Genomic DNA, 55,005 nt, shown 5'->3' on the forward strand with positions numbered 1-55,005 from the left:
CCCGGCATGTTCTTCGACGAAGTGCTTGAATCTCACGAATTCCGGTCATCCGACAAAGTAGTTGTTTTTGATATTTTTCTCCTGCTAAGCAGAGGTGTGTCCGATAATGCAACCTTATCGGATGTTATGGCGAGGTGACAGCCGCGGCGGATATTTACATTATGAATAAGTTTAAGCGCCGATGGATCTTTGTAGCTCCAGATGCCGCGACCATCCCCATCCCCCGCCTTGCGGCGCTGGATCAGGCAATCTGTCTACCGTGAAGATATTGAAACAACGAGTTTTCTGCCGGATCATCCCTCGCGGCTCCCGAACCGGTTGCTCGGCCTGAGGAGCCAGCCCGTATCCTCGAGCGCAGCGGCGATTCCCGGGCTTGAGGGGCGCCGGGAAGAGGCAATGCAACTGCGCGATCTTCTCGCCCTTGGCCCGGCGCATCGCGGCCTTGCCCTCTGGCCGGGGACGCGGCTTTGGCCAGAGCCTTCGGTTGGGGTCGCCCCGTGGCGCTGGTTGCAGCACATCTTCCGCTCACAGCGTTCCGGCTGGAGGGAGAGGTATGGCTTGCCGGCAATATCGCAAAGATTCCTATAACCCGGTTGCCCTGGATCTGTCAGGGCATTGGCGTGAGGCGGTTCAGTCCGCAGAAGTCAATGGCCTGCCCAATCCCAAGCCAGTCATCCTGTATGCGGAGATCTTCTGCCTCCGCTATGCCGTCTCCTGCCGCGATCTGGCGGAGACAGTGGCGGAGCGATGGGATACCGTCGACTATGCGACGCTCAACCGCTGGGTGGTTCTTTAGGCGCGCAATCGCGACTTACGGTGCGCCCGACCGGGTGGTGATCGACAAGAGCGGTGCCAATCTGGCTGGCTTGCAAGCCGTGAAGGTCATTCTGAAATTCACCGACGAAGGGCGCACGATCCCGATCCAGAAAGTCAAATGTCTCAATAGCATTCTCGGGCAGGATCACAGGTTCGTCAGGCGGATCACCCGCCCAGTGACGGGCTTTAAGGCCCTCTACCCGACCGCAGCGACCAGTGCCGGGATCGGGACTGCTCACATGATCCGAAAGGGTCAAATCCGGGCGAACGGCACCACGTCATTCCACACCTTCGCGGACCTGGGGGCATAATCATGTTCAGCAGCCTCACCCTTAATAATAACTGAAAAGTTGCGACAGCACCCACCTGCGGCCTCAAGCACAATAGCGCACCACCGCCAGGCCAGGCTGACATGGCGCCGGCGGTGCCGTGTCTGTGGGAAGCCCCCGCACCATGGCCCACATCTTCACGGGGTGGCGTGGATTTATGTCGTAGTGGACACATATTCCGTTCTCTCGATGCAATACACGTCGGTTTGCTGCGCGGGCACCGGAGGGGCACTTTCCTGGCAAACCTGCCCCGCAGAACGGCCTGCATGCCAGAGAGGTCGTTCGCATCGTCCGACTCCGGGGTCGGCCGCTGTCACGGGTGACCTCGGCAGTCTGACCCTCCGACTGTCCCAAAGCCTTCCTGCACATTCTGCAATGGCGGCATTTGATAAATGAATTATGCGCCCTGGCATCCCTGCGGCTACGGAAAGATGTAAGTAGGGAGTAGATTATGACAGGCACTACGACTGGCACCTGGGTCACTGCGGTTTCTGTTGCCGAGCTGGATGACGGCGACGCAATGCGTTTCGATCATGAGGGCCGCTGTGTTGCGGTCTATAATGCTGGCGGCACATTTTACGCTTCGGCCGGCATTTGCAGCCATGAACATGCCTTCATGTCAGAGGGCTATCTCGATGGCCATATCATCGAATGCCCCCTGCATCAGGCGCTGTTTGATATCCGTACCGGCGCCAACCTGTCCCCTCCTGCGACGAAATCCCTGCAGACCTATCCGACCCGGGTGGAAAACGGAAAGGTGATGGTTCTGCTGGGCTGATGAGACACGGGGCTGCGTCGGAGGAGACGCGCAGCGCCGCAAAGCAAAATCAAGGGAGGAACGAATGAAACTGACACGCCGCAGCGTGCTTGGCAGCGCATTGGCATCGACGGCTCTTGCAGCCATACCCACCGGAATTCTGCCGCATCTCGCGCAGGCTCAGACTGGCGGGGGGGGGCACAGCGTCCTGAACGCCCTGATCGCGCAATATGCGGCGGCCGCCGCCGAAGGGATGAAGAACGCCTCTGTCGCCGCGCTTTATGACCGCGACGCGTTCACCGATTACCTCGAAGTCTATCCGGTGGCTGATCTGGTCGATGGCTTTGACTGGAAGCCGGGCATGGGTGCAACCTTTACCGGGCCCTATAGCAAGCTCGAGATCAAGGCCCCGTTCACCGATTACATTCCGCTTCCCGAGGGACCGGTGCTGGACCCTGCGAAGACCTATAAGATCGGCTTCGTCTTCCACGGCTTCAACCATCCCTGGCTGATTGCGCTTGCAGATACCGCAGCCTGGGAGGCGGCGCGTCACCCGAATATCGAGATCGAAGTCGTCGATGCAGAATTCGATGACAACAAGATGGGCCAGATCATTGATACCTGGGTGACGCGCCAGTTTGACGGGATCGTCCTCTGGCCCTCGCGCGAGGCGCCGATGGGGCCGCCGGTGGATCGTGCCATTGATGCCGGCATTCCGGTGGTCAGCGTTGACCGTCGCACCTCGTCGCAGAAGATCAGCTCTGAGGTTCTGGGGAACTTCTACGCGAATGGGCTGCAACAGGGGCTTTATCTCAAGCATTCCGGCCAGACCGGCAAGATCATCCTCAACCGCAAGGATCTGGGCAGCACCGCCGATTCCATCCGCACCGGCGCATTCCTCCAGGTGATAGGCCAGGAAGAAGGCTTCGAGATTGCGGGGAACTACCACACCAACAGCCAGCGTTCGCTTGCGTTCCAGTCAACCGTGGATGCGCTTCAGGCGATCCGCGATGTTGCGGTCAGCTTCAATACCGGCGGCGAAGAGGCGATGGGCGCACTCGATGCGATCCGCGAAGGCAACCGGCTCGATTCCGCGCCCGATGGCAAGCGTATCGCCATCCTCGCCAATGATGATGCGAAAGAAGTGCTGCATGAGGTGGAACAGGGCAATATCGCCATGGTTTCCCCCTATACGCCGCTGATCGGTGATATCGGGATCCGGACCGTCCTTCTGCATATCGGGGCGAAAGAGGGGCTGAATGCCGCGCCGCCGCGCCTGGTGCTGACCCCGAACCTGCCGATGATCACCCGTGAAAAGATGACCATCGAAGGGGTCGAAACCATGACGCCGGCCGAATGGCCCTATGCTTACGGTCCGGCGGTCGCCTGAGCGGGCCCGGATCCGACGGCGCGCTTCCGGCTGGCTTTGCCACCCGGAAGCCGCCGGTTTCCTCCGCAGCCCTTGCCAACGGAGACTTCCCTTGTCTGATATCCAGAAAACTCACAACCCCGCGGTTTTTGTGCGGGGAGGGTCTCGTCTTGCCCGGGCCTTCGGGAGCGGTGGCGGTGACCTGAGCCGCCTTTTCGTGCTGATCGCGCTGCTGGTGAGTGGCGCGCTGCTGTTTCCCGGATTTGCCAGCCCCGGCAATGCCATGGTGATCCTGACCTCGGTTGCCGGGGTCGGGATCCTGGCGCTTGGCATGACCATGGTGATCATCACCGGCGAAATTGACCTTTCTGTCGCAGGGATTGCGGTGCTTTCGACCGTGATCGGCGGCGTCCTGCTGCCGGGGGGCTCTCCGGCCATGGTGATCGGGGCGGTTTTGCTGACCGGGCTGGTCCTCGGGCTGATCAACGGGATCCTCGTGGCCGCGCTGCGGCTGTCCTCGCTGATCGTGACCCTGGCCACCATGGGGATCGCCAGCGCGCTGGCGAATATCATCTCACGCGGGCAGGCCAGCTACCCGAATGCAATGCCGGAATTCCTCTGGTTCGGGCGCGGCGCAATCGCCGGCCTGCCGGTGCCGGTTGCTCTGTTCCTGCTGGCGGCGGCTGTCGCGCTGGTGCTGACCGGATCGGCCAGCTTCGGGCGCAGGCTTTATGCCACCGGCGGCAATGCACGGGCCGCGGAACTGTCCGGTGTTCAGACCTGGAAAGTCCGGCTTACGGTTTTCGCCTTGTCAGGCCTTGCGGCAGCGCTGGTCGGCCTGATCGAAAGCGCGCGTCTGGGCTATATCAATCCTGCCGGTTTTGTGGGGCTGGAGCTGAAGGTTCTGGCGGTCGCGGTCCTTGGCGGTGCGGCGCTTTCCGGCGGTGTCGGCTCGGTCCGGGGGGCGGTTCTTGCCACGCTTATCATCGGCTGCATCAACAATCTGCTGAACCAGGCCGGGGTCAGTTTCTACATGCAGCAGGTGGTGACCGGGCTGGTGATCCTTGCGGTCGTGGCCCCCGGATTCAGCAAAAGGATTGATGTGCGATGAGCATTGCAACAACGCCCCGCCACAGGGGGCCTGCGATCATACCGCAGCTGATCGGCAACCCGCTTCTGTGGTTGCTGGTGCTGATCCTGGCCCTGGGCCTGATGACCAGCCCGGTCTTCCTCAGCGGCAATAATATCGCCAATGTCCTGCGCAATGCCGCAGTGGTCGGTCTGCTGGCCACCGGTTTTTCGGTGGTGCTGCTGACCGGGCGGATCGATCTGTCAATTGCCTCGGTCATGGTCTTTTCGGTGATTGCCGGCGTGCTGCTGACAACCGAGGCCGGGCGCTATCTCGGATATCGCTGGATAGTGCGCGGCAATACATTTGCCGGCCCGGAAGCGCTGGCCATCGGGCTTTGCCTGGCAAGCGGGGCGCTGCTCGGGTTGCTGAACGGGCTTGGCTCCGTCGGGCTGAAGATCACCTCTTTCATCTTCACCCTGATCACCATGACGGCCCTGCGCGGCGTCAGCTATCTGATCACCAATGGCGCGCCGGTCTATTATTCGGAAGGGCTGATGCGCTGGCTGGGCGAGGCGGTGTTCTTTGGCCTGCCGGTGGGCTTCATTCTGTTCCTCGCCATGGCGGTTCTGCTGCATCTGACCCTCAGCGGAACGGTTTTCGGCCGCAGGCTGATGGCCATAGGCGGCAATGAAAAAGCCGCGCGTTACAGCGGCATCAATACCGGGCTGATCGTGATTGCGGCCTTTGTGATCAGCGGATTCTGCGCGGCACTGGCGGGTGTGCTGTTCACTGCCCGGCTGATGTCGGTCGAGCCGGCCCTGGCACAGGGCTATGAGCTGATCGCCATCACCATCGCGGTCATCGGCGGGATCAGCCTCGCGGGCGGCACCGGGTCGATCCCGAATGTCCTGCTCTCGGCGGTGACATTTTCGGCGGGGCTCAATCTGCTCGCGATCTGGGGGATCGCGACATGGTACCAGAACCTCGCCATTGGCATAGCCCTGATCGCAACCGTGATCCTGACGCGGGTGCTGAACAAGGCAAAACCGTCCTGAGCGGCGGACATAACGGGAGGAGACAGCAATGAACGGACATCTGACGCTTGGCGTCGATATCGGCACGACCAATGTCAAGGCATCCATCCTTGACACCCAGAGCGGCAGGATCGTCGCTTTCGGCTCACAGGAGCATCCGCTTTTTCACCCGCGCCCGGGCTGGGCCGAGCAGGAGGCCGACAATTACTGGTCGGCTGTGGTCTCGGCGATCCGGCAGTGCCTGGAACAGGGAAATTTCGCAGACCGGATCGCGGGGGTCGCGATCTCGGGTCTGGTCGGCGTCACCCTGCCCGTGAATGACAAGGGCCAGCCACTGCGCCCGGCGATGATCTGGATGGACAGCCGGTCAGAGGCCGAATGCGACGACATCCGCCGCCGCGTGGGCGAAAGCGAGATCAACCGTATCAACGGCAATCGCGTGGCGCCCTGGTTCATCGACCCCAAGGCGCTTTGGATGGCAAAACATGAGCCGCATATCTTTGCGGCCACGCATAAATTCCTCTCGCCATCGGGCTATTGCACCTTCCGCATGTCGGGCGCCTTTACAATGAACACGGGCGATGCAGGTCTCTGCTATGCCTATGAATATCAGAAAGCCGCCTGGAACGCCAAAGCCGCCGAGGCGATCGGCATCCCGATCGAGAAACTGCCCCGTCTTTACCAAAGCCATGAGGTGGTCGGCGAAGTGACGCGCCGTGCCGCCGAGGAAACCGGTCTACGGGCGGGAACCCCGGTCGCGGCGGGCGGCACCGATATCAGCTCTGCGGCGCTTGGGGTCGGGGTGACGCGGCCCGGTCAGGCCTTCTATTCGATGGGGACCGGATCAAACCTCGGGGTCATCATTCCGACCGAACAGCGACTGGATGAATTCCGCGTCCTGAAATGGCCGCATGTGCTGCCGGGGCTGACGATGTTCGATGCGCCGATGGCCTTTACCGGCGCCTCGCTGAAATGGTTCCGCGATCAGTGGGGCGACAGTGAATGGCAGCTGGCCGAGCGGATGGGCGAGAATGTCTTCGACCTCTTTACCGCCCAGGCCCGCCATGTGCCGCCCGGCGCGAACGGGCTTTTGTATCTGCCCTATCTGGGCAATTCGCTTGCCCCGAACTGGAACAGCAATGCGACAGGCGTTTTCTTCGGTGTGCGTCCGACCACCGGGCGCTCAGATATGATCCGCGCCCTGATCGAGGGTGTGGCCTTTGATCTGCTGTCGAACTTCCGCATCGCCACCGAGGCCGGAGCCGGGATCGACACGCTGGTGCTGAACGGCGGCCCGACCAAAAGCCGGTTCTGGAACCAGATCACCGCCAATGTGGTGAACCGCCCGCTGCAGGTGCCGGATATCGGCGAGGCCGCGCCCGTAGGCGATGCGGTTCTGGCAGCGGTTGCCGCCGGGATCTACCCCGATCCGGTCACGCCGCTCGCCGATATCGTCCGCATCCGCGAGACCATCGACCCCGACCCCGCCGCCCATGAACGCTATATGGAGTTCTTCTCGATCTGGCAGGAGGTGTACCAGAACCTGCGCCCGACCATGGACCGCCATCGCGGCCTCATGGAACGGCTGGAGGGCTGAGCATGGATATGTCTGCGCCCTTGCTGGAACTGCGCGGGATCGGCAAGTCCTTTCCCGGCGTGCGTGCGCTCCATGATGTCAGCCTTGATCTGCGGGCGGGCGAGGTCCATGCGCTGCTTGGCGAGAACGGCGCAGGCAAATCGACACTGCTCTCGTGCATGAACGGGTTGTTGCGCCCGGATGAGGGCAAGATCCTGATCGCTGGCCGCGAGGTGCAGTTCGCGCGCCCTGCGGCCGCGATTGCGGCGCGGTTGGCTATGGTCCACCAGGAGCTGGTGCTGTGCAGCAATCTGAGCGTGGCGCAGAATATCTGGCTGGGCCGTGAAATCCGGCGGGGCGGCGGCAGGATTGACCGCGCCGCGACCCGGGACCGCACCCGCGAGCTGCTGGCCATGGCCGGACTGGATCTGGATCCGGATTGCATCCTGGGCACTCTGGGCCTGGCCGAACAGCAGATCGTCGAAATCTGCAAGGCGCTGGCCAGCGATCCGCGCATTATCGTGCTGGATGAACCAACCGCCTCTCTGGATGACGACCAGGTGCAGCGCCTGCTTGGAGTGGTGCGCCGCCTCAGAGATCGCGGTCTGGGCATCATCTATGTCTCGCACCGTCTGAACGAGGTGCTGGAGCTTGCCGACCGCATGACCGTGCTGCGCGACGGGCGTCATGTCGTCACCCGTGATCTGAACGGTATGACCGAAGACGGGATCGTCTCTTACATGGTCGGCACCAACCGCGCGGGTAACGGGTTCGCCTGGTCAGCCCGACCGATTGGCGCCCCGGTGCTGGAGGTCGAGCGCGCTGTAACACGCGGCAGGCTGAAAGATGCCTCCTTGCGGGTCCATGCCGGCGAAATCGTGGGGGTCGCGGGTCTTCTCGGCTGCCACCGCGAGGAACTGGCCCAGACGATTTTCGGCACTGTGCCGTTGCAAAGCGGGGCGATCCGCATTGACGGGCACAGCCCCCGCCTCACCTCGCCTATGGCGGCGATCCGGGCGGGCGTGGCCTATATGCCGGCGGACCGCAAGGAACAGGGGCTCGTCCTGGGCATGTCGGTCGGCGAGAATATCACCATGACCGAACTTGACCGCCTTTCGCGGCTCGGCCTGATCCGGCGCAGTGCGGCGCGACGGATGAGCCTTGATCTGATGCGCCGGCTGGGCATCCGCGCCAGTGGACCGGGTCAGCGCGCGGGGCAGCTTTCGGGCGGCAATCAGCAAAAGATCGTCATCGCGAAATGGATGACGAAGCCCGGCCGGGTGGTGATCGCCGAAGATCCCACACGCGGTGTCGATATCGGGGCGAAAAGTGAGATCTGGGGCGCCCTGCGCAGCCTTGCCGAAGAGGGGCGCGGTTTGCTGGTTATGACAACCGAGCTGCAGGAAATGATGCAGGTCTGCGACCGCATTGTTGTGATGAGCCGCGGCCGCGTCACCGGGGAATTCACCCGCGATGCCTTTGATGTGGAACGGATCACGGCCTGCTTCTTCTCGTGAAACGTGCCGGGCAGATGCCCGGTCGGGGTGAAAGCAATAACCCCATGCAGAACATGAATTTAACGCCTGAAAGCCGGCCCTGTAGCCTGACAGAGGCTTAGTCTGAGAGGAGGATTCTCGAATGGATGGAAACGGCTCTGCCAGCTATGCTGGCATTGGCGGGATCGGCAGCAATGTCTGGCCGCTCACTGGCGCGGAAATGATTTCGCGCAGCAAACTCAAAGAGTTGCGGGCACGTAGCAATGGGCCGGGACTGGTCAACCTTGCGGTGCATATCTCGGCGCTGGCGGTAACCGGCTTTCTGGTCTGGCTGGCCTCGGGCAATCTCTGGCTGCAGATCCCGGCCATGGTGCTTTACGGCACGATCATCGTGCTGACTTTTGCGCCACTGCATGAATGTTCGCATGGCACGGCCTTCAGATCGCGCTGGCTGAACTACCTCGTCGGCATCGCCATCGCGACGGCGACGCTCAGGCCCTTCCTTTATTTCAAATACCGCCATGCCGCGCATCACACCTATACGCAGCATGATGATCTCGACCCCGATATCGTGCCCTTCCCCACTTCGCTGCGCGAATATTTCCGTCTGGTACTGGGCGCGTCTTTCTGGCCGAAACTGCTGGGCACTTTGTGGCGCGGCGCGACCGGGCGCTACAATGAGGAAGAGAAAAGTTTCCTGCCCGAAAGCGTGCGCGGCCGTGTTTCGCTGGAAATCCGGCTGGATGTTCTGCTTTACATCACCATTGCGGCGGCCTCGGTCTATTACGGCAGCATGATTGCGCTGACCTACTGGCTGATCCCGCGCTTTCTGGGTGAGCCCGTTCTGCGCGCCATCCGCATGGCCGAACATACCGGTGCCGAGGAAAGCCCGGACCTGCTGGCAAATACCCGCACCACGCTGGCCAATCCGATCTTCCGCAAGCTCTACTGGAACATGCCCTTCCATGCCGAACATCACCTGGCATCCTCGGTCCCGTTCCATGCGCTTGGTCAGTTGCATGACCATGTGCAGCCGCATCTGAAACATGTCAGCCGGGGCTATATCCAGGTCCATCGCGAGATCCTGGCCGAGGTGCTGCGCCTTCAGCGCGAGAAAAGGCAAGCACGATGAGCATGGATGCGGGCCGGATTGCCGGAACTGCCAGAATTGTCGTCATCGGGTCCGGCCATTCGGCCGGGCGGCTGATCGCCCAGCTGAAATCTCTGGGCCACAGCGGTCGGATCGTGCTGATCGGCGAAGAGGCACATCCGCCCTATGAGCGGCCCTGGCTCTCGAAATCGATGCTGACCGAGCCGGTGGAACCAGCGCTGCCTGCTATTCTGCCTGACCTGGAGGGCGTGGAATTCCGGCCCTCGCGTCAGGCGGTCGCGATTGACCGCAAGGCGGGGCGGGTGCGGCTGGAGGATGGCAGCGACGAGGCCTATGACATTCTCGTCCTCGCCACCGGTCTGGCCCCACGCAGGCTTGCGCTTTGTGATGGTCTGGAAGACCGTGTGCTCTGCCTGCACAAACTGGACGAGGCGCGCGCATTGCGTGCCCGTCTGGGCCAGGAAACCGGAGGCGGCAGTGTCGCGCTGGTCGGGGCAGGTTTTATCGGGCTGGAGGTGGCCTCATCGGCCCGTCAGCTGGGCTGCGCCGTCGATATCATCGAAAAGGCACCCCTGCCGCTGATGCGCGCCCTGCCAGAGGCCCTTTGCCGCCGGATCGCCGCATTGCATGAGGCAGAGGGCTCACGCCTGCATCTGGGAACCGGGGTGACTGCCTTAGCACCCGAGGGCGACGGTGTCCGGCTGAGCCTGGAGAATGGCTGCCATATTTCGGCAAAGACGGTTGTTCTGGGCATGGGCGGCACACCGCGTGACGCGCTGGCCCGGGAGGCAGGGCTTGATCTTGCCGACGGGATCCTGACCGATGCGGCCGGCCGCAGCTCGGACCCGCAGATCTTCGCAATCGGCGATGTCGCCCGCCGGCGCTCCGGCACGACGGAAGCGGCCGGCCTCAGGCTGGAATCCTGGCGCAATGCCGAGGACAGCGCCATTGCCGCCGCCGCTGCAATCCTGGATGCGCCCCCGCCTCCGCCCCCGGGCGCGCCGTCTTTCTGGACCGAGCAGCTGGGCCAGCGCATCCAGTTTATCGGACAGCCGGTCGCAGATGGCGAGCTCTGGCAGTCGGATGAGGCCTTCCGCCCCGGCTATGGCGCCTTTCTCATGCGCGACGACTGCCTGCACCAGGCGGTTTTCGTCAATGCCCCCAAGGTCATGCGCGCCGCCCGCGAGGCCTTTCGCCGGGATGGCAGAATTGCCGCCGACACCCTCTCTGCGCTTGGTTTCCGGCGCATCTGATCCCTTCCAGTTCTTTACGGAGACGCAAAGATGATCCGTTCATCCGCAGCGATTTGCACTGCGGCGGGCCGCCCGCTGGAGATTGCCGAAGTCATGGTCGCCCCACCCCGCGCCGGCGAGGTTCTGGTCGAGATCGACCATACCGGCCTGTGCCATACCGATCTGACTGCGCTTGAAGGCGCGAATGCCACGGCGGTCTATCCGCTGATCCCCGGCCATGAAGGCGCGGGGCGGGTGGTGGAAACCGGCCCGGGCGTCACCGGGCTGAAGCCTGGCGACCATGTCATCCCGCTTTACGGGCCGGAATGCGGTGACTGCGCCATGTGCCGGTCAGACCGCACCAATCTGTGCTGGACGATCAAACCCACCCGTGACCGCGGCGTGATGCCCGAGGGCAGCGCCCGCTTCAGCCGCGACGGCGAGGTCATCCATCACTTCATGGGCACCTCGACCTTCTCACGCTATACAGTCGTGCCGGAAATCGCCCTGTGCCGGATCCGCCAGGATGCCCCCCTGAATGAGGTCTGCCTGTTCGGCTGCGGCGTCACCACCGGTGTCGGGGCCGCGCTGTCTGAGGTGCGGCCAGGCGACCGCGTTGCGGTTTTCGGCCTGGGCGGCATCGGCATTAATATCATTCAGGGCGCGCGTATCGCCGGCGCCAGCCAGATCATCGGCATCGACCTGTCCGGCAGCAAGACCTCCCTCGCCCAGAGCTATGGCATGAGCCATTTCATCCGCCCGGACCCGGCTGGCAGTGACACGGTCACCGAGATCCGCGATCTGACCCAGGGCGGCGTCGACGTGGCCTTTGAATGCACCGGCGTGCTTTCCGTCATGCGCCTGGCCCTCGACGCAGCGGTGCCGGCCTGGGGCAAAGCGGTGCTGCTGGGGGTAGAGCCGCCCGGCTCCACCCTTTCCGTACCGCCGGTCCAGGTGCGTTACGGCAAATCGCTGCTGGGCAGCTATTTCGGCGGCGTCAAAGGCCGGAGCGGGCTGGGCGCGCTGATCGACCGCTATATGGCCGGAGAGATCGACCTGAAAGGGCAGATCACCCACCGGATGCCGCTCGCCCGGATCAATGAGGGGTTTGATCTCATGCGCGCCGGGACATCGGTGCGCTCTGTCGTCAGTCTGGTCTGAACCATGGCACACGAAGATGAAGCGGATTGGGTGTTTCGTGACCGTCATCCCGAGCGCGGCGAGGTCTATGCCCGCATGGACAGCGAAAGTGACCGGGCCTATGCGACGCTGAAACTGCAGCGCGGCCTGCGCTATGGTGACCATCCGCGTGAGGCCTTCGACCTTTTTCCCGGCCATTCAGGCGCGCCGCTGGTGGTCTTCTTTCATGGTGGGTACTGGCAGTCTCTCTCGCGCGAACGCTTTGCCTTTGTTGCAGACCCCCTGGTCCGCGCCGGATTCAATGTCGCTCTGCCCGGCTATCCATTGGCGCCAGAGGCTTCGCTGAGCGCGATTGTTTCCGCAGCCAGTATCGCAGTGAAAGTCGCCACAGAGGCCGCAACTGCGGCTGGCCTTGCCCCATCCGGCTGGATCGCCGCAGGTCATTCTGCGGGGGCACATCTGGCACTGATGACCGCGCTTTCACCGCAATCTGTTCCATTGCGTGGTGTGGTCGCCATCAGCCCGATCTGTGATCTTGACCCCTTGCGTGGCACCAGCCTCGACAGCGCGCTGAAGCTGACCAGCGAGGATGTCCGGAGCCTGAGCCCTGCGCGGCTGCCTCTTCCGTCCGCCAGGGTGCAGATGATTGTCGGGGCAGATGAAACTGCGGGCTTCCGGGGTCAGGCCTTCAGCCATACCGCCCGCATGGTGCAGGCCGGCCATGATTGTTCCTGCCGTGAATTGCCCGGCCTCAATCACTACACGATTCCCCTTGAGATTCGTCGCCCTTACTCGTCGATCATGGCTGCAGTCATCGAGCTGACCGGAACACCGGCAGGCCAGGGAGGAACAGGACTATGCTTACAAGGGAACGTCTGAATTACATCAACTTCAACCAGCTGCGCTCTTTCTTTGCGGTGGGGCGCGAGCTGAGCTTCACCAAAGCGGCGGATCTGCTGTGCATCGGGCAGCCGACGGTCACCACCCAGGTGAAATCGCTTGAAGAGACCTATGGCAGGCAGCTCTTTTTGCGAACCCCTTCCGGGGTCGAGCTGACGACAGAGGGCGATGCGCTGATGCTGATCGCCCGCCAGATATTCGCGCTGGAACAACGGGCCCATGCGCTGCTGACCAGCCGGCCCGAGATCGCCGGGCGGCTGCATATCGGGACCGTGGGGCCGTTTTTCGTGATGAAGCTGCTGGCGGGCTACAGTGACAGGTTCCCGCTGGTCCATGTCACGCTGGAAAGCGGCAGTTCGGACCGGATTTACCGCAAGCTGATCGACTACAAGGTGGATGTTGCGATCCTTGGACGCGATTACGCTGATCCCCGGCTTGATGATGTGGCTCTGGGCGAACATGAGGTCATGCTGCTGCTGCCGGTCGCGCATCCCTGGGCACAGCGGCAGAAGATCATGGTCGAAGAGCTGGACGGGGTGCGCATGATCTGGCGCGAAAGCGGCTCCATGACCCGGCGTGCCTTTGAGGGGATCCTCGAAAAGCGCAGTGTCCGGCCCTCGGTGGTTATGGAACTGGCGCGGGATTCCATGATCGAGGCAACCGCTGCCGGTCTCGGCATCGGGATTATTTCGCGCACCGAATTCGACAGCGATCCGCGGCTGGTGAGCCTGCCGCTCGCCGGAGAAAAGCCGGTGACCCATTCCTATGCCGCCTGCCTGAAAGAGCGCCGGTCGATCGGGTCGATCGATGCCTTCATGACCATGGCGCGCAGTGCCGCCGACGCTGCGCAATCGGCACCGGCCGAGACCAATACAGACCGCCCGCAAGGCAATCTCGTCGACATCAGGCGGGCGAAGCAGAAAACAGGATGACAGATGGCGAAGCCGATAGCGGATATGTTGATTGTGGGCGGTGGTGTGAATGGCTGCGGCATCGCGCGGGACGCTGCGGGACGTGGCCTGAAGGTTATCCTTTGCGAAAAGAACGATCTCGCCGAAGGCACGTCGTCGCGCTCGACCAAGCTGTTCCATGGTGGGTTGCGCTATCTGGAGTATTTCGAATTCCGTCTCGTGCGCGAAGCCTTGCGCGAAAGGGAGACCCTGCTGGCGGCCATGCCCCATATCGCGCGGCCGATGCGCTTCGTCCTGCCCTTTCACCCGTCGATGCGGTTCGAGGGGGGCACGCCGGCATCGCGTTTGCTGGGCCGGTTCATGCCATGGCTCCGGGATCGTCGCCCCGCCTTTGTGATACGACTGGGCCTTTTCCTTTATGACCATATGGGCGGGCGCAAAATCCTGCCGCCGACCCGCCGGCTCAATCTGCGCAAGGATGAGGCGGGTCAGGCGCTGAACGGCGCGTTCCGGAAGGGATGGGAATATTCGGATGCGGCGGTCGATGATGCCCGGCTGGTCGTGCTGAATGCGCGCGATGCCCAAAGGCTGGGCGCGGACATCCGGACCCGCAGCGAGGTCGTCGCCGCAAGGCGTCAGGCCAATTTCTGGGAGGTCGATGTTATTGGCCCGAAAGGGCCGGAAACACTGCGCGCGCGGCTGGTCGTCAATGCCGCCGGCCCCTGGGTCGGCGGGATCAGCGCAAAACTGTCTCCGAGGTCCGAGCGCGGGCTGCGGCTTGTGCGCGGCAGCCATATCGTGGTGCCCCGCATCTTCGGCCATGACCGCGCCTATATCCTGCAGGGCCCTGACGGCCGCATCGTCTTTGCCATTCCCTATCATGAGGATTTCACGCTGATCGGCACGACGGATGTCGACCACAGAGGCTCGCCTGATCAGGTGAACTGCTCGGATGAAGAGGTCCGTTATCTGTGCGATTTTGTCAGCCGTTGTTTCGAAAAGCCGGTCCTGCCCTCGGATGTGGTCTGGCGTTATGCCGGGCTGCGGCCGCTGCTGGATGATGGTGCGGGCGATGCCCGATCCGCCACCCGGGACTATTCGCTTGACCTGGAACAGAATGACCGGGCGCCTCTGCTGACGGTTCTGGGCGGCAAGATCACCACCTATCGAAAGCTCTCCGAGGCTGCGGTCGATCTGATCGCGCCCCTCTTCACCAGCTGCAAGGCCGCCTGGACGGCCATGGCACCGCTGCCGGGTGGAGATTTCGACCCGGGGCAGGCGGATGCTCTGGCACAGGCACTGACCCGGCGGCATCCCCAACTCCCACCCGCCACCTCCCGCAGACTGATACGTGCCTATGGTACCGAGGCCCTGGTGATGATGGAGGAGGGGCCGGGCGCCGATCTCGGTGGCGGCCTGCATGAGGCCGAACTGCGCTGGATGGTTGAGCGTGAATTTGCCACGACACTTGATGACGTCATCTGGCGCCGAAGCAAGCTTGGTTTGCGTGTTGCACCGGAGGGGCGCCGCAAGATCCGGGCCTGCCTCGAGCGCCTGATCCTGGAGCAGAGCCGGTATCGCAGACAGTAGCTTCTGCCAGGTGGTGCGGCTCTATAAAGCCAGTCTTAGACGCAGTGTCGCGCGCGGTGACAGAGCCCCGTGTTCAGCGAAGGGTCCTCGGGTCCGGTGATGGTTTCGTCTCTTCGGGCCAAAGGAGAGGTGCGTTGCGGTGACAGGAAATCACCATCGAGACCGCCGGGACGCCGGCGAAGCTTCAGCCGATCCTTGCCGCTCTTGATCTGGAGTTTCTGATTGCCGCCCGCTCGCAGGGCGACAGGTAAGAAATTGAGGATCTGTTCTGATGGGGTGGCGTCCGGCCTGGCAGCCGTTGCAGGTTGTGCTGAACAACCGCCCTGTCGGCACGTTGAGCCGCGAGAGCAATAGCGCGACCAGGTTTGTCTATCACCCGGACCGGCTGGCCTGGGAACACGCTTCCGGTTTCTCTTTCTTTGCCCCTGCGCGGGACACCCTGGCGCGGCGCAGCCGTCCTTGCATTTTTCGAGAGCCTTCTGCCCGATTCCGACCGGATCCGCCGGCTTGTCGCCGAAAGGCTTGGCGCGCGCGGCACGGATGCCTGCGGCCTCCTATCGGTGATCGGCCGCGACTGCGTGGGGGCTTTGCAGGTCATCGCAGGCGAGGGTGTTCCTCCCGGCAGCACCGGCCAGCCGCTTTCCCTTTGTCCCCGGTGAGGCAGCGAGCCAGCTTCCCCAGGGCTTTCCCGCCGCCATTGTCGAGAGCGTTTCCGCCGCCGCAATATGGCGCAGCCGCAGCCTTCTGGCGCTCGGGGCGTCAGTGACCGGCTGCGCGGCAAGGCCCGGGACGGCCCCGGTCAGATCATGCCGCCATTGGCGCGCAGCACCTGGCCGTTGATCCAGCCGCCATCCGGGCCGACGAGAAAGGCGACCACGGCTGCGATGTCTTCGGGGCTGCCGAGCCGTTCGAGCGGGTTCATCTTCGCCAGATGCCCGACAAGCTCGGGCGACTTGCCATCGAGGAACAGCGCGGTCGCGGTCGGCCCGGGCGCAACGGCATTGACAGTGATCGAGCGGCCCCGCAACTCCTTGGCCAGAATGCCGGTCAGCGTCTCGACCGCGGCTTTGGTCGCGGCGTAAATGCCGTAGGTTTCAAGTTTAAGCCCCACCACGCTGGTCGAAAAATTCACGATACGGCCCCCGTCGCGCAGGCGTTTCGCCGCCTCGCGCAGGGTGTGGATCGTGCCTTTCAGATTGATGTCGATCTGGCTGTCGATCAGCGCGTCTTCGCTCTGGCCGATCGGGGCCAGCTTCATGATTCCGGCATTGTTGACGAGAACATCAATACCTCCGAAAGCAGCCTCGACAGTGTCGAACATGCGGGTGACGGCAGGGACATCCCTTACATCGGCCTGGATGGTAAGGGCCCTGCCGCCCGCTTTTTCGATAGCGGCCGCAAGCTCCTCCGCCGGCCCGACCGAGCCTGCGTAATTGATGACGACGCTGTAGCCGTCAGAGCCAAGGCGACGGGCGATGGCCGCGCCGATGCCGCGAGACGCGCCGGTGACGAGGGCGACCTTATTGCTGTCAGTCATGTCATTTCTCCTGTGCTCAGCGCCCATGCGCCGGATTGCAGGGAATATGCGCTTTTCTTTGAACTGAATAATCACCTATATTTTGGCATCACTATTCCATTGTAACGAACAAAAGCGGGCCGGCTTTCGCAGCACCCGCGCGGGAAACAGAGCAGAGATCATGGACCGACTGGACGCGATGCGGCTCTTCACGCGGGTCGTCGAAAGACGGAGCTTCACTGAGGCGGCTTTTGATCTCGACATTCCGCGCTCCACCGCGACCCAGGTGATCCGGCAGATGGAAGACCGCCTCGGAGCGCGGCTGCTTCAGCGCACGACGCGCAGCGTGCGGCCGACCCTCGACGGCGAGGCATATTACCGGCGCTGCATCACCATTCTCGCCGATGTCGAGAATGCCGAAGGGGCCTTCGCCGGTGCAACGCCAGAAGGACCGCTGCGCGTGGATGTGCATGGCACATTGGCACGCCACTTCATTCTGCCGGCGCTGCCGCAGTTTCTGGAGCGCTATCCCGGGATCGCGCTTTACATGAGCGAGGGCGACCGGCTGGCAGATCTTGTGCGCGAGGGGATCGATTGCGTGCTGCGTGTCGGTCAGCCGCAGGACAGCGAAATGATCCTGCGCCGTCTCGCAACTCTGCCAGAGGTCACGCTTGCCTCACCGGATTATCTGGCCCGCTTCGGCAATCCCGCTGATGTCGACGCCCTTGCCGGCGGCCATCGCATGATCGGATTTCACTCGACGGCCACCGGGCGGCTGCTGCCGTTGGAGTTTTCGGTTGGCGGCAAGGTGCGCGAGGTGATCCTGCCGACAACGCTTACCGTCAATGCCGCCGAAAGCTATGTGGCGGCCGCCAGGCTGGGCCTCGGATTGATCCAGGTGCCGCATTACCATGCCGAAGCCGCGATGGCTGCCGGCGAGCTGATCGAGGCGCTGCCAGCCAGCCTGCCGCCACCCCTACCGGTTTCGCTTCTCTATCCCACCAACCGGCAGCTGTCGCCCCGGGTGCGATTGTTCATCGACTGGGCGGCGCAGCAGTTTGCCAGCGGTCAGCGGGTCTGACCCTCGCGACTGACCCTCGCGCCTGACGCACGGGCCGGGCCCTTGCCGGTATGGGATTCAGAACGTCCGGCCAAGCTTCGCGGCCCGTTCCAGCAGGCCGGTGCGCGCGCTTTCTGACCCTGTACTGCCATGCAGAAGCTCCAGAGAGGCCTCCGCTATGCCGCAATAATTGAGGACGCCCTGCACCAGCTGCGTCTGCATGGCGCTGTCATAGCTGCGCTTTGCGTATTGCCCGGCATCGGCGGCGGCGAGGCCGATCAGCAGGGCCTTCTGATGCGCCAGCCTGCGCTCGCCATAGGCCCAGTCACGGTTCCAGACCCGGTCGATCCAGCCCTTGCTCGTGGCCGGCAGCGACCACCACCAGACCGGGAACACGAAGGCGAGCGCGTCGTTTCTCGTGACCCGCTCCTGCTCAGCCAGAACGGCGGGGCTGTAGATCTTGCCGGGCGTATCACGATCGGGCTCGTCCTCGACGCCAAGGCGCGGATCAAAGCCTTCTGCGCGCAGATCCGCGATTTCGGCCTGGTGCCCAGCCTCTTGCAGGCCGGCGACAAAGCGGTCCAGAACCGCGCCACAAAACGAATTCCGGCGCGGATGATCGAAAACAACCAGGACGTTCAAATCGGGCCTCCATACTTTTGTGATGCGTCATCCGGCCCGGCCGGTTCCGGCAGCGCGCCTGATCGCTCAGGGCAGAATCCAGGGCTGACGCAGGATGCGGAGAGAGACCTGGTCTCCCGGACGCAGATCCGCGGTCAGGTCAGGCGCCTGCCGCACCAGAATTCGGGCACCGGATGCGAGGCGCACCAGGATTTCGACGACCGGCCCCAGGAACACGATGTCGGTAATGGTGCCGGTAATGGTGCCGGTCTGGGCGGCCGTCAGGGCGGCGGTTCCGGTGTCGCTGCGCAGAACGGTGAAATCCTCGGGCCGGAACAGGGCCGCGCCTTTGCCGGGCTGAAGGCCCGGCGTTCCGGTGGAATCCCCACCCGCCAGGGCGACAGCAGGGTGCGCCTCGTCAAACATCTCTGCCGGCAGAAGGTTCGAATGCCCGACAAAGCCCGCGACAAAGGCGCTGCCTGGCTTCTGGTAGATCTCTCCGGGCGTGGCGAACTGTTCGACCGTGCCGTTGTGAAAGACCGCGATGCGATCAGAAAGCCGCATCGCCTCTTCCTGATCATGGGTGACGTAAAGGATCGTGGCGCCGGTGCTGTCATGGATCCGTCTGATCTCGCGCTGCAGATCCAGTTTCAGGCTCTGATCCAGCGCGGCCAGCGGTTCATCCATCAGAAGCATCTCCGGCTCGTAGGCCAGGGCGCGCGCCAGGGCGACCCTTTGCTGCTGCCCGCCCGAGAGGGCATTCGGCCGGCGATCCGCGAATTCCTCCAGCCGCACAAGCGCCAGCATTTCCTCGAGCCGCCGCTTTTGCCGCTGCCGGTCCCATTTGCGCATCTTCATCGGAAAGGCGATGTTTTCGGCGACAGTCAGATGCGGGATCAGCGTGTATCTCTGGAAGACCATCCCGATATTGCGCAGGTTCGGCGCCACCGGAAGCAGCGAGTCACCCGCAAGCCGGATATCCCCGGTGCTGGGTGTTTCAAGCCCTGCGATCATATAGAGCAGTGTCGATTTGCCCGAGCCGGACGGGCCCAGAAAAGTGACGAATTCGCCGCGTCCGATCTCGAGGCTGACATCGCGCACGGCGATGCTTTGGCCAAAAGATTTGCTGAGCGCGTCAATTGAAAGCCAGGCTGTCATCTGCCCCTCCGGGTCAGGATTGCCGCGATCAGCAGCAGGATCAGTGAAAAGGCCAGCACCATCGTCGAGGCCACCGCGATCACCGGCGTCAGATCCTGGCGCAGGGTGGTCCAGAGCTTGACCGGCAGGGTTTGCAGGTTCGGGCCCGCCATGAAGATCGAGATGACGATCTCGTCCCAGGAAATCAGGAAGGCGAAGATCACCGCTGTGATGATGCTGAGACGAATGGACGGAAAGGTCACATGCAGCCGCGCCCGCCAGCGGCTGGCGCCGCAGAGGACGGCGGCATCCTCAAGCGAGGGATCAAAGCTGTTCAGCCCATTCACAAGGATGATCACGGTGAAGGGCAGGGCCACGATGGCATGGGACAGCACGAAGCCGATGAATGTGTCATTCAGCCCGGCCCGCAGCGCGAGAGAATAGATCCCCACGGCCAGCACCACCACCGGCAGCACCATCGGCATCAGCAGCAGCATATGCAGCCACCAGGCCCCGCGCAGCCTGCCACGGCTCATCGCAAGTGCTGCGCCCAGCCCGAAGACCACCGCAATCACCGCCGCCGCGAGACCGACCCGGAGGCTGGCGCCCAAGGCCGCGAACCAGCCGGGATCGGCGAAAAACGCCTCATACCATTTCAGTGTCCATCCCGGCGGCGGGAAGATCAGCCAGCGCGACGATCCGAAGGACAGGAGCACAATGAAAACGACCGGCAGCAGCAGGAAACCGGCCACCAGAAGCCCGATCGCAACCAGGACCCAGCGGAGGGCGCCGAGATGACGGAAATCCAATAACATCAGCGGCCTCCCTTTGCGGAGCGCAGCGGGTCGAACAGGCGCAGTTGCAAGGCATAGGCCGCAAGCGTGATGGCAAAGAGGATGAAGGCTGCCGCTGCGCCCAGACCCCAGCGAAGCAGGGATTGCACCAGATGCACGATCAGCTCGGCCAGCATCATGGTTGAACTGCCGCCCAGCATCACAGGCGTGATGAAATAGCCCAGCGACATGACAAAGACCATCAGGGCGCCTGCTGCGATCCCCGGCACGCAGGCCGGCAGGAAGACATGCAAAAAGCACTGCCATCGGTTTGCGCCGCACAGCGCGGCGGCCCGCAACAGCCCCGGCTCAATCGCGCGCATGGTGCTGAGCAGGGGAAAGATCACGAAAGGCAGCAGGATATAGGTCATCCCGATCACGACCCCGGTCATGTTGTTGACAAGGCTCAGCGGCTCCGAGATGAGGCCAAGCCCTTTCAGCATCCGGTTGATCACCCCATTCGACTGCAACAGGATCAGCCAGGCGAAGCTGCGCGTCAGCAGGCTGGTCCACATCGAAATGAAGATCAGCCCCAGAAGAGCCATGCCCCAGAACCGGTTTGAAACCGCGATCAGCCAGGCGACGGGAAAGCCGATCAGCACCGTCACCACGGTCACCACCGATGCGATGGTGAATGTGTTGAGCAAAACCGTGCGATAGGCCCCGGATTGCAGCAATTCGGCATAATTCCCGAGCCCGGCTTCGGGCTCCAGAATGCTTCTGGCCAGCAAAAGCGCGACCGGCAGGAGGAAGAAAAACAGAACCAGAAGCAGCGCCGGGATCGCAAGCGTCGCGGTCGCTCCCTCAAGCCTTGCGCGCAGCGCCGCGCGCCAGCCCCGTGGGGCAGGGCCGGGCAGCTGTACGGAGCGGGTCTTATCAGGGCCTGTCTGCATCTGTTCTTCCCCTCATGACGGATCAGCCGGCCTGCCACTCATACCAGCGCGCGCTGATGGCGTCGCGATTTGCGGCCCACCAGGCGATGTCCAGCGGCACATTCTGCGCCGCATGTTCGCTGGGCTGATAGGGCAGGATCTCGGCCTTCAGCTCGGGGATCGCGCCGGGATTGGTCGGTCCATAGGCCGAGAGATTGGCCATACGGGCCTGGCCTTCCGCGCTGCCCGCATAGGCAAGAAAGCGCATCGCCGCCTCTTTGTTCGGCGTGCCTTTGGGCACGACCAGCACATCGGCCGCGACCAGGTTCTGATCCCAGGAGATGCCGATATCCAGCCCGTCCTGGATCAGCGACCAGAGACGCCCGCTCCAGAGCATCCCGATCTTTGTCTCGCCCGAGGCGACCAGCTGCTGCGATTCCGCGCCGCTGCTGTACCAGACGATCTGCGACTTGATCTCGTCGAGTTTCTTGAACGCGCGGTCCAGATCGAGTGGGTAAAGGTCTTCGGGCTTCACGCCATCTGCCAGCAGTGGCACCTCCAGCAGGCCCGGCCCGACCCATTTGTAATAGGCGCGCTTGCCGGGGAATTTTTCGAGATCAAAAAGATCCGCCCAGCCTGCGGGCTCGGTATCGAAGCTGTCTTTGACAAAGCCGAGCACATGGGTCGAGACATAGCTGCCGATGGTGTAATCGGTCACAAAGCGCGGATCATGCGAGTCGCGGTCGATGATCGAGAAATCCAGTTTCTCCAGCAGCCCCGCATTGCCGGCAAAGACGCCGAAGTCATGTTCGACATCTACCACGTCCCAGGTGACATTGCCGGCCTCGACCATTGCCTGAAGCTTGCCGTAATCCGAGGGGCCGCCCGGGGCGACTTTGATCCCAGTCGCCTCGGTGAAGGGGCCGATCCAGGCCTCTTCCTGCGCGGCCTGGGTGGTGCCGCCCCAGCTGATGAAATTGACCACTTTCCCATCGGCCAGGGCGCTGCGCGCGCCGATCAGGGCCAGTGCGGTGCCCGAGCCGAGAGCGGCAAGGAGAGAACGTCGGTTTATCATGGGTTTCTGTCCTGTTTTCGCTATGAGGGGAAATCAGCCAAGGATCCGGCGATAGTAATCCAGCCAGTTCTGGCCGAGGAAATCGTCGATCTGCTCCTCGGTCCATTTGCGGCGCGCAAGCTCATCGGCAAGGCGCGGCAGATCGGCGGGCGTGCGCATCCACTCCGGCCAGACCGGCGGCACCACCGGCGCCCAGTCATAGGTCGACCGCCCGGTCCGGACCTGGCGGATATAGGACAGCGGACGACGCCAGACGAAATCAGTGCCAAGCCCCAGCGATTTATGGCCAACCACAGACGCGGCATGTTCGACCATATCGATAAAGGTCTCCAGCTTGCAGTCGATCCCGCCGGGAAGCATCGCGGGGAACAACACCATCCCGAACATGCCGCCGGTTTCGGCCACCTTCTTGAGCACATCGTCGGATTTCAGCCGGTGGGTCAGCTCGAACTTATGGCCGTATTTCGTGCCGAAGCTTGACGGGTTGGAATGGGTGACGGCAATCGGCTGGCTCGAATGCTCGATACTGTCCAGCGTGGTGCGCAAACCGCAATGCGACACATCGACGATCATCCCGAGCCGGTTCATTTCAGAGATGATCTTCCTGCCGTAAAGCGACAGCCCGCTGTCATTCGGCTCAAGGCAGCCGGAGCCCGCAAGACCCTGGTGGTTATAGCTCATTTGCAGGCAGCGGATGCCCAGATCATAGAAGATCTCGACCAGCGCCAGGTCATCTTCCAGCGGCAGGGTGTTCTGGAAACCGAGGATGACGGCGGTGCGGCCACTTTCGGCGATCCGGGTGATGTCATCTGCGGTGCGGGCCTGTTCGATCAGGTCGGTATGATGCCGGAAGGCGCGCCGCCAGCGCGACAGGGCGGAAAGCGCGTCACGGGTATTGTCGAAGGTGTAGTTCATGCAGGTCGTATGAACACAGGACACTCCGCCCCGGTTCCATTCCTGAAAAACCTCGACATCGCATTCATCGGCCTGCAATCCGTCGATCAGGATGCGGCGCTTTTGGGGGGTGAGTTCGGACATGGTTGCCTCGTCGTGTCAGGATTTGCGGGTCAGGATTTGAAAGTGTCAGAAGAAAGGGGCGGTGATGGATTCCGCCGCAAAACTGCGCTGGATCGCGGGGCGCTCGACCAGAGTGTCGAGATGGCGGGCCAGGTCGGGGAAGCTGCGGGTGGGCTTTGACAGCAGGCGGCACCAGCGCCCGAGGAGCAGCAGGTAGAAATCGGCAATCGAAGGCTGTTCACCGGCAAGCGCGTTCCGCCCCTGCAAGGCCGCGTCCAGCACGGCCAGATGGCGCAGAAGATGCGCCTCCATCCTCGCCCGATAGGCAGGCTCGTCTTCGGGCGGCACATAGAATTCGGGGCGGTAATACTGCCAGAAATCCACCTGGACCGTATTCGTGAGAAAGGTCAGCCATTGATAGGTCAAAGCGCGCTCGTGGCTTCCGGGCGCGGCGATCAGACCCGCCTCTGGATGGCGGTCTGCCAGATGCAGGCAGATCGCCGCCGCCTCGAACAGCGTCAGATCGCCATCGACCAGCGTCGGAATTCTTCCATTCGGGTTCAGCGCCAGATAGTCCGCGCTTTGATGCGCGCCCTTCTTGCGGTCGACGAGGATCAGCTCATAGGGCACCCCGATTTCGTTCAGCACAAAATGGGGCGCGAGACTCGCAAGTCCCGGCGCATAATAGAGTTTGTACATTCTGGTATGTCCTCAGCTCAGGCCGGTGTTCTGCGGCGGGTCGGCCTGCCATCGCGGTTTCATATCGAGGCGCTCCAGCATCCGCAGATGCGAACGCCGCGCCTCGTCATAGGCTTTCGCGGCGTCGACCAGTTGCGGATGACCGTCCGCCCAGACAAGGACGCCGTTGACGATCACCCTGTCGACCGATTTCGAGCCGCAATTATAGACCAGCGACTGGACCGGGTCAGACCAGGGGTGGGCCTCGGGCAGATCGGTGCTGCGGATGACGATATCGGCGTATTTCCCCGGCTCCAGCGAGCCGAGATCGGCTGCCATTCCCACCGCCTTCGCGCCGCCGATGGTGGCCAGTTCCAGCACATCCATCGCGGTCATCTGCTGGCCGTCACCCTTGGCGCGGGTGCCCAGCAGCGCCACAAGCCCCTGAAATCCGACATCATAGCGGCAGCCGGAGGCAACGCCGTCGCTGGCGAGCGAAACATTGGCACCGTGGCGGCGCATCTCGAGATGTCTTGCATGTTTTGCCGCCTGAGCCCCCAGATTCATCGAGGTCACCGGGCACCAGACCGCTGTCACCCCGGCTTCTGCCGCCAGCTTCACCTCATCGGGATCGAGGTCGTTCATATGGCTGAAGGTCATATTCCCGCCCAGCAAACCGTGATCTGCATAATGGCAGATCGCCCGTTTCCCCAGGCGCGCAGCATCAGCCCCGGCATCATGATGGTCAAAAGACTGATGCATGGTCAGGATCACGCCATTTGCATCCGCCACCGATTTTGCCGCCTGAAGCAGTTCGTCCGAGGTCGAACCAAGCCCGAAAACCACGACACAGCCGCGGATCAGCGGCTCTTTCGCCGCCGTATTGCGCTTCAGCTGCCCGCCAAGCAGATCAAGGCTGCGGTCCAGATCGCGCGCGGCGCGTGACATATCGTAAACGCCATCGCTGATCGGCAGATCCCACAGGAACGGATCCCCGATAAACCCCCTGATGCCCAGCTCTGCGGCGGCTTCGGCGGCAGCATCGGCATATTTCAGCGTTCCGGCCTCAAGAAAGCAGGTCGTGCCATTCGACAGCATTTCAAGGCAGTTGAGCATTGTTGCCGCGCGCTCGTCGGCAAGGTCAGAGAGATCCCACCACTGGCGCAGCACATTCATCATCGTGCCGGTTTCCAGCGTATCCGGCAGCGCCCCCCGGGCGGTGTTCATGAAATGCACATGGGTGTCGATGAAGCCGGGATGAACCGTACCGCCTTTGGCGTCGATCACCTGATCTGACCGGTAGCGGGCAAGGATCTCCGCCTCCGGTCCGACATCAACGATACGCCCGCCATTGATCGCGATCGCCCCGTTTGGCAGGCAGCGCCGGCCGGAATCCATGGTGATGACAAAGCCGTTGCGGATCAGACTATCGACAGGCAGCTGCTCCATGACATAGGCTCCGCTAAGGCTGTTTCCTGTGGCACCCCTCAGGCAGGCGCGCCGGTTCTCCTCAATCATAAAGGGTCAGCCTTACCGCTCAAATACTTATTACGACTTTGTTGATAGATATTTCGTATCAATAGCGTCAGGAGGGGACCCGGCCATGATCAGATCATCCCCGCCGGCAGTTTTGCGGCCTGGGCCTGGCCCGCCTTACCGGAGCTTTCGCGGGGAGGTTTTCCGGCACTGACGGCCACTGTGCGGGCAAGGGCCCGGTCTGGCGCCTGATCGCGGATCGCTTCTATGATTGACATGACAGCCGGGCTGCTGGCGGCCGTCTCTGGGAAAACCGCGTGCAGCGTGCTGACAGCGGTCAGATCGGGCGGGCACAGGACCGCGACCCCCCTCGTCACGGAGGCCACGCTTTCCGGGACGAGGCTGTAGCCGCAACCGGCCGAGACCAGTGCGACCATTGTCAGGGTGGAGCCCACAACCTGCGACACTTCGGGCGAGAAACCGGCCGTCATGCAGGCCCCCATGACAGCATCGAAATAGCCTGGTCCAATATCGCGCGAAAAGAAGACAAAGGGTTCAATGGCCAGATCCGCCAGGCGCAGCGTCGGATCACCGACCCGGGGATGATCCTCGGCCAGCACGAGGACGAGACGGTCAACCGACACTTCTTCCGTTACAAAACCCGGCGCGCGCCAGGGGCCGCGGATCAGAGCGACATCCAGTTCGCCCTCCAGCAGCATCTCGCCCTGGCGCACCGAATTCGCCTCGGTCAGACGAAGCTCGGTTTCGGGCCAGGATTCGCGGAACCCTTTCAGGATCGCCGGCAGCAGCACCGAGGACGAGCTGACAAAGCCGAGGCGGAGCGTCTCGCCTTCGGCACGCTGCACGGCACCGAAAGCGATTTCGGCGGCTTTGAGCGCGCGCCGCGCATGGGGAAGGAGCCGGCGCCCTGCCGGGGTCAGTCTGACGCCTTTGGTATCGCGGTTGAACAGCGCCTGTCCGACATAGTCCTCAAGCTGGCGGATCTGCTGTGACAAGGGCGGTTGCGAGATATGCAGTTTTTGCGCTGCATTGCGGAAATGCAGTTCCTCTGCGACGGCGACGAAATATCTAAGCTGACGCAGATCCATATATCATCAACTCCCTTGCGGCAGAATATGAGATGGGCGGGGGCACAGAAATTCTGGCAGGCCCGGTGAAGTCGCTGACTATAAGACTGGATCCGGGCGCCAACTACCTGGGGTATCGGAACCATGTTCTCTTCTTCTTCGCTTGCATAGGGTTAACCTGCTAAAGGTTCCCCATATCGCAAAGTTGGACCCGATCTGAGCGGGTCAGCAGCGCCGGTGACAGGTTTCTCATGCGGCGGGGAAAGCAGCAGTGATCTGCTGCCGGTTTCACGTGCCGTCTGAGCGGCTAGCAGAAACGCCCGGTATAGTCGGAGGCGTCAGCACGCCCGCCGCCACAGCGCGGTGACGATCTGTCATCAGCCTGGCGCCCGCAATGAAGGGCGCCGCTACTACGGGCAATGGGGAAGGTGCCATGTAAGGAAGGCCGGAAACCAGAAAACCGGTGGCCATGAGAAGAAGGGTCACAAATGAACAGGACCCGTCACTGAGAACCCCCTCCGCGAAACCTCGCCCGGAAGCGCCTTATGGGCCGCCTGCGGGTGGGATGACTGGTTCGGGGCTGCGCCCGTGCCCCTTCAGGCGGGCTGATGGCGGATGTCATGGGCGTGCTCGACCGGCTGCTCCTGCGGCTTTGCCACAACTGGCATCGGCCCGGATGGAGGCGCGCGCCGTCCCGCCGGAACTGCAGCGCGTGGACCGCCCGGTCGTGGTGGTCGATGTGAGTTTCGCCCGCGCAATGCGCGACCGGGACCGGATCCCGGCTTCATTCCTCAAAGGGATCGACGGGCTGCGCCTCACCGCCACAATGACCGGGCCATCGGCCCCGAGCAGATCGGCAAGGCCTAGGGGCGGGCCGGGGATGAGCTTCCGGACCTGATCTCCCGAACCTGATGTCCCGGATCGGCAACCGGCTCGGGTTTGGCACCGTGCAGCGTTTCCAGCCCGCCAGCAGCGGCCTTCCTGAGCGCAGTTTCGTGACCGTCCCGGCCGATTGCGCTGTGGCAAAGCCGTTCCCGCCAGGGTGTTGCCGCCGCATGGCCGTCTTCCTCGAGACAGGTCAGGGCGATCAGTTCAACCGGTTCAGGTGACGTTCGAGAATGGCTGAAGCAGCTTTGGTATCATGGCGGCGGATGGCGACCATGATACCATAATGATCATTGTCGACGCGCGGTTTCCACCGTTTGCTGTAATGGACAAGGATATAGCGCGCCGCCAGATTTTGCATACTCTCGACCGCTTCCAGCAGCCGGGGCATCTCGCAGGCCTCATAGATCTTCATATGGAAGGCGCGGTTAAGCTCTTCCCAGTCAAAGATATTCTGCGCCTGGTCACAGGCCTGGCGCAGGGCGTCGGCCTCGCGCACCTGGCCGGGGGTGAGATTGGGCACGGAATGAAGCAAGGTCAGCGGCTCGAGCGCCAGCCGCATCAGCTTCAGCTCCCTTTGCGCCATAGGGTCAAGTGGCGCAACCTGCATTCCCCTGTTGTGCTGTGACACGACCAGGCCGCGCGCGACCAGTTTCAGCAGCGCCTCCCGCACAGGGACATGGCTGGCACCGAATTCGGCGGCGAGATAATCCTGTCGGAGCTTTTCACCCGCCATCAGCTCGCCACGGATGATGCGTCTTGCCAGTTCATCCGCGATCAGCTGTGGCGTTGGGACGGCTGGCATGACGTCGATCAACCTTGGTGGGGACGGAGGGAAAGAGCGAGGCGGGCGCCGTAAAGGGCCGTCTATGATCTGCGGGCAATACAATAAGACGGGCGATAGGTCAAAGTGGGCGGCCCTGCCGCGTTGATCTCTCGCAGCAGGCCGCGCAGCCGGCCCGGCGCAAGCCGCCCTGCGGCAAAGCCGTTCACGCCGCTGGCGCGCAGATGCGCAAAAAGATCTTCGGCGCTTTCGAACTGCAGGGTGATGGCCTCATCGCGGAAGACAAGAACCTCCATCGCGGCGGGCAGGGCATCACATATGCCGGCAGCGTTTAGATAGGAGGGCGCCCCCCGGGGCAGGCCCCAGCCGGAAAATTCGGGGAAATTGTCGGGGCCAAAGCCTGACAGCGCCAGCAGGCCCGCGGGGCGCAGGGCCTGCCCCGCTTTGGCCAGCAAGGCGCGCGGATCGGCGATCCATTGCAGCATCGAGGCGCTGGCGAGCAGATCCAGATCGCGCGGGAAATCACAGGCGGCGGCGTCTCCGGGCAGAGGATATACCCGCCCATGCCCCGGCCAGGCCAGCTGCGGCAGCGGGGCGACAAGATCATTCAGCCAGATGTCCTCGGGGCACAGGCGCGCAAGTTGCCGTGTCAGAAGGCCGGTGCCATGGCCCAGTTCCAGCACCCTGCGGGCGGTGCTGATATGGGAGAAGATGCCTTCGGCCAGGCGTCCGGCGATCCGGGCCTGCGCCAGCGCCGCCCCTTCGTAGCTGTGATGATGGCGGGAAAACTCCGCCGCGATCCGCGCCATCATCATCTGAACTCGCTCCAGTCCCGCCAGAGGGGAAAGGGATTATGGCCGCAGTCGAGCCAGGTGATCTGCCGCTCCGGCCAGCCCGCGACCATTCCGCGTTGTGGAAAGATACGGTCGCGCCGCCCGGCAATGATATGGGTGAATGCGGCGGCGGGGGCGGCCTCGCGCAGGGCAAGATGTTGCAGTTCCAGCGCGAGGGCGTCGATATCTGTGTGTGGCGGCAGAGCGGCCCCGGCGCGGCGGGCGAAGCGCTGCAGGCTCTCTGCGGTGAGTGACGCCGCCGTGGCGTCATAGGTCTCGGGGCCGATGGCCGCGCACGGATCGGGCGCGCCGCAGATGGCGGTGGCCCGCGCCGGGGCCAGATGATCCAGATGGCGCGCGGCGACAGCCACCCCCATCGACCAGGCAATCACATGCAGCCGGCGATAGGGGCGCAGCAACGCCACGGGCAGGGTTTCATCGCGGTAATCGTCGAGAGCCAGCACATCTTCGCCGCCTTGCATGTGCTGAACAGCGGCTGCACCGACGGCCCAGCCGCCATAGAACAGGATCAGATCTTCGCTGCCGGATCTTTGCAGCCATTGCGCCCGCATCAGAGCCCCTTTGCGATGGCAAGCATGGCCGCGCTGACCTTTGTCAGCTCGTCCGGGCGGATCGTCAGCGGCGGCATGGCATAGAGCAGCCTGCCGAAGGGCCGCAGCCAGACGCCGGTCTCAGCGCAAAAGCGGTGCACCTTGTCCATCGGCAGGGGCGCTTTCATCTCGATCACCCCGATGGCGCCCAGAACCCGGAGGTCCGCAACCGATGGCAGGTCGGCCGCGGGCGCGAGGTCACGCTGCAGCTGCGCGCCGATGCTGCGGGCCCTGGCGCTCCAGTCCGCGCTTTGCCACAGATCCATTGCGGCGGCGGCAACGGCGCAGGCCAGCGGATTGGCCATAAAGGTCGGGCCATGCATCAAAGTGCCTGCCTCCCGCGCCAGATCACCGGTGGCAATGGTGGCGGCCAGGCTCATCATGCCGCCGGTCAGTGCCTTGCCAAGGCACATGATATCGGGCCTGACCCCTGCCAGATCGGCTGCAAAGGGGGCGCCGGTGCGGCTGAAGCCGGTGGCGATTTCATCGAAGATCAGCAACACGCCATAGCGGTCACAGATCGCCCGCAGGCCCCTGAGATAGGCGGGGTGGTAGAAATACATCCCCCCTGCGCCCTGGACGACTGGTTCGATGATGAAGGCGGCAATCTCTGCGTCATGGCGGCATAGCAGCGCCTCGACCTCGCCCAGCCCGTTCAGCGCCGGGTCCTCGGGCCAGGCGGCGCCATGGGGCACTGGCGGGCGGGCGGCGAAGTGCTGCGGCGCAATGGCCCGCCCGAAATGGCTGTGCATGCCGGTCTCGGGATCGCAAAGGCTCATCGCCTTCCAGGTGTCACCGTGATAGCCGCCGCGCACGGTCGCCAGGGCGGTGCGGCTGCGATGGCCACGAGCGATCTGGACCTGAATGGCGAGTTTCACCGCCACCTCCACCGCCACCGAGCCACTGTCGGCATAGAAGATCCGGTCGAGCCCCTCAGGCAAAACAGCTGTCAGCCGGCGGCTCAGATCGATGGCCGGCTGATGGGTCAGCCCGCCGAACATGACATGCGGCAGCCGTGCCGCCTGGTCTTGCAGGGCTTTGACCAGCGGGGGCGGCGCATGGCCAAAGGCCGCGCACCACCAGGAGGACATGGCGTCGATCATCCGCCGGCCATCGTCGAGCGTCAGCCAGATGCCCTCGGCCCGCTCGACCCTGTGCTGTGGCGCCGGCCGCGCAATCGAGCTGTAGGGATGCCAGATATGGCTGCGGTCAAAGGCCAGATCCTCCATCACAGCGCGGCCTTTATGGCGCCGAGGTCGATGCCCTGAAAGGCCTGTTCCAGCGCGGGGCGGGTGACATGCGCCAGGCGCGGCAGCCGGCCGAGGGATGGCAGGGCGGCGATCCGGCTGATGGTCTGCTGGCTGTCCTGCATTTCCGCGCCGATAAAGACGATGCCCAGCAGCGGCAGGCGGCGCGCGCGCAGGGCTTCGATCGTCAGCAGGCTGTGATTGATGGTGCCAAGTGCGGTCCGTGCCACCAAGATCACCGGGGCCTGCCATTGCGCCATCTGATCGGCGTATAGGAAACTGCCGTCCAGCGGCACCAGCGCCCCGCCCGCCCCCTCGACCACCAGAGCGCCGTCAATCCTGGGCAGGGGCATCGCGCCGATCCTGACCCCCTCGCGCGCCGCCGCATGATGCGGCGAAGCGGGGAGCTTCAGCCGATATGCCTCGGGCAGGGTGGGGCGGCCGGTCAGGCGGGCGACGGTCTCGCTGTCGGTCTCTTCATCAAGCCCGGCCTGGACGGGTTTCCAATAGCTTGCCTGCAAAGCCAGGGTCAGCCCGGCGCTGAACACGGTCTTGCCGATACCGGTATCGGTGCCGGTGATGATGACGGCAGAACTCATATCGGCCCCCGGATTCTCATTCCCGCAATGGCGGTGAAAAGCGCATCAATATCCGTGACTTGCAGCCCGCCGGTGATCGAGATGCGCAGGCGCGCGGTGCCTTTCGCCACGGTGGGCGGGCGGATGGCGCGAATATCGAAACCCGCCTCGCGCAGGTGACGCGCGGCCCCGAGCGCCGCGTGGTCCTCCCCGAGGATCAGAGGCAGGATCTGGCTGCGGCCGAGGTTCAGCCCTGCGCTGCTGGCGGCGCGATGGGCATGGAGGCGCAGGGTTTCGGCATGCCCGATCAGGGCGGGCCGTGTCTGCACCAGCAAAAGCGCCGCGCGCACCGCTGCCGCAACCAGCGGCGAGGGGGCGGTGGCATAGATAAAGGGGCGCGCGCGGTTGATCAGCGTCTCGGTCACGATGCGCCCGGCGCAGATCAGCGCGCCGCTGGCCCCGAGCGCCTTGCCGCAGGTATGGACCACAACCGAGGCAACATCGTCCGGCACATCGGCAAGCCCGCGCCCCATCGGCCCGTAAAGCCCGGTGGCATGGGCCTCATCGAGGACCAGAACCGCGTCGCACGCCCGCGCCAGAGATATGAAATCCGCCAGTGGCGCGAAATCGCCATCCATCGAACAGAGCGTCTCAAGCGCGATCCAGATCCGCCCCGAGCCGCCTCTGGCGCGCCAGTCGCGGATCTGATCCTCAGCATGCTGCGCGTCATTATGGCGGAACTGCTGGTTCTGCGCCGGGCCAAGCCGCATCCCCTCATGCACACTGGCATGGATCCCTGCATCATAAAGCACCAGATCATCCGCCATCGGCAGGGCCGAGAAGATCGCCTGATTGGCCTGAAAACCGCCGCCCATGAACAGGCAGGACTCAGTGCCGAAGAAATCGGCGGCCTCGGCCTCCAGCGCTGCAAATTCCGGATCATTGCCGCGCAACAGCCGCGATCCGCCCGACCCCACGGGCACACCGCGGGCGATGGCCGCCTGCACCGCTTCGGCGAGGGCGGCGGATGCGCTCAGGCCCAGATAGTCATTCGAGGCAAAGTCACGCCCCAGAGCCGGCAGCAGCGCGCGGGCGCGCCCCCGCGCTGCCGTGACCGCAAGCCGTTCGGCATGGCGGGGAAACAGGCTCACGCCGCCGCCCCACAGGGGCGCAGCACTTCGGCGCGCAGGCCGAGCCTTGCGAAAAGCTGTGCGTCTTTGCTGTCGCCGGGATTATCCGCCGTCAGCAGCGTATCGCCGACAAAGATCGAATTGGCGCCGGCGAAAAAGCACATCGCCTGCAGCTCATCCGACATCGCGCTGCGCCCCGCCGAAAGCCGGACATAGGATTTCGGTGCCAGGATGCGCATGGTGGCAATCGTGCGCACCATCTCGATCGGGTCAAGCGGTGGCACATCGGCCAGGGGCGTGCCTGCCATCGGCATCAACATGTTGATCGGGATGGATTTCGGCGGCTCGGGCAGATCGGCCAGGGTCTGGATCATCGCGATCCGGTCCTCAGGGCTCTCGCCCATGCCGATGATCCCGCCGGAACAGACATTGATCCCGGCCAGGCGGACCCGCTCCAGCGTCTCCAGCCGGTCGGCAAAGCTGCGGGTGGTGATGATCGAGGGGTAAAAGCTCTCGGAAGTGTCGATATTGTGGTTGTAATAGTCCAGCCCCGCGGCCCTGAGCTGCACCACCTGGGCATCATCCAGCATCCCCAGTGTCATGCAGGTCTCAAGCCCGAGGGCCTTCACCCCCTCGACCATGGCGATGACCGCCTTCATGTCGCGCGCTTTCGGCGAGCGCCACCCGGCGCCCATGCAATAGCGCGTCGCCCCGGCGTCTTTGGCCTTTTTCGCCTCGGCCAGAACCTTCTGCACCTCCATCATTTTCGAGGCGCTGAGCTGCGACCCGTTGCGCGCCGATTGCGCACAATAGGCGCAGTCTTCCGGGCAGCCGCCGGTTTTGATCGACAGGAGTTTCGCGCATTGGATGCGGTTCGGGTCGAAGTTTGCCCGATGCACGCTCTGGGCGCGGAACAGCAGATCCATCAGGGGCAGATTATAGACAGAGCTCGCACGCATTTGCATCGGGGTCCTCCGGCAGGGCTGCGATCAAGCAGACAGGGATCCGGACGCGCGCTCAATTTGCAAAGCTATCTATTATTCGACCCAGGGCTGAATTTATTTTAATATTTAAAATCAAATATATAAATCATAATTTGCGTGGATCGCGAGTGGCAGGGTCCTTCCGCTTTGTCTATAATATATTATCCGCATCCCGTGTTTCTGCGGCGCTGCAAACCGCGCCATCATCCGGCCTTGGATCGCAGGCTCCGCAGGCTCCGCAGGCCACGGCCCGGTGATGGGAGGGCCATCGCAAAATCCGCTCTTTGACCCCATCCTCCGTCTTTGGCTGGCATCCCGTCGCGGCCTGTCCCGGATCACCATGCAAGTGGTGATCCGGGTGATTGCCTCACTCGACGTCACCGGCTTTGGGCAGCGCCGCCCAGTCTGCAAGGAAGGCGTCGCGGTTTGCTGCCGCCTCGGCCTCATCCAGCGCAAAGGTCCTGATGTCGCTGATTTCGGGCAGGCCGACGTGATCGGCCACGGTGATGTCGGTGCGGCTGGGGCGACGGAAGGCCACCTTCAGGAGCGCAATCTGCGCGTCTTTCGACAGCAGCGCGTCGATGGTGGCTTTGGCCGCCTCGCCCGCCGGGGCGTTCCTGATCAATGCGGCATATTCCGGCGAAGTGAAGGTGCCATCCGCCGGATAGACCAGCAACAGTTCGGTCTGCCCGCCATCGATATAGGCGTAGCTGTTGGTCTCATAGGTCAGCCCAACGGTATATTCGCCCATCGCCACACCTCTCGGCACATTCGAGGACGAGCCGGACACCACCATATTCGACACCACCGCCTTGTAGGTCGCCTCATCCAGGAGCTTCGACAGGCCCCAGACGATCGTATAGCCGGTAGAGCTGTTCGCCGGATCGGCCAGGATGATGCGGCCATTCCAGGCCGGATCCGCCAGATCGGCCCAGGTCTGCGGTGCGGCCTGACCGTCCAGCTGGTCGGTATTCACCAGCATCGTCACCACATGCAGGTTTGCCGGCAGGAACAGATCGCCCGGATAGCGCAGCTCGGGCAGCATCGCCTCGAGCGCGGGCGAGGCATAGGGCTCGAAGAGGCCCTCATAGGCGCCCAGCGTATTGGCGGAAGATGACCAGAACACATCGGCCTGTGGCGCCGGGGCCTCGGCCTCGACCCGGCGCAAGAGCACGCCCGAACCGCCCGTGATCACGCCAAGACTGGCACCTGCCTGTTCCCTGACGGCGGCCTGCACTGCCTCATAGGCCGGGACCGGGTTCGAGGTGTAAAGCACCGGATCAGCGAAGGCTGCCGGCACCAGCGCGGCGGTCAGCAGGGCGGCGAGCGGGGTGGATTTCATGAACATCGTCATACCTTTCTGTCGAAATTTATATTCTGGGCCGGGGCCGCATTGCCGCGCCCCCGGCAAGGTCACCGCAGGGCAAAGACGTCGATGCGGAAGACGCGGGCGGCGATGATGATCGGCAGCAGGATCACCGTCACAAGCACCAGCCCATAGGCCGAGGCATAGGCCATCAGCCCGGAATCGATCAGCCGGAACACCTGGATCGGCAGCGTCTCGCGCCCGCCGGAATAGACGAGGATCGAGGCCGACAGCTCGGCCACCGTCGTGGTCCAGGTCAGGATCGCGGCCGAGATGATGGCGGGCAGCATCACCGGCAGCACCACCCTGAAGAAGGTCGCGACCGGCGCAACGCCAAGGCTGATCGAGGCTTCTTCAAGCGAGTTCGGGATATTGTGCAGCGTCGCCTGCCCGTTGCGCATCCCGAAGGGCATCCGGCGGATCACATAGGCCAGCACGATGATGGTGGCGGTCCCCGAGAGCGGCAGCCAGCCGCCATGGAATGTGGCCAGCAGCCCCACCCCCAGCACCGTGCCCGACAAAGCCAGCGGAATGGCCGAGACGTAATCGACGAAGGGCGTCAGGATATTGGGCTTCTTGACCACCAGATAGCTGACCATGGCCGAGAAGATGATCGAGATGAGGGTCGCGATCCCGGCATAGGTCAGTGAATTGACCAAAGGCTGCGGCGCGGAGACGAAGACCCGTTCCAGATTGGCCAGTGTCCAGCTGCCCCATTGCATCACCGGTCCGCGCGAGGCGGTGAAGGCGCCGATGATGATCGAGATCAGCGGCAAAAGCGAGATCAGCACCACCAGCCCCGCCAGGGCCGCGACCAGCGCGCCGCGCATCCCGCGCAAGGGCTGCGGCTTTGCGCCCCGGCCCTGCACGATTTCATATTTGCCGCGCCGGATGATCCGGCGGTTGACGAACAGCACCGCCATCACGATCAGCACCGAGACGCTGGCCAGCGTCGATTGCATGGTGATGTCCGAGGCGCCTTCCGCCACCGCCGCCTGATAGGTCACGACCGACAAAAGCGGCAGGCGATGCGACAGGATCATCGAGATCGCGAAATTGCCCACGGTCATGGTGAAGACCAGCAGCGCCGAGGCCAGAATGGCGGGCATGATCACCGGCAGCATCACCTTCAGCCGCGACTTGCCCGGTGCGGTGCCAAGGCTTTGCGCGGCCTCTTCCAGCTGCGCATCGAAACGGGCGATGGCCGAGACGACACCGATATAGACATAGGTGTAATAGATGAAACTCATCGAGGTGATCAGCCCGAACCAGCCATAGAAGCTGGGCAGACGGATGCCGACCTCGCGCAGCGAGCGGGTGATGAGCCCGTTATTGCCCAGCATCATCAGCCAGGTCTGGGCGGCGATCACTTCGGGGATCACCAGGGTGATCAGCGGCAGCAGCGCGATCAGCCCCTTGCCGGGAAAGGTATGGCGGGCGGTGACATAGGCCATCGGCACGCCGATCAGCGTGGCGATGACGGTGACGGCTGTGGCCAAAAGCAATGTGTTGCCGATGGCCTGCATATATTTGGGGTTGTCGAAAAGGCGGGCCCAGCCGCTCGGCCCGTCGCCGGTGACGCTCGCGGTCAGAATATTGGCCAGCGGGTACAGCACGAAAAGCGACAGCAGTGCCAGCGCCGCCACCGTCAGCCAGAACCATGGGGTGCGGATGCTGGCGGTCATGCTGCAATCACCCGGGCCTCGGAGGCATCGATGCCCAGACTGACCGCCGCCCCGGGGGCAAAACCGTCATGGCCCGGGCCATGCAGATCCGCCATCACCTCGATCCCGTTGCCAAGATCAAGCCGGTAGCTGGTTTTCGATCCCAGATATTGCCGCGACCTGACAGTGGCGGGCAGGTTCTGGAAACCCTGTTCCGGCGCGGTGGAAAGATGCAGGCTTTCGGGGCGCAGGATCAGCAGGCCTTCGGCTGCAGGTATTTCGCGCGCATCGGTGGCAAGGATCCTGCCCTGGCCGAAATCGGCCTCGACCAGCCCGCCCCCTGCCGGGCGCAACCGTGCCGCCAGCCGGTTCGCCGCGCCGACGAAATCGGCGACATAGCCGCTGCGCGGCGTGGCATAGATCTCCTGCGGGCGGCCAAGCTGTTCGATGGCGCCCTTGTTCATCACGCCGATCAGATCCGACATCGACAGGGCTTCTTCCTGATCATGGGTCACGAAGACGGTGGTGATATTCGCCTCGCGCTGCAGCTCGGTGATGGTCTCGCGGATCTGGACGCGCAGTTTTGCATCCAGATTGGACAGCGGCTCGTCCATCAGCAGCACCGCCGGCTTGATGACAAGCGCGCGGGCCAGCGCCACACGCTGCCGCTGGCCGCCCGACAGCGCCGCCGGGTGCCGGTCGCCCAGATGGCCCAGGCCGACCCGTTCCAGGGCCTCGGCCACCTTGCGGGCGACATCCGGACCGCGTTCGCCCCGCGCATGCAGGCCATAAGCCACATTGCGGTTCACCGTCTTGTCGGGAAACAGCGCATAATCCTGAAACACCATGCCGATGGCCCGCTTATGCGGTGGCAGCCGGGTCACATCGATCCCGCCAAAGCGCAGACTGCCCCCCGCCGCCGGCACAAATCCCGCAATGGTGCGCAAGAGCGTGGTCTTGCCGCAGCCGGACGGGCCCAGCAGCGTGAAGAAACAGCCCTCGGGGATATCAAGGCTCAGGCCCGAGATCACGTTTTCCTTTCCATAGCTGACGGTAAGATCGTCGATCCTGATACCCATCTGATGTCCCTGTCTGTTGTTCTTGCTGTTGTTCCTGTCTCAGCCGGTCATGCCGGAAGCGACAGGCCGTCGATCACCGCCAGCGCGGCGTCATGGCAATGCCGCCCGCCGGCGGCGAGGATCCGGCCATCGCTTTCCAGCGTCAGCGGCTGTCCCTTCCAGTCCGAAATGATGCCGCCCGCCCCTTCGATCACCGGGCGGAAGGGCGCGAAATCAAAGACCTTCTGCCCGGCATCCAGCGCTAGATCGCTGCGCCCCTCGGCCAGGCGGCCATAGTTCAGACAGGCGCCGCCATAGACCCGGTTCGCGGTTTCGCGCCGCAGCGCCTGCAGCGCCGGCAGTTCGGCGGCGCTCATGTAATCCTGATTGGAATTGGTCATCACCGCCTGCGCCAGTGATCCGCAATCGCGGCAGCGCACCGCACGTCCGTTCAGCGTGGTGGCGCGGTCCGGCGCCCCCAGCCAGCGCCCGTCAACCGGCGGCACATCGATGACACCCAGGCGCGGCACGCCCTCCACCGCCAGGGCGATCAGGGTGCCAAAGACCGGGATGCCGACGATGAACGGGGCCGTGCCATCGATCGGATCCAGCACCCAGACATGGCTGGCGCCTGTATTCTCGTCGCCCTCTTCCTCGCCGATGATGCCATGCGCCGGGTAGTGCGTCGCGATCATCGCGCGCAGTTCTGTCTCGATGGCCCGGTCGATCCGGGTGACGAAACTGCGGTCGGGTTTCACCTCGACATCCAGCCCTAGGGCGGTCTCGCGCGCCAGGACCGCGCGGGCGGTATCGGCCAGCTGCCCGGCAAAGGCGATGTGATGATCTTCGATGCCCGAAAAGCGGGTCATGGCCGTTTCTCCCTGTGCCGCAGGCAGGATGTGACCCGTCGCCGTACAGAACTGCCCGGTGACGGCCGCAGATCCCGGCTGCGACTCGTTCGTCTCATGTTGATGGGGAAACGCTAGCGCCGCCGCGTCAGTGTGGCAATATGTGTTTTGCGTGTCGTTTTGTGTTTTCTAGATGTCCGGCTTTTTGTGGCAATCCGGGGCGAGATCGGGCAAGTATACCGGGGAAACAGCCAATCGGAGCGTGGCAGAATGTGGCAAGAGGAGCGCCATCGTCGGATTCGCGACCAGCTGACAGCTTTCGGCCAGATCTCGGTCGACCGCATCACGGAAGAATTCGGTGTCTCGCGTGAAACCGTGCGGCGGGATCTGATGGATCTGGAACAGGCCGGCGCGTTGCGCCGGGTGCGGGGCGGTGCGGTGCCGGTCCGGCGCGAGGACACGACCTTCGGCATCCGCGTCACGCTGCGCCTGCAAGAGAAACGTGCAATCGCCACAAGGGCACTTGGCCTGCTGCAAAGCGGGATGACGATTTTCATGGATGCGGGATCTACCAGCACCGTCATGGCTGAAACCCTGGCGGAACCCCATGGTCTGACCGACCTCAACATCATCACCAATTCGATGGATGTCGCGCGGCTTCTGGCCGAACGCCCCGACCAGCCGGGACGGCGCTTCAGGGTGCTGATGCTGGCAGGCGAGGTGAAGCATGATCCGATGGAGACCCATGGCGGTGCAACGATCAACGACATCCAGCGCTACCGCGCCGATGTCGCGCTGCTGGCCCCCTGGGGGATAGATGCCCAGATGGGCGCGATGAACTACTTCATCCACGGGGCGGAAATTGCCCGCGCCATGGTGCGCAATGCCGACCGGACCATCGTCCTGGCCGATCATTCCAAGATCGCGGCCCCTGCCCGTTCGGTGTTCTGCCCGGTTGCCGATATTGACCACCTGATCGTCGATGAGGCCGCGACCGCCCGCCCTGGCTTTGCGGAGCTTGCCGCGGTTTTACCGGGCCTGATCGTCGCGCATGGAACAGCAGGGCGCGACTGACGTCTCATTCTCTTCTGAGGAGCTCTCGCCGAGACAGAAAACGCGCCTGCTTTACCCGGCCGCGTTGACTGCGGCACCTGTCGAGGGGCGCGTCTGGAGAATGCTGCCACACCGCATCCCCGACAGCTCAGCGGCGGGCATCATCCGACGTACCAATGCCGGATCGTCACTGTATCGGCGCCACACAGAAACTGCGGGTCGAGATCGGGTTGTGCCAGCAGCGGCCCTTCGCTTCGGTCACCGGACCATCGGTTCTGACCTCGTTCAGGCGCCAGATGCCGTCCTGGACATAGGTCACGCTGCGGTCCCCGTCCGGCCAGACATAGACGTTCAGCGCGATCTGCTCCCGCAGCTTCTGCATCTCTGCTGAAGCCTGCCAGAAGATAAAGCCATGGCAGGGTTTTTCCGAGATCACCTTGCCATTCGCCTCCCTGACCTGACAGGTGAACGGGTCAGATTGCAGATCGCCCGCGCTCCATTCCTCCAGGAGCTGCGCATTGGCCACGCAGGCCTGCGTGATATTGTCCATACAGCCCCTGTCAAAGGCGCGCGAGGCCTCGGAGAGCACCAGCGGCGGCGGCGGCGGATCCTCCTCCTCTGCGGGCGGTGCGAAGGCAAGGGGCGCGGACGGTGTCTCGCCCCGGCGCACGCTGTCAGTCAGCATCCCGCCATAGATCAGGCAGGCCGCGCCATCGGTGGTGGCGACGCGCTGATGAAAGCAGCCGCGCTGATAAGCGGCTAGGGCAAGTGCCGGATCGGCGGGCTGGGCTGCCCCGCCGGAAAGCAGATCGCCGGCCAGCCTGCACCCGTAAGGCGCCACCGAAGCGTCGGCGCTGTCGCAGGTGAACCGGGCCCATCGCAGGGCCTCGGGCAGACGCGTCTGATCCGCCAGTGCCAGTTTCGCGGCATCATAGCAGGCCCAGCTGTCCTGATCATTTCCGCTGGCCATCAGCGCCTCGCAGGCCATCGACCGGATATAGAGCGCGCCTTCCCCGTCACCACGCTCTGCCATCGCATCCGCAAGCTGGCTGCAGGTATTGCCGGCCTGCGCCATGGCGTGTTCATCCCGGCAGCCCATGCGCAGGGTCGCAAGCCAGGCCTCAGGATCGTCGCGGGCGGGGATGGTCACGCCCTGGGCCTCATATCCGACCCTGGCGTAAAGCCCCGCCAGTGGCGCGCAGCCTTTGATATTGGTGCGCGAACAGGCCTCTTTCAGCATCGCTTCGACCGTGTCCAGACCGTCCGGTGCCTCCAGCGCCGCATAGACATAGAGCGCCTGACTGCAATCCTGCGACGATCCTTCCACGGGGGACAGGCAGGATCGGGAAAGGGCGTCATATCTGACGCGCAAGGCGGGACGGGCCTCGGAAAGTGTCACGTCCATGGCCGCGCCGAGGCTTTCGCAGATGCTGTCCTTGCTGTCCTGAGCGTCACAGAGCGCAATCGCGCGGGCGGCCGCAGCCTGCCGCTCGGCCACCGGCCAGAAATCGGGCAGCTTTGAGAGGGTGGCGCAGGCCGCAGGATCGCCGGCTGCGCAGCCTTCAGTCAGGAAGGCACTGGCCCGGGCCACACGCGCCGGACCCCGCGCATCGGGATCGCCATAGGTCAGGAAATCGCGGTAAAGATAATAGGCGGATTTGCAGCTGCGCTGATTTGGATCGCGCGGCCCTTGGGTGCAGATCCCCGCCTCGATGCCCGCCAGCGCGAACCGTTCATCCTGGGTCGGCCCCGCCGCACCCCGCGCCGCTGTCACCGTGCGAAAGCCCTCTTCCAGCGCCTCGCAAATCCAGCCGATCCCTTGCTGGCAGGCGGTCAGATTTGCCGCGAAATTCGATGCCGCCTCGACGAGGGACGGGTTGCGATCTGCCGCCGTGTTCCGCGCCAGCAGGATACAGCCGATGCGGTCCTGCGCATCGCAAAGCAGTTTCGACAGTTCCGCCGTCACGCGATCATCCGTCGCAGCCCCGCTTGCCAGCGCCTGATCCTGCGCAAGCTCTGTCGTATTGTCCTGCCGGTTGATCGCCAGCTGGCACCCCTCCAGGTCTTTGGCCATACAGCCCAGCAGAGCATAGCGTGTGACCACAGCCGGCCCACGGCCCGGCCCTTCCGGCGCGTCATAGATCAGGCTGGCAAATGCGGTGCAGGCCGTGCCGAGGCCCAGATCGCAGGCCTGTTTCATCCCCGCAGGATCCCCGGCCTGACGGGCCTCGGCCAGCAATGCCGCCGCTTCCTGCCCCCCGCCCTGCCCGGCCTCGACAAATCCGGCGTCCTCCCGGATCAGCGCCGCACTGAAACCGGCACCGGAGACACAGGAACTGCCCTCTGGCAGCTGATCGGAAAGGCGGATTGTCCTTTCGCTGGCCCCGGTGCTCAGAAGACCCAAGACCAGCGCATAGCCGCCCGCCTGCAGCCGATACCCGGATGCAGAGGGGCCAAAGGCAGGCAGGGAGGCCGCGAGACCGTTCAGCCCCGAAAGCGTATCGGCGTGGCCCGCAACAAGATGGCAGGTGTTCGGCGGCGCGAGATAGCGCTGCTCCTGACCATCACGGGCAGGCGTCGGGGGGCAGAAATGCGTGACCCCGGCAATCTCCAGATAGCCCACGGCCCGTTCAAGCCCCTTGCCGGTCGCATAATCCAGCGCGAACCATGCCGCGCCATCCGGGCCGAAGGTTACGTCGCGCAAGGAAACCGCTTCGCCCGCCGCCAGTTCGCGCGCTTCCGCCCCGGCTGGTGTCACGTAAACGGGTTGCGCCGCACAGACATGGCGGGTCTCCAGCGGCTGATGGGGCACAGGCTCCTGCGCCAGGGCCGGAAAACAGAATGCGGTTGAGAGCAAGGCAAGGGCGGGCAGCGTGATCCTGATCATTAAAACTCGCAAATGGTGATGTCCCGGGCCACGATCACAGGCCGGCTGCCGATCTCGGGCAGGATGGACCGGAAGGGGGCCGGTTCCAAGCAGGGACGCGAAGCATCCGGCGTGATCCTGCCGAGCGACACGGGATATGTCCGACCGGGATCCGGGCGTGACTGTTCCCGCAGAACATCTGTGCTAAAGGGCGTGGAAACATACGAAATGGACGGCGTCATGCGGAAACTTCTTCTTGTTATCATCGGTCTCGCATTGCTTGGCTTCGGCGGCTATCGACAATTTGCCGGTGCGGGTGTCAGCGCGGCAGACCAGGCGCGGTGCGAAGAACAGGTCCGCGCGCAAAGCGGCACCGATGCCGAAGCCCTGGCGCTTTTGCTGCCGAAATGCAGCGATACCGGCATGGTGGCGATGATGGAGGCCCAGGCATCGGGCGATGATGCCCAGGCGGCAGCGCTCCGGATCTCGCAGGCCAATCAGGGCGACCTGACGGCGCATCTCCTTGACTGGGCGATGATCGGCGCGGGCCTCGCCGCATTGGCGGCAGCTGCGGCCCTGAACCGCCGCCGCGCATGATCAGGATGCCGGGGTGAAGACGTCGCGCCGGATCTGGCTGCTGATCCTGATGGTCGTCATCGGGACCGCGCCACTCGCTTCGGTGGCCCTGGCCGGGCTGATTGCGGACTGGAACGGCTGCGCGCTGCATGAGGGCTTTGCACAGCCTTGTATCCTGTTCGGAACCGATATCGGCGGCGTGCTTTACACGATGGCAGTCATGGGTTGGCTGATGCTGATTTCGCTTTTCTTCCTTGGAGGCGGATTGCTCGGGCTGGCCTGGGAGGGCGTCATGCTGATCGCCCGGAGGATGTCGCGACGCCAGAGATAATCGGTGCAGCTGCATCATGAAGGTGTGCGCCAGCGTCAGCTGACAGATCCAGGGATCAGATCGGCGGCTTTTTCCGCAATCATGCAGAGGGCCGCCCGGGTGTTGCCGGCAACCACTGTCGGCACCACAGACGCGCCAGCAATGCGCAGCCCCGCGAGGCCGTGCAGCTTCAGCGACGGGTCAACCACTGCCATCGGGTCGGTGCCCAGATTTGCCGTTCCGGCATTGTGATAGATGGCCTGGCCATTGCGGCGGGTGCCCCTTTCTGCGCCCATTGGCCGACGTCACGCGCCTGGCCCCTGACCCAGATCATCCCGTTGATCAGGGTCGAGCCACCAAGGCCCTTGCCGCGCGGGATGGATATCTGGCGGTCATAGGTCGCCGGCTCGGGCTCCGAGGTGAAACGCCAGTTGTAAACCGGATCGACAAGCAGTTTGGAAAAGCCCGCCGGGATATCGATCCACATGCTTTTCGGCGCGCCGCCATCTTCGACCAGCAGCACCAGGTGGCGGCCATCCTCTGACAGCCGGTTCGCCGGCACGCAGCCCGCCGTGCCGCCACCCGGACTGATTTAGTCGAATTGCTCTGTCACGGATCAGGCTCCGGGAATGAGTTTGCCGGGATTGAGGAGGTTCAGCGGATCGAGCGCCGCTTTGATCCGGCGCTGCAACGCCAGCTGCGCGGCCGGCAGCAGGCGCCCGACCTCGGTAAGGCGGTAGCTGCCAAACACCGTGTTCGGCCGTCACCGAACCACCGCAGGCAATCACCAGATCATGCACGGCGCGGTTCAGGGTGCCTGTGGCCCCGGGCCGGTCGGTGAGAATGTTGAAATGCAGATTGCCATCTCCGATATGGCCGAAGACATGCGGTTGCAGCCGGGCACCGGTCTGCGCGGCGAGATCCTCCGGCACGGACCGGCTTTTCAGCAGGAAACCGGGGATCCTGGCGACGGGCACCGAAACATCGTGCTTTACCGAGGTTCCGCTGGCGGCCTCGGCCTCGCTCAGGCTTTCGCGCAGATGCCATATCGCGCGGCGCTGTGCTTCATTCGCGGCAATCGTGCCGTCATGGCAGAGACCGGCCTCAAAGGCCTGACCGATCAGCGCCTCAAACTCCGGCGCGCTATCCGGCGCGGTTGAGCTGGCTTCGATCAGCAAAAGCCATCCGTCCTGCACGGTGACCTGGCATGCCACTCCCATCCTGTCACCGGCACGGAGGCTGGCCGCAGCCGAGATGATCTCAAAGGCCGAAAGGCGCTCGCCCATGCGGTCGGTGGCAAGGCCGTAAAGCTCCAGCGCGGGTGCAGGGTCCGTGACCGCAAGCAGCGCGGTCGCGGTCGAGACTGCCAGCGGTTAGGTCTTCAGATCCGCTTTGGTGATGATCCCCAGACAGCGCTCAGAGCCAGTGAAGAGCTGCATCCGGTTCAGGCCGGAATTGTCCTTGTGCAGACCATCCAGCCGCGAGACCACGCTGCCATCGGCCAGCACCACTTCCAGCCCAGGCAGGCGTCGGGCAGCGATCCCCGCCCGCAGCATATGCGCCCCGCCTGTATTGGTCGCGAGGCTGCCCCCGACCATGGCCGAGCCGGTGGCTGCGAAACTGACCGGCAGACCACCGAGGATGGCGGCGCGGTCGGTGCGCAATATGTCGATAAAGACCCCAGCCTCAACCGTGGCCGTCATACCGGTCCGCGCCAGCCACAAGGGCGCCGAAATGGCGATGAACGGCATCGGCCTTCTCTGGATCGAAGGCGGCAGGATCCGCGAGGTCCGGCAGTTCTCGGAGGATCAGGCTGCCGAAGACCGGTTCTGGGGCTGACCATTGGGCCAGAGGCAATACGCGGTCCCAGCCAGTCAGACGGGAACCGGGCGAGAGATGTTTTGCCCAGGCAGTTCAATCGACGCGGAGAGCACCCTTGTGGCAACGCCGCTCTCCGGTGGCGCCGGGTTCCCGTCATAGCGGCTTTGGCCCGGCTTTTAGTGCGGGCATCTCAGCCTTGGCCCTCGCCCCAAAACCAGGCATCCGATCGCGGCCAGCTGAATGGCGGCGGCGCTGAGGAACAGGGCCTCTGCGCCTGCCATGTCGCCCGGGCGCAGCAATCCGAACGTGGCCGGTGCAAAGGCATAGCCCGCCTGACCGATGGCGACGATCAGCGGTACCACGCGGGCGGTCTCTGCCGGGGAAAACTCCTGCTGCGCGATCAGGGGCGGCAAAGATGTGGCATTGCCGATCCCCAGCCCGAACAGCGCGATGCCGAGGAACAGCCAAAGATCAGCATCGCCGGCGGCCATAATGAACATGAGCGAGCCGATCACCTGCACGCCGTAACTGGCACAGGCGACAAGGCGACGGTCGGCATTCGCGGGCATCATCTGGCCGACCAGGGTCCGCCCAAGGATCGCGGCGAGGGTGGCACCGCCCATCGCAAGGCCCGTCATCCCCTCACCCAGCACCGGAACCAACAGCGAGAACAGATGCGCCAGCAGCCCGATCTGGGCGAAAAGCCCCAGCATCATGCCCGCGGCCAGGGTCAGGAATTTGCGGTCGCGCAGGAAGGATCTGCGCGCCACCGTTTCCGGAACGGTGTGCGGGCGCGGGTGCGCCCCTCCATCCGGGGTTTGCCCCAGGCTGTCCGGTGTGTGCCGGAACACCAGCACCGACAGCACCCCAACCGCGACAACCATGACCCCGCCGATGGCCAGGGTTGCAGGAACAAAGCCGATCCCCGCAATCAGCGCGATCCAGAGCGGTGAGAAGATGACGCCGCCAAAGCTTGCGCCGTTATAGGCCAAGCCCAGGTCGGCAGGACGGCGCAGGCTGAACCAGGGCGCGATCAGCGCATTCACTGCCGCGGCGCCCATCGCGACCCAGCCCGCTCCACTGGCCAAGGCCGCCAGAAACAGCTGCGATGGCTGTGCCGCCAGCGCCCAGCCGAGGATGCCGACCGCCAGCAACACCGCGCCGGTCACCGTCACAACCGGCACCCCAAAGCGCCGGTAAAGGCGTGGCAGTTTGGCCACCACCCCGGCCCCGAACAGGAAATGCACCGTCACCGCTGCCGAGACCAGTGTCACCGGCCAGCCGGTCCGCGCGACGACCGCGTAAAGAAATACCGGCGGACCATAGAACCCCACGCCCCAGCCGAAGATAGCCAGCAGGAACGTGGCGGCGACAACATGCCAGCCAAAGAACGGACGGGCGGTGCGGGCAGGCAGGGTCATGGGGAACTCTCGTTGATCTCGTGCCGGTTATGCCTGCAACCCGGCCTGGGATGCTTCGGCGAAACCCGAAGCATCCGACACCGCTTTGCGCTAAACTGCCCCCAACCGGAGGAGCCCCATGGCCACATCGAATCGCATTGCCGAAGTGGCCGCCGCCGTGGGCGAGCCTGCGCGTGCCGCCATGCTGGCGGCCCTGATGGACGGGCGCGCCCTGACCGCCGCCGAACTGGCCGACCTGGCTGCCATCACGCCGCAGACGGCCAGCGGCCATCTTGCCCGGCTGACCTCGGTCGGGCTGATCACGGCGGAAAAGCAGGGACGCCATCGCTATCACCGCCTTGCCGGCGCCGATGTCGCGCGGATGATCGAAAGCGTCATGCAGATCGCAGGCGGTGTGACATTGGCCCGGACCATACCCCGGATTGGCCCCAGGGACGCGGCCCTGCGGCAGGCGCGCACCTGCTATGACCATCTCGCGGGGGGACTTGGTGTCAGCATCGCCGATGCCCTGCGCGCCAGCGGGGCGGTAGAGATCGACGGCGATGCCGCTGCCCTGACCGAGGTTGGCCGGGCGCAGATGCAGGCGCTCGGCATTCTCGCACCCGCCCGCAGCACCCGCCCGCTCTGCCGCCCCTGTCTGGACTGGAGCGAGCGCCGCCCGCATCTGGCGGGTGCCCTGGGCGCCGCGATCTGCAGCCATGCGCTGGATCAGGTCTGGGTGCGACGCCGCGCAGGCACACGGGCGCTGGAGATCACACCGGCAGGCAGGATCGGGTTCAGGCAGGCCTTCGGGGTGGTAACTGTTACAGGCCAACCGGGCCTTGCTGCATCCCAGGCTGAACGGCAGCCGTGGTAATGCCCGCCTGGCAATGACGCTGATGGCCCACAGGGCGCGAGGCCGCCGCCCCCGCATTTCACCAGCTCGCGGATCAGGTCACACCCAAAGCCTTGCGCGCCATGACACCAGCGACGCTTTCTGCGTGCGGATTTCATCCGCGCGGTGATTGCCTGTCCCTCCTCCGGGGGCCGTTCGGCAAAGACCTGCCCGCGACGCCTGATGCGGCCCGACGTGCGGATGAGACCTGAGCCGCCAAAGAGGTCACGCTGCCCTGTCATCCTGCAGAACCCTTCACGTTGCAGGCAGGACCGACCCGCTTTTGCTCACCGTCGCCGGGAGACACCTCCAGGGGCGGTGCGGAACAGCAGATCCAGAGGCCTTCGATGCGGGGGGACAGTTACCCGGATCGCGCCTGTGCCTTCCGTGTTTTCCGGGGCGCAGTAATTTCACGCGCATTAAGCTCGCTTGAAATCCCGGCTCGGGAAGCGCTTGCGGGTTTGTTGCTCCGGGTTGCGCGCCCCGCCCGCTGTCCGCATCGGCCCGGGGGTGGCTCGCCCTCTGGGGTGAGATCAGCAATCGTGCCGCATTGTGCAATCTCCATCGCGCCCGCTTTCAGGATGGCCTGTTCCAGGCCGCGCAAACCGCCGGCCACCTCTGCCGGAGCCGCCACAGCCCTGCCCGATATGCCGGAGCCGTCGTCATTCCAAAGTATGGTGACGCCTCGCTGGCCCCGAAGCGCAAAGGCTGACAGTCTGACCCTTGCGGACCCTGATCCCGGAGGTGGAAGGTGACAGCTGACGGTAATCCCGGTAATCCCGCGCCGCTCCGGCAGGTGGCCGCGCTGGCACGTGATGTTTCGGCGGGGCTGATTGGCCATCACGTCCTTGTCGAGCGGCTGATGATCGCATTGCTGACCGGTGGCCATGTGCTGATCGAAGGGCCACCCGGCCTTGCCAAGACCCGCGCGGTGAAGCGCGTCGCGCAGGGGCTGAGCGGCGGCTTCGCCCGCATCCAGTGCACCCCTGACCTGATGCCCTCGGATATCGTCGGCACCCAGATCTTCCGCCCCGATGGCGGTCGCTTCGACTTTCAGCCGGGGCCGGTGTTTCACGATCTGGTGCTGGTGGATGAGATCAATCGCGCCCCCCCCAAGGCCCAATCGGCGCTGCTGGAGGCCATGGGCGAGGGCCAGGTGACGACGGCGGGGGTCACCCGCCGCCTGCCGGATACATTCATGGTGGTCGCCACGCAGAATTCGATCGAGCATGAGGGCACCTTCCCGCTCCCCGAGGCGCAGCTTGACCGCTTCCTGCTGCATCTGAACCTCGAATTGCCCGATGCTGCCACAGAACGCGCCATCCTTGATCTCGTCGAGAGCGAGGCCAGAGAAGCGCCGCCGCCGCCTGCCGAAAAGCTGGATGGCGAAACGATCCGCGCCGCGCGGGCGGCTGTCGCAGACATCTTCCTTGCGCCGGCGCTGAAGGATTTCATCGTGCGGCTGGTGGTGGCAACGCGGGAAACAGCGGGGGGCCCGCTGGACGGGCTGATCGAACATGCGGTCTCGCCGCGCGGCACGCTGGCGCTGGCGGCAGGCGCGCGGGCGCGGGCGGCACTGCTGGGGCGCGACAACGCGCTGCCGGAAGATGTCGATGCGCTGGCGGCAGATACGCTTTCGCACCGGCTGATCCCCAGCTGGCGCGCGGTGTCCGAAGGTCTCGGCCCCCGAGACCTTGTCGAGCGGTTGCTGGCCCATGTTCGTCCGTGGTGATCCCCCCCGCGCCAGTGCTGCTGCCGATCCCGCAGGGCTCAGCGCCGGGCGGCTGATGGCGCTGGAACCGCTGGCCGCGAAAGAGTTGCGCGATGCGGCGAGCCTCGCCGAACGGCCGGGCAATACCGCCACCCGCCGCCGGGGCAATGGCCATGAGATCCGCGAATTGCGCCCCTTTGCCGAGGGCGATGATCCGCGCCATATCGATGCCGCCGCCACTGCAAGAACCGGCGCGCCGCAGCTGCGCAGCTTTCATGAGGATCGCGAGTATAATCTGATGCTGCTTGCGGATTTCCGGCGTCCGATGCTCTGGGGAACCCGGGGCCGGCTGCGTTCGGTCGCGGCAGCAGAGGCGCTGATGCTGGCCGGGTGGAAGGCCATTCTGGCGGGTGGCGCGGTCGGGGCAGCGGTGCTGACCGATGACGGGCCCCAGATCCGGCTGCCCCGTCCGCGGCATCGCGGCATGGCCGGGGTGGCGGCATGCCTGGCCGATGCCCATGCCGCAGCGCTGGAGCGGGCCGGCCCGGGAAAGGGAGAAAGCCTGGCGCTGGCCCCCGCGCTCGCGCAACTGGCCCGCCAGGTGCCACGCGGCGCCGGCATCCTGCTTGCCACCGGCCTGGATCTGCCGGGTGAAGGGCTGGATGCCGCCCTTGCCGCCTTGCGCGCGCGCGGCCCGTTGCAGCTTTTGCTGATCGAAGACGCGGCAGAGACCGCGCCGCCGGCCATGGCAATGCCCTGTATTACCCGCGCGGGCGAGGCCGGGCATCTGCGCCTTGATCCGCTGCCGGCGGAACGGGATGCGCGGGCCGCGCGCTACCAGGTGCCGGGCCAGGCCGTGCGCCGGATTTCCACTGCCGGATCATCGCCATGAATGACGATCTGCTGCACAGCCTGCATCCGCCGCGTCTGCCTGAGGCCTTTGCCGCCCCTGGCGCAGGCGATTTGCTGGCGGGTTTTGGCCTGGGCCTGATCCTCGCCGCGCTGATCCTGACGCTGGCCATGCCCTTGCTGCGCCGCCGCCCGGCAGTGCCGCGCATGCGCGCGAGGCTCGCCGCGGCGGCGGCTTTGCCCGAGGCGGAACGCAGCCTTGCCCTCGCCCGGATTGCAACCGCAACGGGACGCCCGCTGCCCGAGGATCTGCGCCAGGATCTCTATTCCCGCAAAGGCGCTGATCCTGCCCGGCTGGAGGCGCTGATCCGGCAACGCAGGCGGCGGGCCGCCCCGTGATCACATTCGCCACGCCTCTCGCCCTTTTGTTGCTGCCCTTGCCGCTGCTGGCGCGGCTCTTGCCGGTGCAAAGCGGCGGTGGTCAGGTGATGGAACTGCCCGAAGGCATCGCCGCTGTCGCCCGCCCCACCGAGGCGCCGGACCATCGCCGGTCGCATTTGCTGCTGGCGCTGATCTGGGCCAGCCTCTGCCTTGCGCTGGCCGGGCCGGAACGGGTCGTGCTGATGCCCGATCAAAGCGCCTCTGGCCGCGATATCATGATCGCGCTGGATATGTCGGGCAGTATGGCGACGCCCGATTTTGCCCTGGACGGCGCCACGGTCACCCGGCTTGAGGCGGTGAAACAGGTGGCGAAATCCTTCATCGCGGCGCGCAGCGGCGACCGGATTGGCCTCGTGGTCTTTGCCGACCGCGCCTATGTCGCAGCCCCCCTGACCTATGATCTGAAAGCGGTCAGCCGGGCGCTGGATGAGGCAGAGATCGGGCTGACCGGGCGCTCGACCGCGATTTCCGAAGGGCTGGGCCTTGCGCTCAAACGCAGCCTTGCCGAGGCCTCGGATGCCAGGGTGATCGTGCTGCTTTCGGACGGGCGCGAGACGGGGGACCGCACAGATGCCCGCCTTGTCGCCGGCCTTGCAGAAAAGGTCGGGGTGCGGATCCACACCGTCGCCCTTGGACCCGAGGATCTGGAGACCCGGCCCGCCGCCCGTGACGCGGTGGACGTGGCGATGCTGCGCGCCATTGCGCAAGAGGCCGGCGGCGAGACCTTCCGCGTGCGCACGACCGCCGATCTGCAGGCGATGGCCGGGGCGCTTGACCGGCTGGAGCCCAACCCCACAAAGCGCCCGCCGGTCGAAGTGCCGCATCCGGTCTGGACCTGGCCCGCCGCGCTGGCGTTGTTCCTGACCCTCGTCGCCGGCTGGAGGCGATGGGGATGAGCGGCTTTCTGCTGTTGCGGCCCGCCTGGCTGCTGGCGCTGATCCCGGTGCTGGCGCTGGCGGCTTTCGCGCTGCGGCGCAACCGGCGCGGGGCCTGGACGGCTGTCACCGATCCGGCGCTGATCCCGGTGCTCCTGCACCTGGGCTGGCTGCGCAACAGCGCCGGAACCCGGGTTATGCTCTTGCCCTTTATTGCTGTCGGGGTGACGGCCCTTGCGCTGTCGGGCCCTGCGGTGCCCCAGGCCGGCAGAACCGAATTGCGCGCGCTGGATCCGCTGGTTCTGATGCTGGACCTCTCGCCCTCGGTGGTCTCCGAGGCGCGAAGCCTGTCAGACCTCCAGGCAGCGGCGGCCGGGCTGATCACCGCAGCGGCGGGGCGCCCTGTTGGGATGATGCTTTACACTGCCGATGCCTGGCTTGCCTCGGCGCCCACCACCGACAGCGATACCCTCCTCAGCCTGATCGGCGTTCTGGACCGCGAAACCGCGCCGATTGCCGGCAGCCGTCCTGATATCGCGCTGGCCATGGCGCGCGATCTGTTTTCGACAGCGGATGGAGAGGGGCACAGCCTGCCGGGCGGTGTCGATCTGGTGCTTGTCACCGATGGCGGCGGCAGCGGCCCGCGCGCCACCGAGGAGGCCGCGCGCCTCGCCAGCGATGGCGCCAGGGTCTGGGGGCTGGCCCTGACCCCTGCCGTTGCCGCTCCGGCTCAGGATGCGGCGGGCCTTGCAGCCATTGCCCGGGCGGGCGGCGGCGAGAGCTATGCATTTGCGGATATCCCGGGTCTTTCCACCGCGATCACCCGCGCCCGCAGCGCGAAACTGGCGCGCGAAGATGTCGCCGGCGCCGGGATGCGCGATCTCGGGCCATGGCTGCTGGTGCTGGCGCTGGCCTGCCTGTTCCCGCTGTTCCTGAGGTGGCGCTGATGCGGCTCGCCCTTCTCCTGTCCGGGCTTCTGGCCCTCGTGCTGGCGGGCAAGGCGCCGCTGGCAAAGCTTCTGATCCTTGCGGGTCTGCCCGCTTTCGCCGCCCCCCTGCTCGAAGATCCTGCGATCCGGGGTGTCGCGCTGTATCAGGCAGGCGAATACCAGGCGGCGGATGACGCCTTTCGCGTGGCGGGCCGGGTCTCGACCTATAACCGGGGCCTGTCGCTCGCGATGACCGGCGATCTGCCACTGTCGCTCGCCTATTTCGATGCCGTCCTTTTCGCCAATCCCGCCGACAGTATCGCTCGCGAAAACCGCAACGCCGTCAATGCGCTGGTGCCGCCGCATCTGGGCGAGGCCAATGCCGCCGGGCGGATCGCCGCGAAGGTGATCGCCAGCCCGACCGGCGTTCCCTTTGACGAGATCAAGCGACTGGGGAAACCGCTTGATGCCGGTGGCCGGGTCGCGGATGGCACCTGGCTTGAAAGCATCCAGGACGATCCCGGTGAATTTCTGCGCCTGCGGCTCGAGGCCGAACATCTGCGGCGCCTTTCGATGGGGCTGACCGCGCCGGATCAGGGGGACCCATGGTAAGGCTGCTGGCTCTGATCCTCGCGCTGCTGGCGCTGCCCCTTGCGGCTGGCGCCGAGGCCGGTCTGAAGCTGTCCATCCTGCGCGATGGCGACGGCCCGCAACCGGTGGTGGGTGAGATGATCCCGGTCATCATCCGCGCCGTTTACGACTACAAGATCGCCAATGAAAAGCTGGAGATCACCCCCAGCACGGCGTTCGACTGGATCCAGACCCATCCCGATGACTGGCATGAGGAGCGTATCGACGGCCTGCCGAAGATCGTGATGGAGCGCAGGCTGGCGCTCTGGCCAAAGCGGGCGGGGCCTTTGCAATTCGGCCCGGCGCGCCATCAGCTGACCATCATCAACAGGCAAAGTCAGCGTGAGGATGCGCTGGTGGTGGCACCACCGCTGATGCTCTCGGTAGGAGAGTTCCCGGCGCTGAAAGGCTGGCATTTCGCAGCGTCAGAGATTGACCTGACCGAAGAGCTGTCCACTGACCCTGCGCATCTTGCCGATGGAGAGACCGTGACCCGGGTGATCCGGCTGCGGGTGGCTGATGCGCTGCCCGAACAGATCCCGCCCCGGCCCGTCGTGTCAGAAAACTGGCTGATCACCTTTGCCGCCCCCACAAGGCGCGAGCTGATCCGCACCGAGACCGGGCCAGAGACCGAGGTGATCTGGTCCTGGCAATTCCGCCCCCATACCGGCGAGCCGGGTGTGCTGGAGCCGGTGAAGATCCCCTGGTTCAACACCCGGTCGCGCCGGATCGAGACGGTCGAAATTCCCGCGCTCACCATCGGCTATGCCAGTTTCTACACCGGCCAGGTGCCGCGCGGGCAGATCGGGACCGGACAGGCGCTGGCGCTGGCGGCCATGGTGGCGCTTGGCCTTGCCCTGGGCTCTGGCCTTGCCGCCTGGCGGCTGCGCCCGGATCGGAGCGGTCAGGCGCTGCGCCGGCTCCGGGCGCGCTACGCGCCGCTGGCGCTGATCCGGCGCTGGCAGGCCTGGCGCAAAGGTGATCTTCTGACCCTGCGCCGCCTGCTGGGCGAGGCGGGCGCGGCGCCGGAAAGGCTCACGCGGCTCGAATCGCAGATCTACGGGCGGCCGTCACAGCCGCCGCCACAGCCGGCTTCTGCGGCGCCGCCTCACACCTTTGGCTGAATTGTCGCCAGCCGGGCCGCGTTCAATAGTGCAGATAACAAGGCCGCTGTGGCCGGGGAGGAACATATCGTGACCTATGAGAATGTGAAAATCCATCCTGCGGTGGATGGCGGCGTGAAAAAGGGATCTGCCGGCTTCGGCGGTGGCACTTTGCATTGCAATTGTGCCAGCGACCGGGTCGAGGTGAAGGTCTCGGCGCAGACCGCGCATAACCATGTCTGCGGCTGCACCAAATGCTGGAAACCCGATGGTTCGGTCTTCGCGCAGATCGCCGTTGTCGGGCGCGACGCGGTCAGCGTCACCGCCAATGAGGGCAAGCTGAAGATCGTGAATGCGGCCGCGCCGATCCAGCGCCACGCCTGCACAGGCTGCGGCGCGCATATGTATGGCCGGATCGAGAATAAGGAACACCCGTTCTACGGTCTCGATTTCGTGCATACCGAGCTTTCGGACCAATCGGGCTGGTCGGAGCCGCAATTCGCGGCCTTTGTTTCCTCGGTGATCGAATCCGGTGTGGATCCGTCGCGGATGGAGGGCATCCGGGGCCGGCTGCGCGAACTGGGGCTGGAACCCTATGACGCGCTGTCGCCGCCGCTGATGGACGCGATCGCCACCCATGCCGCGAAAAAATCCGGCGCTCTTCCCGCCTGAGCGATGCCCCCGCGTCCGGAGCGGTGTAACACGCTTTCCGGACCGGGGATCTCAGCCCGAAACCCCGCCATGCCCCGGATCCGTCCGGCGGCATGGCGTCACAAAGACAGCATGTTAAGGACCTGACCCATGCGTACCCGTGCCGCCGTTGCTCTTGCCGCAGGCAAACCGCTGGAAATCAT

At 64.5% G+C, this 55,005-nt stretch carries 54 protein-coding genes and 2 pseudogenes; 28 read left to right on the top strand and 28 right to left on the bottom strand.

Annotation, left to right across the window (positions count from 1 at the left end; all coding sequences use genetic code 11):
* The first annotated feature begins 604 nt into the window (after positions 1-604).
* The 14 genes and pseudogenes from JC607_RS19315 to JC607_RS25505 all read left to right on the top strand — a co-directional run bounded on the left by JC607_RS19315 (position 605) and on the right by JC607_RS25505 (position 15,992).
* Positions 605-1,127: pseudogene (locus JC607_RS19315) on the top strand (DDE-type integrase/transposase/recombinase).
* Between the two features lie 469 nt (positions 1,128-1,596).
* Positions 1,597-1,923 carry a non-heme iron oxygenase ferredoxin subunit gene (locus tag JC607_RS19320; RefSeq protein WP_198838518.1) on the top strand — a complete coding sequence of 109 codons (327 nt, stop codon included), beginning with the start codon at positions 1,597-1,599 and terminating at the stop codon, positions 1,921-1,923.
* A gap of 64 nt (positions 1,924-1,987) precedes the next feature.
* The gene (locus JC607_RS19325; protein WP_198838519.1) at positions 1,988-3,292 is read left to right on the top strand and encodes a sugar ABC transporter substrate-binding protein; all 1,305 of its coding nucleotides are present in this window, start codon (positions 1,988-1,990) and stop codon (positions 3,290-3,292) included.
* Between the two features lie 91 nt (positions 3,293-3,383).
* A complete protein-coding gene (locus tag JC607_RS19330; RefSeq protein WP_198838520.1) occupies positions 3,384-4,382 on the top strand; it encodes an ABC transporter permease in 999 nt (332 codons plus the stop codon).
* Positions 4,379-5,398, top strand: a complete 1,020-nt coding sequence (locus tag JC607_RS19335) for an ABC transporter permease (protein WP_198838521.1) — start codon at positions 4,379-4,381, stop codon at positions 5,396-5,398. The genes JC607_RS19330 and JC607_RS19335 overlap by 4 nt, the downstream gene beginning before the upstream one ends.
* 28 nt (positions 5,399-5,426) lie before the next feature.
* Entirely contained in the window at positions 5,427-6,974 is a 1,548-nt protein-coding gene (locus tag JC607_RS19340; RefSeq protein WP_198838522.1) for an FGGY-family carbohydrate kinase, read from the top strand.
* Positions 6,975-6,976: 2 nt separating this feature from the next.
* Positions 6,977-8,470 carry a sugar ABC transporter ATP-binding protein gene (locus tag JC607_RS19345; protein WP_198838523.1) on the top strand — a complete coding sequence of 498 codons (1,494 nt, stop codon included), beginning with the start codon at positions 6,977-6,979 and terminating at the stop codon, positions 8,468-8,470.
* Between the two features lie 121 nt (positions 8,471-8,591).
* Positions 8,592-9,581 (top strand): fatty acid desaturase, encoded by a 990-nt coding sequence (locus JC607_RS19350; RefSeq protein WP_092903036.1) that lies wholly within the window; start codon positions 8,592-8,594, stop codon positions 9,579-9,581.
* On the top strand, positions 9,578-10,813 hold the full coding sequence (locus JC607_RS19355; protein ID WP_198838524.1) for an NAD(P)/FAD-dependent oxidoreductase: 1,236 nt from the start codon (positions 9,578-9,580) through the stop codon (positions 10,811-10,813). The genes JC607_RS19350 and JC607_RS19355 overlap by 4 nt, the downstream gene beginning before the upstream one ends.
* A gap of 33 nt (positions 10,814-10,846) precedes the next feature.
* Positions 10,847-11,953, top strand: a complete 1,107-nt coding sequence (locus JC607_RS19360) for an alcohol dehydrogenase catalytic domain-containing protein (protein WP_198838565.1) — start codon at positions 10,847-10,849, stop codon at positions 11,951-11,953.
* 3 nt (positions 11,954-11,956) lie between these two features.
* Positions 11,957-12,811: an alpha/beta hydrolase gene (locus JC607_RS19365; protein WP_198838525.1), complete on the top strand. Its 855-nt coding sequence runs from the start codon at positions 11,957-11,959 to the stop codon at positions 12,809-12,811.
* Positions 12,790-13,764 (top strand): LysR substrate-binding domain-containing protein, encoded by a 975-nt coding sequence (locus JC607_RS19370; protein WP_198838526.1) that lies wholly within the window; start codon positions 12,790-12,792, stop codon positions 13,762-13,764. Before JC607_RS19365 ends, JC607_RS19370 begins: the two co-directional genes overlap by 22 nt.
* A 3-nt stretch (positions 13,765-13,767) precedes the next feature.
* Positions 13,768-15,333, top strand: coding sequence for a glycerol-3-phosphate dehydrogenase (gene glpD / locus JC607_RS19375; RefSeq protein ID WP_198838527.1), 1,566 nt, complete (start codon positions 13,768-13,770; stop codon positions 15,331-15,333).
* A 419-nt stretch (positions 15,334-15,752) separates the two neighbouring features.
* Entirely contained in the window at positions 15,753-15,992 is a 240-nt protein-coding gene (locus JC607_RS25505) for a HipA N-terminal domain-containing protein (RefSeq protein WP_233093026.1), read from the top strand.
* Between the two features lie 140 nt (positions 15,993-16,132).
* On the opposite strand, the gene JC607_RS19385 is transcribed toward JC607_RS25505, so the two are convergent.
* The gene (locus tag JC607_RS19385; protein WP_198838528.1) at positions 16,133-16,870 is read right to left on the bottom strand and encodes an SDR family oxidoreductase; all 738 of its coding nucleotides are present in this window, start codon (positions 16,868-16,870) and stop codon (positions 16,133-16,135) included.
* A 160-nt stretch (positions 16,871-17,030) separates the two neighbouring features.
* Here JC607_RS19385 and JC607_RS19390 point away from each other — a divergent pair, with 160 nt between their 5' ends.
* Positions 17,031-17,930, top strand: a complete 900-nt coding sequence (locus JC607_RS19390; RefSeq protein WP_233093027.1) for a LysR family transcriptional regulator — start codon at positions 17,031-17,033, stop codon at positions 17,928-17,930.
* 57 nt (positions 17,931-17,987) lie between these two features.
* Here the strand turns inward: JC607_RS19390 and JC607_RS19395 are convergent, their stop codons facing one another.
* The 9 genes from JC607_RS19395 to JC607_RS19435 form a co-directional block, all read right to left on the bottom strand.
* The gene (locus JC607_RS19395; protein WP_198838529.1) at positions 17,988-18,551 is read right to left on the bottom strand and encodes an NAD(P)H oxidoreductase; all 564 of its coding nucleotides are present in this window, start codon (positions 18,549-18,551) and stop codon (positions 17,988-17,990) included.
* A 66-nt stretch (positions 18,552-18,617) separates the two neighbouring features.
* Positions 18,618-19,688, bottom strand: a complete 1,071-nt coding sequence (locus JC607_RS19400; RefSeq protein ID WP_198838530.1) for an ABC transporter ATP-binding protein — start codon at positions 19,686-19,688, stop codon at positions 18,618-18,620.
* Complete coding sequence (locus JC607_RS19405) at positions 19,685-20,482, bottom strand: ABC transporter permease (RefSeq protein WP_198838531.1); 798 nt, start codon at positions 20,480-20,482, stop codon at positions 19,685-19,687. The genes JC607_RS19400 and JC607_RS19405 overlap by 4 nt, the downstream gene beginning before the upstream one ends.
* On the bottom strand, positions 20,482-21,393 hold the full coding sequence (locus tag JC607_RS19410; protein ID WP_198838532.1) for an ABC transporter permease: 912 nt from the start codon (positions 21,391-21,393) through the stop codon (positions 20,482-20,484). Before JC607_RS19410 ends, JC607_RS19405 begins: the two co-directional genes overlap by 1 nt.
* A 22-nt stretch (positions 21,394-21,415) precedes the next feature.
* Entirely contained in the window at positions 21,416-22,447 is a 1,032-nt protein-coding gene (locus JC607_RS19415; RefSeq protein WP_198838533.1) for an ABC transporter substrate-binding protein, read from the bottom strand.
* A 33-nt stretch (positions 22,448-22,480) separates the two neighbouring features.
* Positions 22,481-23,485 carry a membrane dipeptidase gene (locus JC607_RS19420; RefSeq protein ID WP_198838534.1) on the bottom strand — a complete coding sequence of 335 codons (1,005 nt, stop codon included), beginning with the start codon at positions 23,483-23,485 and terminating at the stop codon, positions 22,481-22,483.
* Positions 23,486-23,530: 45 nt separating this feature from the next.
* Positions 23,531-24,163, bottom strand: a complete 633-nt coding sequence (locus JC607_RS19425) for a glutathione S-transferase family protein (protein ID WP_198838535.1) — start codon at positions 24,161-24,163, stop codon at positions 23,531-23,533.
* Between the two features lie 12 nt (positions 24,164-24,175).
* Positions 24,176-25,591: an amidohydrolase family protein gene (locus JC607_RS19430; protein WP_198838536.1), complete on the bottom strand. Its 1,416-nt coding sequence runs from the start codon at positions 25,589-25,591 to the stop codon at positions 24,176-24,178.
* Between the two features lie 158 nt (positions 25,592-25,749).
* Positions 25,750-26,727 (bottom strand): LysR family transcriptional regulator, encoded by a 978-nt coding sequence (locus JC607_RS19435; RefSeq protein ID WP_198838537.1) that lies wholly within the window; start codon positions 26,725-26,727, stop codon positions 25,750-25,752.
* A 631-nt stretch (positions 26,728-27,358) separates the two neighbouring features.
* Here JC607_RS19435 and JC607_RS19440 point away from each other — a divergent pair.
* Positions 27,359-27,604, top strand: coding sequence for a hypothetical protein (locus tag JC607_RS19440; protein ID WP_198838538.1), 246 nt, complete (start codon positions 27,359-27,361; stop codon positions 27,602-27,604).
* A 189-nt stretch (positions 27,605-27,793) separates the two neighbouring features.
* On the opposite strand, the gene JC607_RS19445 is transcribed toward JC607_RS19440, so the two are convergent.
* The 11 genes from JC607_RS19445 to JC607_RS19495 form a co-directional block, all read right to left on the bottom strand.
* Positions 27,794-28,396, bottom strand: coding sequence for a GntR family transcriptional regulator (locus JC607_RS19445; RefSeq protein WP_198838539.1), 603 nt, complete (start codon positions 28,394-28,396; stop codon positions 27,794-27,796).
* A 62-nt stretch (positions 28,397-28,458) separates the two neighbouring features.
* Positions 28,459-29,190 carry a methyltransferase domain-containing protein gene (locus JC607_RS19450; RefSeq protein WP_198838540.1) on the bottom strand — a complete coding sequence of 244 codons (732 nt, stop codon included), beginning with the start codon at positions 29,188-29,190 and terminating at the stop codon, positions 28,459-28,461.
* Entirely contained in the window at positions 29,187-29,780 is a 594-nt protein-coding gene (locus JC607_RS19455; protein ID WP_198838541.1) for a pimeloyl-ACP methyl esterase BioG family protein, read from the bottom strand. The genes JC607_RS19450 and JC607_RS19455 overlap by 4 nt, the downstream gene beginning before the upstream one ends.
* Complete coding sequence (gene bioA / locus JC607_RS19460) at positions 29,780-31,048, bottom strand: adenosylmethionine--8-amino-7-oxononanoate transaminase (RefSeq protein ID WP_198838542.1); 1,269 nt, start codon at positions 31,046-31,048, stop codon at positions 29,780-29,782. The genes JC607_RS19455 and bioA overlap by 1 nt, the downstream gene beginning before the upstream one ends.
* Positions 31,048-31,665, bottom strand: a complete 618-nt coding sequence (bioD, locus tag JC607_RS19465; RefSeq protein ID WP_198838543.1) for a dethiobiotin synthase — start codon at positions 31,663-31,665, stop codon at positions 31,048-31,050. The genes bioA and bioD overlap by 1 nt, the downstream gene beginning before the upstream one ends.
* Entirely contained in the window at positions 31,662-32,795 is a 1,134-nt protein-coding gene (locus JC607_RS19470; protein WP_198838544.1) for an 8-amino-7-oxononanoate synthase, read from the bottom strand. Before JC607_RS19470 ends, bioD begins: the two co-directional genes overlap by 4 nt.
* A complete protein-coding gene (gene bioB / locus JC607_RS19475) occupies positions 32,792-33,739 on the bottom strand; it encodes a biotin synthase BioB (RefSeq protein WP_198838545.1) in 948 nt (315 codons plus the stop codon). Before bioB ends, JC607_RS19470 begins: the two co-directional genes overlap by 4 nt.
* Positions 33,740-34,124: 385 nt before the next feature.
* Positions 34,125-35,099, bottom strand: coding sequence for an extracellular solute-binding protein (locus JC607_RS19480; RefSeq protein WP_198838546.1), 975 nt, complete (start codon positions 35,097-35,099; stop codon positions 34,125-34,127).
* Between the two features lie 71 nt (positions 35,100-35,170).
* Positions 35,171-36,808 carry an iron ABC transporter permease gene (locus JC607_RS19485; RefSeq protein ID WP_198838547.1) on the bottom strand — a complete coding sequence of 546 codons (1,638 nt, stop codon included), beginning with the start codon at positions 36,806-36,808 and terminating at the stop codon, positions 35,171-35,173.
* The gene (locus JC607_RS19490) at positions 36,805-37,866 is read right to left on the bottom strand and encodes an ABC transporter ATP-binding protein (RefSeq protein WP_198838548.1); all 1,062 of its coding nucleotides are present in this window, start codon (positions 37,864-37,866) and stop codon (positions 36,805-36,807) included. The genes JC607_RS19485 and JC607_RS19490 overlap by 4 nt, the downstream gene beginning before the upstream one ends.
* Before the next feature lie 47 nt (positions 37,867-37,913).
* Complete coding sequence (locus JC607_RS19495; protein ID WP_198838549.1) at positions 37,914-38,714, bottom strand: inositol monophosphatase family protein; 801 nt, start codon at positions 38,712-38,714, stop codon at positions 37,914-37,916.
* A 249-nt stretch (positions 38,715-38,963) separates the two neighbouring features.
* On the opposite strand from JC607_RS19495, the gene JC607_RS19500 reads away from it, so the two are divergent.
* Positions 38,964-39,767: a DeoR/GlpR family DNA-binding transcription regulator gene (locus tag JC607_RS19500; protein WP_198838550.1), complete on the top strand. Its 804-nt coding sequence runs from the start codon at positions 38,964-38,966 to the stop codon at positions 39,765-39,767.
* 166 nt (positions 39,768-39,933) lie between these two features.
* On the opposite strand, the gene JC607_RS19505 is transcribed toward JC607_RS19500, so the two are convergent.
* Positions 39,934-42,633: a hypothetical protein gene (locus tag JC607_RS19505; RefSeq protein ID WP_198838551.1), complete on the bottom strand. Its 2,700-nt coding sequence runs from the start codon at positions 42,631-42,633 to the stop codon at positions 39,934-39,936.
* 219 nt (positions 42,634-42,852) lie between these two features.
* Between JC607_RS19505 and JC607_RS19510 the strand changes: the two genes are divergently transcribed.
* Together JC607_RS19510 and JC607_RS19515 are read left to right on the top strand one after the other, a co-directional pair.
* Entirely contained in the window at positions 42,853-43,209 is a 357-nt protein-coding gene (locus JC607_RS19510; protein ID WP_198838552.1) for a hypothetical protein, read from the top strand.
* 13 nt (positions 43,210-43,222) lie between these two features.
* Positions 43,223-43,519: a hypothetical protein gene (locus JC607_RS19515; protein ID WP_370584888.1), complete on the top strand. Its 297-nt coding sequence runs from the start codon at positions 43,223-43,225 to the stop codon at positions 43,517-43,519.
* A gap of 35 nt (positions 43,520-43,554) precedes the next feature.
* Here JC607_RS19515 and JC607_RS26170 read toward each other — a convergent pair whose 3' ends face one another.
* The 6 genes and pseudogenes from JC607_RS26170 to JC607_RS19550 all read right to left on the bottom strand — a co-directional run bounded on the left by JC607_RS26170 (position 43,555) and on the right by JC607_RS19550 (position 46,740).
* Complete coding sequence (locus JC607_RS26170; RefSeq protein ID WP_198838553.1) at positions 43,555-43,794, bottom strand: GMC oxidoreductase; 240 nt, start codon at positions 43,792-43,794, stop codon at positions 43,555-43,557.
* Positions 43,689-44,090, bottom strand: a complete 402-nt coding sequence (locus JC607_RS19525; RefSeq protein ID WP_370584892.1) for a GMC family oxidoreductase N-terminal domain-containing protein — start codon at positions 44,088-44,090, stop codon at positions 43,689-43,691. Before JC607_RS19525 ends, JC607_RS26170 begins: the two co-directional genes overlap by 106 nt.
* 24 nt (positions 44,091-44,114) lie before the next feature.
* Positions 44,115-44,249, bottom strand: coding sequence for an FAD-linked oxidase C-terminal domain-containing protein (locus tag JC607_RS25830; protein WP_198838554.1), 135 nt, complete (start codon positions 44,247-44,249; stop codon positions 44,115-44,117).
* A 55-nt stretch (positions 44,250-44,304) separates the two neighbouring features.
* Positions 44,305-44,868 (bottom strand): annotated as a pseudogene (locus JC607_RS26175) (FAD-binding oxidoreductase); the annotation flags it as partial.
* Positions 44,869-44,871: 3 nt separating this feature from the next.
* Positions 44,872-45,249 carry an FAD-binding oxidoreductase gene (locus tag JC607_RS19540; RefSeq protein WP_233093029.1) on the bottom strand — a complete coding sequence of 126 codons (378 nt, stop codon included), beginning with the start codon at positions 45,247-45,249 and terminating at the stop codon, positions 44,872-44,874.
* Between the two features lie 246 nt (positions 45,250-45,495).
* Positions 45,496-46,740: an MFS transporter gene (locus JC607_RS19550; RefSeq protein ID WP_198838557.1), complete on the bottom strand. Its 1,245-nt coding sequence runs from the start codon at positions 46,738-46,740 to the stop codon at positions 45,496-45,498.
* A gap of 118 nt (positions 46,741-46,858) precedes the next feature.
* Here JC607_RS19550 and JC607_RS19555 point away from each other — a divergent pair, with 118 nt between their 5' ends.
* The 9 genes from JC607_RS19555 (at position 46,859) to gfa (ending at position 54,823) form a co-directional block, all read left to right on the top strand.
* Positions 46,859-47,596, top strand: coding sequence for a helix-turn-helix transcriptional regulator (locus JC607_RS19555; RefSeq protein ID WP_198838558.1), 738 nt, complete (start codon positions 46,859-46,861; stop codon positions 47,594-47,596).
* 769 nt (positions 47,597-48,365) lie between these two features.
* A complete protein-coding gene (locus JC607_RS19560; protein WP_370584889.1) occupies positions 48,366-49,346 on the top strand; it encodes an AAA family ATPase in 981 nt (326 codons plus the stop codon).
* On the top strand, positions 49,330-50,217 hold the full coding sequence (locus JC607_RS19565) for a DUF58 domain-containing protein (RefSeq protein ID WP_198838559.1): 888 nt from the start codon (positions 49,330-49,332) through the stop codon (positions 50,215-50,217). The genes JC607_RS19560 and JC607_RS19565 overlap by 17 nt, the downstream gene beginning before the upstream one ends.
* Entirely contained in the window at positions 50,214-50,573 is a 360-nt protein-coding gene (locus JC607_RS19570; RefSeq protein WP_198838560.1) for a hypothetical protein, read from the top strand. The genes JC607_RS19565 and JC607_RS19570 overlap by 4 nt, the downstream gene beginning before the upstream one ends.
* A complete protein-coding gene (locus JC607_RS19575; protein ID WP_370584890.1) occupies positions 50,570-51,511 on the top strand; it encodes a VWA domain-containing protein in 942 nt (313 codons plus the stop codon). Before JC607_RS19570 ends, JC607_RS19575 begins: the two co-directional genes overlap by 4 nt.
* Positions 51,508-52,437, top strand: a complete 930-nt coding sequence (locus tag JC607_RS19580; protein WP_198838561.1) for a VWA domain-containing protein — start codon at positions 51,508-51,510, stop codon at positions 52,435-52,437. Before JC607_RS19575 ends, JC607_RS19580 begins: the two co-directional genes overlap by 4 nt.
* Complete coding sequence (locus JC607_RS19585) at positions 52,437-53,030, top strand: hypothetical protein (RefSeq protein ID WP_198838562.1); 594 nt, start codon at positions 52,437-52,439, stop codon at positions 53,028-53,030. Before JC607_RS19580 ends, JC607_RS19585 begins: the two co-directional genes overlap by 1 nt.
* A complete protein-coding gene (locus JC607_RS19590; RefSeq protein ID WP_198838563.1) occupies positions 53,024-54,172 on the top strand; it encodes a BatD family protein in 1,149 nt (382 codons plus the stop codon). Before JC607_RS19585 ends, JC607_RS19590 begins: the two co-directional genes overlap by 7 nt.
* Positions 54,173-54,241: 69 nt before the next feature.
* Positions 54,242-54,823, top strand: a complete 582-nt coding sequence (gene gfa, locus JC607_RS19595; protein WP_198838564.1) for an S-(hydroxymethyl)glutathione synthase — start codon at positions 54,242-54,244, stop codon at positions 54,821-54,823.
* Positions 54,824-55,005 lie beyond the last annotated feature (182 nt).

This window comes from Paracoccus sp. IB05 (genome assembly GCF_016405985.1).
Taxonomy (GTDB): Bacteria; Pseudomonadota; Alphaproteobacteria; order Rhodobacterales; family Rhodobacteraceae; genus Pseudogemmobacter.

Coding starts and splice junctions, on each gene's coding strand:
- bioD (WP_198838543.1), bottom strand. CDS start 31,665: ATGAGTTCTGCCGTCATCATCACCGGCACCGATACCGGTATCGGCAAG.
- JC607_RS19445 (WP_198838539.1), bottom strand. CDS start 28,396: ATGCCAGCCGTCCCAACGCCACAGCTGATCGCGGATGAACTGGCAAGA.
- bioA (WP_198838542.1), bottom strand. CDS start 31,048: ATGGAGGATCTGGCCTTTGACCGCAGCCATATCTGGCATCCCTACAGC.
- JC607_RS19410 (WP_198838532.1), bottom strand. CDS start 21,393: ATGCAGACAGGCCCTGATAAGACCCGCTCCGTACAGCTGCCCGGCCCT.
- JC607_RS19365 (WP_198838525.1), top strand. CDS start 11,957: ATGGCACACGAAGATGAAGCGGATTGGGTGTTTCGTGACCGTCATCCC.
- JC607_RS19590 (WP_198838563.1), top strand. CDS start 53,024: ATGGTAAGGCTGCTGGCTCTGATCCTCGCGCTGCTGGCGCTGCCCCTT.
- JC607_RS19540 (WP_233093029.1), bottom strand. CDS start 45,249: ATGCCGTTCATCGCCATTTCGGCGCCCTTGTGGCTGGCGCGGACCGGT.
- JC607_RS19325 (WP_198838519.1), top strand. CDS start 1,988: ATGAAACTGACACGCCGCAGCGTGCTTGGCAGCGCATTGGCATCGACG.
- bioB (WP_198838545.1), bottom strand. CDS start 33,739: ATGCAAATGCGTGCGAGCTCTGTCTATAATCTGCCCCTGATGGATCTG.
- JC607_RS19385 (WP_198838528.1), bottom strand. CDS start 16,870: ATGACTGACAGCAATAAGGTCGCCCTCGTCACCGGCGCGTCTCGCGGC.
- JC607_RS19435 (WP_198838537.1), bottom strand. CDS start 26,727: ATGGATCTGCGTCAGCTTAGATATTTCGTCGCCGTCGCAGAGGAACTG.
- JC607_RS19565 (WP_198838559.1), top strand. CDS start 49,330: ATGTTCGTCCGTGGTGATCCCCCCCGCGCCAGTGCTGCTGCCGATCCC.
- JC607_RS19490 (WP_198838548.1), bottom strand. CDS start 37,866: ATGGGTATCAGGATCGACGATCTTACCGTCAGCTATGGAAAGGAAAAC.
- JC607_RS19510 (WP_198838552.1), top strand. CDS start 42,853: ATGCGGAAACTTCTTCTTGTTATCATCGGTCTCGCATTGCTTGGCTTC.
- JC607_RS19320 (WP_198838518.1), top strand. CDS start 1,597: ATGACAGGCACTACGACTGGCACCTGGGTCACTGCGGTTTCTGTTGCC.
- JC607_RS19355 (WP_198838524.1), top strand. CDS start 9,578: ATGAGCATGGATGCGGGCCGGATTGCCGGAACTGCCAGAATTGTCGTC.
- JC607_RS19345 (WP_198838523.1), top strand. CDS start 6,977: ATGGATATGTCTGCGCCCTTGCTGGAACTGCGCGGGATCGGCAAGTCC.
- JC607_RS19400 (WP_198838530.1), bottom strand. CDS start 19,688: ATGACAGCCTGGCTTTCAATTGACGCGCTCAGCAAATCTTTTGGCCAA.
- JC607_RS19390 (WP_233093027.1), top strand. CDS start 17,031: ATGGACCGACTGGACGCGATGCGGCTCTTCACGCGGGTCGTCGAAAGA.
- JC607_RS19500 (WP_198838550.1), top strand. CDS start 38,964: ATGTGGCAAGAGGAGCGCCATCGTCGGATTCGCGACCAGCTGACAGCT.
- JC607_RS19420 (WP_198838534.1), bottom strand. CDS start 23,485: ATGTCCGAACTCACCCCCCAAAAGCGCCGCATCCTGATCGACGGATTG.
- JC607_RS19335 (WP_198838521.1), top strand. CDS start 4,379: ATGAGCATTGCAACAACGCCCCGCCACAGGGGGCCTGCGATCATACCG.
- JC607_RS19350 (WP_092903036.1), top strand. CDS start 8,592: ATGGATGGAAACGGCTCTGCCAGCTATGCTGGCATTGGCGGGATCGGC.
- JC607_RS26170 (WP_198838553.1), bottom strand. CDS start 43,794: ATGGGCGCAGAAAGGGGCACCCGCCGCAATGGCCAGGCCATCTATCAC.
- JC607_RS19485 (WP_198838547.1), bottom strand. CDS start 36,808: ATGACCGCCAGCATCCGCACCCCATGGTTCTGGCTGACGGTGGCGGCG.
- JC607_RS19340 (WP_198838522.1), top strand. CDS start 5,427: ATGAACGGACATCTGACGCTTGGCGTCGATATCGGCACGACCAATGTC.
- JC607_RS19495 (WP_198838549.1), bottom strand. CDS start 38,714: ATGACCCGCTTTTCGGGCATCGAAGATCATCACATCGCCTTTGCCGGG.
- glpD (WP_198838527.1), top strand. CDS start 13,768: ATGGCGAAGCCGATAGCGGATATGTTGATTGTGGGCGGTGGTGTGAAT.
- JC607_RS19405 (WP_198838531.1), bottom strand. CDS start 20,482: ATGTTATTGGATTTCCGTCATCTCGGCGCCCTCCGCTGGGTCCTGGTT.
- JC607_RS19480 (WP_198838546.1), bottom strand. CDS start 35,099: ATGAAATCCACCCCGCTCGCCGCCCTGCTGACCGCCGCGCTGGTGCCG.
- JC607_RS19550 (WP_198838557.1), bottom strand. CDS start 46,740: ATGACCCTGCCTGCCCGCACCGCCCGTCCGTTCTTTGGCTGGCATGTT.
- JC607_RS19415 (WP_198838533.1), bottom strand. CDS start 22,447: ATGATAAACCGACGTTCTCTCCTTGCCGCTCTCGGCTCGGGCACCGCA.
- JC607_RS19370 (WP_198838526.1), top strand. CDS start 12,790: ATGCTTACAAGGGAACGTCTGAATTACATCAACTTCAACCAGCTGCGC.
- JC607_RS19555 (WP_198838558.1), top strand. CDS start 46,859: ATGGCCACATCGAATCGCATTGCCGAAGTGGCCGCCGCCGTGGGCGAG.
- JC607_RS19580 (WP_198838561.1), top strand. CDS start 51,508: ATGAGCGGCTTTCTGCTGTTGCGGCCCGCCTGGCTGCTGGCGCTGATC.
- JC607_RS19505 (WP_198838551.1), bottom strand. CDS start 42,633: ATGATCAGGATCACGCTGCCCGCCCTTGCCTTGCTCTCAACCGCATTC.
- JC607_RS19570 (WP_198838560.1), top strand. CDS start 50,214: ATGAATGACGATCTGCTGCACAGCCTGCATCCGCCGCGTCTGCCTGAG.
- JC607_RS19585 (WP_198838562.1), top strand. CDS start 52,437: ATGCGGCTCGCCCTTCTCCTGTCCGGGCTTCTGGCCCTCGTGCTGGCG.
- JC607_RS19425 (WP_198838535.1), bottom strand. CDS start 24,163: ATGTACAAACTCTATTATGCGCCGGGACTTGCGAGTCTCGCGCCCCAT.
- JC607_RS19450 (WP_198838540.1), bottom strand. CDS start 29,190: ATGATGATGGCGCGGATCGCGGCGGAGTTTTCCCGCCATCATCACAGC.
- JC607_RS19430 (WP_198838536.1), bottom strand. CDS start 25,591: ATGGAGCAGCTGCCTGTCGATAGTCTGATCCGCAACGGCTTTGTCATC.
- JC607_RS19455 (WP_198838541.1), bottom strand. CDS start 29,780: ATGCGGGCGCAATGGCTGCAAAGATCCGGCAGCGAAGATCTGATCCTG.